Origin of the sequence: Amycolatopsis kentuckyensis, from assembly GCF_041679295.1 — a bacterium.
GTDB lineage: Bacteria > Actinomycetota > Actinomycetes > Mycobacteriales > Pseudonocardiaceae > Amycolatopsis > Amycolatopsis kentuckyensis_A.
On sequence record NZ_JBGDMD010000002.1, the window covers coordinates 1 to 56435 of the forward strand.

A 56435-nucleotide genomic window follows, 5' to 3' on the forward strand; every position below is an offset into this window, starting at 1 on the left:
TGTTCTCTTGCCGGCTTGCTTGTGGAGTGCGCCTGGCAGGGCTTGCCTCAGGCCGCGTCTGAGTCCGGTGCTCCTGGTTTTGCGATCTTCGATGTTGCTCCCTGCTCCAGCAGGTCTGCCACCGGTAGTGTTGCTGCTCCTGTTGCCACCGCGTCCAATCCCAGCGAGCCCAGCTGGATTGATGTCTGGCTGAACGGGTGGCGCAGTGCGTGCTCTCCTGCTGCCGAACGGATTCTCGGCAGCAGCTGCTCGCCCAGCGCCAGCCCCGCCCAGCCGCCGATCACTATCCGCTCCGGGTTGAACAAGTTGATCAAGTTCGCGATCCCCGCCCCGAGGTATCCCGCCGTCTCGTCCAGTACCCGGGCTGCCGTTTTGGAGCGGGGGGCCGCCTCCAGCAGGGCCGCGAACTGGGCCTGCTCGTCCTCGCCCGCGACTTCCTTGCTTCGCGCCTTCCGGTACCTCGCCAGGACCCCTCCCGCGCCGATGTACGCCTCCAGGCAGCCCAGCGCTCCGCAGCGGCACTGCTGGCCTCCGTACGCGATCGTCGTGTGGCCCCACTCGCCCGCGCTGCTCGTCGAGCCGCGGTACGTCGTTCCGTCCGTCACCACCGCCGCGCCCACGCCTGAACCGATCAGCGCTATCACCGCGTGGCGCGCTCCTCGGCCCGCGCCGAACCACATCTCCGCCTGGCCCTGCGTCTTCGCTCCGTTGTCCACGAACAGCGGGAGCGACACCCCCGCGTCCTGCAGCAGTGCCACCAGCGGCACCGCGTCCCAGCCCACCGTCGGTGCGTGGACCAGGATCCGGGCTCCCTGCTCGACCGTGCCCGGGACGCCGATGCCCACGCCCAGCACCGCCGATTCGTCGATGCCCGCGCTCGCGAACACCTCGCGCAGCCCCGAGGTCACCTGCTCGACCGCCGTTGCCGGGTCCGGCGCCTTCGGGAGCGGGTGGTCCACCGTGGCCAGGCGCGTCATCGCCAGGTCGAACAGCTCCACCTTGACGCCCGTTTCGCCGATGTCCACCCCCGCGACGTGCCCGTACGCCGGGTCGACGCGCAGCAGTACCCGGGGCCGGCCGCCGTCCGACTCGACCTGGCCCGCCTCCGTGATCAGGCGCTCTTCGCCCAGTTCCGCCGTCACGTTGCTGACCGTCGCCGCACTCAATCCGGTGAGCTGGCTCAGTTCGTGCCGCGACAGCGGGCCGTCGAAGTACAGTTTCGACAGCAGCAGGGAACGGTTGTGCCGCCGCAGATCACGGACGGTGGTGCGCTTGCTCGCCATGGGCAACCCATCTGGAACTCTTACCGGCTGCGACCAGGATGCCTGATCACCTTAAGTTGTGGCTATGTATTAAGTGGTGAACTAAGTCCCGAACCCATAGTGGCACGGGCGGTGTCTGGCACAATCCCCCAGGTGACCCAGGTGGTACGCCAGACAACTCGAGACCTCCGGCGGCACAACCGCGCGGCACTCCTGTCCTCCCTCTACCTCCGCGGCCCCGTCAGCAGGCTGGAACTAGTAGCTGAATCGGGGCTGTCGGCCGCCACCGTTACCAACGTCGTCTCCGAGCTCATCGCCGACGGCGTCGTCGCGGAGGCCGGCTCGGTCGAATCCGACGGCGGACGGCCGCGGACGCTGCTGGCCGTGCGGCCGGACTTCGGGCACGTCGTCGGCGTCGACGTCGGTGAGACGCACGTCGAGGTCGGCCTGTTCGACTGCGCGCTCGGAACACTCGGCACGGTTCGGCACCCGCTCGTCGGCACCCGGCTCGATCCGGACGAAGTGGCAGGCTTGGTGCGAACCGGCATCGCGGAAGTGCTCGAAGGGGGCGAACCGGACGCGGTGTTCGGCGTCGGCATCGGTGTGCCCGGCGCGGTGCGCGACGGCGGGATCGTGCACGCGCCCACCCTCGGCTGGCGTGGCGTCGCCTTCGCCGATCTGATCCACCCGCACATCTCGGCGCCCCTCCACCTGGACAACCGCGCCCGCACGCTGGGCCAGGTCGAGGCCTGGCGGGGCGCCGGCCGGGGCGCCGAACGCGCCATCGTCGCCCTGCTCGGCGTGGGGGTCGGGGCCGCCGTCGCGACCGCCGGACGGTCGCACCCCGGGATCACCACCAGCGAGTGGGGCCACACCGTCGTCAAGGCGGGCGGCGCGGCCTGCCGGTGCGGTTCGCACGGCTGCCTGGAGGCCTACGTCGGCACCGAGGCGGTCGTCCGGCACTACGCCGACCGCGTCGGCAAGCAACCGGTCATCGGGGACGAAAGCGACACCGAGCTGGCGCGGATCGTCGAGGAAGCCCGCGGTGAAGGCCCCGCCGCCGACGTCCTCGCCGAGACCGGCGAGTACCTGGGGATCGGCATCGCCAACCTGATCAACCTGCTCAGCCCGGACCGGGTGGTGCTCTCCGGTTCGGCGGGAGCGATCATGGGGCAGGCGATCCTGCCCGCCGTGCGCGACGCCGTGGGCCGGCACGCGCTCGACTACCTGGCCGGGCGCACCGAGGTCGTCCTCGGCAGCCTCGGCCCGGACGCGGTCGCGCTCGGCGCGGCCACCCTGCCCATCGCGCAGTTGCTCGCGAACGGGGGACGGACCGGCTGATTTCCTTGCGTCGCAAGGAGTAATTACCAGGACAGGTCCAGACCGCCAGTTCTTTTAGTACTTAAACTTAGGTACAAAACGTTACCGCCGTGTTATTGACGTGACCCGAGTCACCCGGGTTGACTTCTGGGCGTCGTTCGGTCGCCGGCGGTCGGGGCTCGCTACCAGTCGACACCTACGCACGTCGTCGATGACTAGGAGGAACGATGCGAGTCAAGCGCTCCATCGTCGCAGCGCTGGTGGCCGTGATGGCCCTCGGAGGCCTGACCGCGTGTTCGGGCGGCAGCTCGAACGCCGCGCAGAGCAACCCGGACCAGGTGCTCAACGTGGGCAAGCCCGACGGCCCGCAGTCCGAGAACAACAACCCGTTCCTCGAGACATCCGCCCTGTCGAACATGGGGTACCGGTGGATGATCTACGAGCCCCTCGTCATGCACAACCGCGTCAAGCCGCAGGAGCCCGGCAAGCCGTGGCTCGCGACGAAGTGGGACTGGTCGGACAACTACAAGAAGCTGGTCCTGACCGTCCGTGACGGCGTCAAGTTCTCCGACAACCAGCCGATGACCGCCGAGGACGTCGCCTACACGTTCCAGCTGCTGCGTGACAACAAGGCGCTGAACGTCGACGCCGTGCCCTACAAGGACATCGCCGCGGCCGGCAACCAGGTGACGCTGGGCTTCGAGACCTCCCAGTTCGTCAACCAGCTCAAGATCCTGCAGACGCTCGTCGTGCCGAAGCACGTCTGGCAGTCGGTCAAGGACCCGGCGCTCGACACCGTGAAGAACCCGATCGGCACCGGGCCGTACACGCTCAAGTCGTTCACGCCGCAGACGATGATCGTCACCCGCCGCGACGCCGGCTACTGGCAGGAAGCGCCGAAGGTCAAGGAGATCCGCTACACCTCCTACACCGACAACAACGCGCAGGTCGCGGCGTTGGTCAGCGGGGCTTCGGAGTGGAGCTTCGTCTTCATCCCGAACTACAAGGCCGTCTACACGAACAAGGACCCGCAGCACTACAAGCTGTGGTTCCCGGCGCAGCTGGCCGTGCACGGCCTGTGGTTCAACACCGAGAAGGCCCCGTGGAACGACGCGAAGCTGCGTCAGGCGGTCAACAAGGTGATCAACCGCGACGACATCTTCAACCAGGGCGAGGCCGGCTACTTCTACCCGAAGAACGACCAGATCACCGGCATCCCCACGCCGGCGGGCGACCCGTTCATCGCGCCGGAGTACAAGGGCAAGACGGTCCAGGTCGACGTCCCGGGCGCCAAGGCGCTGCTGACCGGCGCGGGCTACAAGTTCAACGGCGACAAGCTGGCCGACCCGAGCGGCAAGCCGGTCACGATCAAGCTGACCGTCCCGTCCGGCTGGTCGGACTACATCACCGACCTGGAGATCATCAAGGACAACCTGGCGCAGATCGGCATCACCGCCACGGTCGAGAAGATGAACCAGGACGCGTGGATCAAGTCGGTCGACACCGGTGACTTCGAGGGCCTGATGCACTGGACCAACGACGGTGCGACGCCGTACGACATGTACCGCGACGTCATGGACGGCAACCGCTACAAGCCGACCGGCCAGGGCGGCATCAACGGCAACTACGGCCGCTTCAAGAACGACGAGGCGACCAAGGCGCTCGAGACCTACGCCAACGCCGAGGACGACGCCGCGCGCACCGCCGCCATGGCGACGCTGCAGAAGATCATGATCGACCAGCAGCCGATGGTCCCGACCTCGGCGGCCAACTCCGGTGGCGAGTACAGCACGAAGAACTGGGTCGGCTGGCCGGACGAGGCCAACCCGTACGGCCCCGCGCAGCCCACCCTGCGCAACGCGCTCGACATCGTCCTGCACCTGAAGCCCGCGGCCTGATGGCGGATTCAGTCATGACGGAGACCGGGGACGGCCGCGGCGACGCGGCCGCTCCGGCCCCCTCCGACCCCATCGCCGTCGGGTCGGAGGGGGACCTCCCCGTCGTTCTGGAGGCGGCGGGGCTCACGAAACACTTCCCCGTGCGACGGCGTGGACGCGCGGCCCTCACCGGTCCGAAGCGTGCCGTCCAGGCCGTCGACGACGTCACCCTGACGCTGCGCCGGGGCCGGGTCACCGCGCTGGTCGGCGAGTCCGGTTCGGGCAAGTCGACGGTCGCCCGCCTGCTCGCGGGCCTCTACCCGCGCACCGGCGGCGACATCCGGCTGCACGGCGAGACCGTGAACATCAAGCACGGCAAGGCGTTCCGCGCGTACGCTCGCCAGGTCCAGATGATCTTCCAGGACCCGTTCGCGTCGCTGAACCCGGTGCACACCGTGCGCTACCACCTGACGCGGGCGTTGAAGATCCACGGCCGTGCGGGCGACGACCTCGAAAAGTCGTTGCACGACCTGCTTTCCCGCGTCCAGCTGACGCCGCCCGAGCGGTACGTCGACAAGTTCCCGCACGAGCTGTCCGGCGGGCAGCGCCAGCGCGTCGCGATCGCGCGGGCGCTCGGGGCCGACCCGGAGGCGCTGCTGGCCGACGAGCCGGTGTCCATGTTGGACGTCTCCATCCGGCTCGGCGTGCTGAACCTGTTGCGGGACCTCAAGGAACGCCTGCACCTGGCGATCCTGTACATCACGCACGACATCGCGTCGGCGCGCTACTTCGCCGACGAGACGATGGTGATGTACGCCGGCCGGATGGTCGAGGGCGGCGACAGCGAGACCATCACGCAGCACCCGGCGCACCCGTACACGCGGCTGCTCATCGACTCCGCGCCCGACCCGGACCGGATCGCGGGCGGGGGTGCGGGAGAGCCCGGCGAGGTGCCGGCCGAGCGCGGGGCGGGCGAGCCGCCGAGCCTGATCGACCCGCCGTCGGGCTGCCGGTTCCACCCGCGGTGCCCGGTCGCGATGGAACGGTGCAAGACCGACCTGCCGCCGCGGTTCGAGGTCGACGACGCACCCGGCCACTGGGCCGCGTGCTGGCTGTACGACGGGGCCGCCCGATGAGGTACCTGCTGCAACGGCTGGTCTTCTACGTCTTCACGGCCTGGGCCGCCGTCACCATCAACTTCTTCATCCCGCGGATGATCCCGGGTGACCCGGTGCAGTCGCTGATCGCGAAGAACCAGGGCATGATCAGCCAGGACGCGGTCCAGTCGCTGTATGTCCTCTTCGGACTGGACAAGAACGAAAGCCTGATCTCCCAGTACTTCGACTACTGGGGTCAGCTCTTCCGCGGCGACCTCGGGATCTCTTTCACGTTCTTCCCGACGCCGGTGTCCGACCTGCTGAGCGACAGTCTGCCGTGGACGATCATCCTCGTCGGCATCACCACGATCGTCGGCTTCGCGCTCGGCACCGGGCTCGGCGTGGTCGCCGGCTGGAAGCGCGGCTCGTGGGTCGACGGCCTGCTGCCGGTGACGACGTTCCTCTCGTCGATCCCGTACTTCTGGCTCGGCCTGATCGCGCTGACGCTGCTGGCCGGCCCGGGCAGCTTCTTCCCGTCGTCCGGCGGGTACGACCCCGGCACCATCCCCGGCTGGGACGGCACGTTCATCGGCAGCGCGATCCAGCACAGCCTGCTGCCCGCGCTGACCATCCTGATCAGCTCGATGGGCAGCTGGATCCTGGGCATGCGCAACATGATGGTCACCGTCGCGTCGGAGGACTACGTCACGGTCGCGCACGCCAAGGGCCTGCCCGAACACCGGGTGATGGTCGGGTACGCGGCGCGCAACGCGTTGCTGCCCAGCGTGTCCGGCTTCGCGCTGGCGCTGGGGTTCATCGTCGGCGGCACGCTGCTGGTGGAGATCGTCTTCTCCTACCCGGGCGTCGGCTACCAGCTGTTCCAGGCGGTCGGTTCGCAGGACTACCCGCTGATGCAGGGCATCTTCCTGATCATCACGCTGTCGGTGCTGGTCGCGAACCTGTTCGCCGACGTCGCCTACCTCGCGCTCGACCCGCGCACCCGGAAGGAGGGCTGACATGGCCGTACCCGCGGCGGACGTCAAAGCCGCCCAAGCCCTCCCCGTCGACGCGATCGCCGGACGCGCGAAGCGGCGCCGGTTCCGGTTCCTGACCGGTGGCAAGACGGTCACCGGGCTCGCCGTCATCGTCTTCTTCGTGGTGATCGCGATCATCGGCGACTGGATCGCGCCGTACGACCCGTCGGCGCGCAGCAACGACCTGATGGAAGCGCCGTCGGGCCGGCACTGGTTCGGCACGACCCACCTCGGTCAGGACATCTTCAGCCAGGTCGTGGTCGGCACCCGCAGCGTCATGCTGGTCGGGCTGACCGCCGGGATCGTGGCGACGATCCTCGCGGTGCTCGTCGGCGTGACGTCCGGGTACCTCGGCGGGACGCCCGGCGAAGGGCTGTCCGCACTGTCCAATGTGTTCCTGGTGATCCCGGCGCTGCCGCTGATCATCATCATCGGCAGCGCGGTGCCCACCGGCGGTGACTACCTGGTGGCCGTCATCATCGGCTTCACGTCGTGGGCGTGGGGCGCGCGAGTCCTGAGAGCGCAGACGCTTTCGTTGCGGGGCAGGGAATACGTCGAAGCGGCCCGGGCGACCGGCGAGTCGACGTGGCGGATCATCTTCTTCGAGATCCTGCCGAACCTGACCGCGGTGATCGCGTCCAGCTTCGTCGGCACGGTGATCTTCGCGGTGATGTCGGAGATCACGCTCGCGTTCGTCGGCGTCTCCGGACTGTCCAACTGGAACTGGGGCACGATCCTGTTCTGGGCGCAGAGCCAGCAGGCCCTCGCGCAGGGCGCGTGGTGGTGGTTCGTGCCGGCCGGGCTGGCGATCGCGTTCCTCGGCACCGCGCTGTCCCTGCTCAACTTCGGCATCGACGAGTTCGTCAGCCCGCGGCTGCGCGGCAGCGGCAAGGCCCGCGTCAAAGGCGCCGACGGGCGGACGCATCGCATGCGCGTGGGCTTCACGCCCGTGCTCGGGCGGGAGGAACAGCCATGATGGACCCGGTCCTGGAGATCAAGGGCCTGGACGTCGACTACGGCGTCGGCGACGAGGCTGTGCGCGCAGTCCGGGACGTGCACCTGACGCTGCACCGCGGCGAAGTCCTCGGCCTCGCCGGGGAAAGCGGCAGCGGAAAGTCCACTTTGGCCTACGGGCTGACGCGGCTGCTCGCGCCGCCGGGCGTGATCCGCGGCGGCCAGGTGATCTACCACCCCGCGGACGGCGAGCCCTACGACGTCCTTCGCCTGACGGACCGGCAGCTGCGGGACTTCCGGTGGGCCGAGACGTCCATCGTGTTCCAGGGCGCGATGAACTCGCTGAACCCGGTGCACAAGGTCGTCACGCAGCTGGTCGACGTCATCAAGGCACACGAGCCTCGTACCACGAAGGCGAGCCGGGTGGCGCGGGCTCGCGACCTGCTCAAGCTGGTCGGGATTTCGGCCGACCGGCTGGAGGCGTACCCGCACCAGCTCTCCGGCGGCATGCGCCAGCGCGTGATGATCGCGATGGCGCTCGCGCTCGAACCGCGGATCGTCATCATGGACGAGCCGACGACCGCGCTCGACGTCGTCATGCAGCGGCAGATCCTGGGCCAGCTGGTGGAACTGCGCGAACGGCTGGGCTTTTCGGTCCTGTTCATCACGCACGACCTTTCGCTGCTGGTCGAGTTCTCGGACCGGATCGCTATCATGTACGGCGGCCGGATCGTCGAGCAGGCGCCGGCGGCCGATCTCTACCGGGACGCGCTGCACCCGTACAGCCACGGCCTGCTGAACTCGTTCCCCGCGCTGCGCGGGCCCCGGCGCGAGCTGGCCGGGATCCCGGGATCGCCGCCGGACACGCGCGGGATGCCGGCCGGCTGCGCGTTCCACCCGCGGTGCCCCAAGGCCTTCGAGCCGTGCGACTCGAAGGTGCCCGTGCTGGGCTTGCCCGGCGGCGAACCGTCTCGGGAAGTGGCTTGCTTCCTGCACCCGGTCGCGACCCCCTGAACGCCGTCTGTCCTATCCGGTCCCACTTGGAGGAGACCCGCCTTGACCGAGACCACCGCCGCGACCGCCGAACAGCAGGCGCTGATCGACTCCCTGCCGCCGGACTTCCGCTGGGGCGTCGCCACCGCCGCGTACCAGATCGAAGGCGCGGTCGCGGAAGACGGGCGCACACCGTCCATTTGGGACACCTTCTGCCAGGTCCCGTGGGCGATCGACAACAATGACAACGGTGACATCGCCTGCGACCACTACCACCGGATGCCGTCGGACATCGAGCTGGTGCGCGAGCTCGGTGCGGACACCTACCGGTTTTCCGTGGCCTGGCCCCGGGTTCAGCCGCGCGGCCGCGGCGGCGTCAACGAGGCCGGGATCGGGTTCTACGACCGGCTGGTCGACGAGACGCTGAACCGCGGCATCACGCCGTGGCTGACGCTGTACCACTGGGACCTGCCGCAGGAGCTCGAGGACGCGGGCGGCTGGCCGGCGCGCGACACGGCGTACCGGTTCGCGGACTACGCGATGCTGGTGTTCGACCGGCTCAAGGACCGGGTCCGGCACTGGACGACGCTGAACGAGCCGTGGTGCTCGGCGATGCACGGGTACGTGCACGGTGTGATGGCGCCGGGGCGGCGGGACTACGCGGCGGGGTTGCACGCGGTGCACCACCTGCTGCTGGGCCACGGGCTCGCGGTGCAGCGGATGCGCGAGGCGGCGCCGGCGGACACGGAGTTCGGCATCACGCTGAACATGTGCACGGCGGACCCGGCAACGGACTCTCCGGAGGACGTCCGCGCGGCGCGTCAGGCCGACGGCCTCGGCGTCCGCATCTACCTGGACCCGCTGGTCCACGGCCGCTACCCGACCGACGTGGTGGACGACCTGGCTTCGCGTGGGGTCCGCCTGCCAGTCCAGGACGGCGACCTTTCGGTGATTTCGACGCCGCTGGACTTCCTGGGCGTGAACTACTACTTCGGCCAGCAGTTCTCCGGCGTGGACGAGAACGGCTCTTCCGTGGACGAGGAAGGGGCCCCGGCGTCGCGGGTGGTCCCGTTCGGCGAGCCGACGACGGCGATGGGCTGGGAGATCCTGCCGGGCAAGTTCACGGAGCTGCTGACGCGTTTGGGCCGGGATTACCCGGGGTTGCCGATGTACATCACGGAGAACGGCTCGGCGTTCGACGACGACCCGGACTCATCGGGTTTCGTCCGCGACGAGCAGCGGACGGCGTACCTGGCGTCGCACATCGCCGCGGTCGCGGCGGCGCGTGAAGCCGGTGCTGATGTGCGCGGGTACTTCGCTTGGTCCCTTTTGGACAACTTCGAGTGGGCGTACGGGTACGCGAAGCGGTTCGGGCTGATCCGGGTGGACTACGAGACGCAGGAGCGCACGATCAAGCAGAGCGGCTACTTCTACCGCGACACGGTCCGGCGGGTCCGCGGCAGCTGATCACCGACCGCGATCAAGGTCACCTGATCGGGGGTGGGGTACGCCCCACCCCCGCGTCGGTGGTGCGCACCATGGTTCGCGCCGCTCGTCAACCCCTAACGTCGGCTGGGACGGAACCCGACGACGGAGGGGAATCATGGCAGTCCGAACTGCGGCCCGGCCCGTACCTCAAACGGCGCGAAAGGCCTGGTGGCGGCGGCCGTGGATCGGTCCGCTGGCCTTGCTCGTGCTGGCCTTCCTGTCCTTCTCGCTGCCCCCGTACCTGGCGCTCGACCCCGCCCAGTCGCGGGTGCCGCAGCCCGACGGCTTCCCGGCGCACTACTGGTTCCTCGTCGGGCACGTCATCTTCGGCTCGATCGCCATGGGTGGCGCGGTCCTGCAGATCTGGCCCTGGCTGCGGCGGACGCACCCGGTGATCCACCGCAACGTCGGCCGCGCGTACGTCTTCGCCGGCGTGCTGCCGTCCGGGCTGATGGCCCTGACGATCGGCTCGCAGAGCCCGTTCGGCCCGGTCACGCGCGTCAGCGACGTGCTCGCCGCGGTGCTGTGGATCGGCTGCACGATCGCCGGCTGGCGGGCGGTGCGCGAGCGTCGCTTCGGTGACCACCGCAAGTGGATGATCCGCAGCGTGACGCTGACTTTTTCGATCATCGTCAACCGCGTGATCTCGCCGATCGCGATGATCGTGCTGGAGCCGCAGATCCCGACCACGTTCGGTGGTAGTGAGCTCGCGTACAGCCAGAGCGTCGGGGCGATTTCCTCGTGGGGTGGGCTGGCGTTCGCGGTGATCGTCAGCCAGCTGATCCTGGAGCACCGGCCCGCGAGGAAGTCAGCCAGCGTGCGATGATCGTCCGCTGGATCTCCGACGCCCCTTCGTAGATGCGCGGCGCCCGGACTTCGCGGTAGAGGTGCTCGAGCAGGTGCCCGCGTCGCAAGGCGCGGGCACCGTGCAGCTGGACCGCCGAGTCGACCACGAACTGGGCCGCCTCCGTCGCGAACAGCTTCGCCATCGCCGCGCGGCCGGCGAGGTTCGGCTCGCCCGCGTCGTACGCTCCCGCCGCCGCGTAGACCAGCAGGCGCGCCGCCTCGGTGCGCGTGGCCATCTCCGCCAGGGCGTGCGCCACCGCCTGTTGCTTGATCAGCGGACCACCGAACGCTTCCCGTTGGCTCGTATGGGAGACAGCCGCGTCCAGCGCCGCCTGCGCCATCCCGACCGCGAACGCGCCGACGCTCGGGCGGAACAGGTCCAGCGTCCGCATCGCCACCGCGAACCCGCGGTTCTCCTCGCCGAGCAGCTCCTCGCGCCGGACCTCGACGCCGTCGAACGTCACCGTGCCGATCGGGTGCGGGCTCACCAGGTCCAGGTGCTCGCCGCCCAGGCCCGGGCGGTCGGCCGGGACGACGAACGCGCTCACCCCGCGTGCACCCGCGCCCGGGGTGGTGCGCGCGAACACCGTGTAGAAGTCGGCCTCGGGGGCGTTCGAAATCCACATCTTCGAGCCGGTCAGGCGCCAGCCGTCGCCGTCGGCTTCCGCGGCCAGCGACAGCGCCGCCGCGTCGGAACCCGCTTCCGGCTCGGTCAGCGCGAACGCCGCCACCGCGTCCCCGGCCGCCACGGCGGGCAGCCACTTCGCCACCTGACTGTCCTGCCCGGACTGCAGGATCGGGTAACTTCCCAAGCCCTGCAACGCGAGCGCCGTCTCGGCCTCGGTGTTCACCGTGGCCAGGTTCTCGCGCAGGATGCACAGATCGGTCGCGGCCGCCTGGCGGGAAGGCGACCCCGAAGAGACGCCGGGGAAGAGCCGCGCGAGCAGTCCCAGTGCGCCCATCTCCTTGAGGAGCGGCCGGTTCACCGCACCCTCCACACCGGACTCGGCGAGCGGGCGCAGCTGTTCCGCGCCCAGCCGCCGCACCTCGGCGGCGAACGCCTGCTGGTCGGGGTCGAGGGTGAACGTCATGACGAAACTCCCGGTCGCCAGCGGGCATGGGCGGTCCCCGTCGGCCCGGAACGGACGAGGTCGAGCCGCGGCTCCGGGCCGTCGCTGCGGCCGGTCTGCGGCTTGCGGCTGCCCGCGGCGAACGGCTTCGGCCACGGCAGCGGGTAGTCCTGCTCGGCCGCCGCGTGCAACGTCCACTGTGGATCGTAGAGGTGCGTACGGCCCAGTGCGCAGAGGTCCGCGCGGCCGGCCAGGATCAGCGAGTTGACGTCGTCGTACGACGAAATCGCGCCGACCGCGATCACGGCGATCCCGTACTCGAGACCGATTTCGTTGCGGATCCGGTCCGCGTACGGCGTTTGGTAGCTGCGGCCGTACTGCGGACGTTCGTCGCTGACGACCTGGCCGGTCGAGACGTCGATGCCCGCGGCGCCGTGGGACGCGAACGCGCGCGCGATCTCGACGGCGTCGTCGGCGTCGATGCCGCCCTCGCACCAGTCGGTCGCCGAGATCCGGACGGTCATCGGCCGCTCGGCGGGCCAGACCGCGCGGACGGCGTCGAAGACCTCCAAGGGGAACCGCAGCCGGTTCTCCAGTGAGCCGCCGTAGGAATCCGTTCGCCGGTTGGTCAGCGGCGAGAGGAACGACGACAGCAGATAGCCGTGCGCGCAGTGCAGTTCGAGGACGTCGAACCCGGCACGGGCGGCGGCCTCCGCACACGAGACGAACTGCGAACGGATCTCCGCGAGCTCCGCTGTGGACAGTTCTCGCGGCACCTGGTTCCGCGAGGAGTACGGCAACGCCGAAGGCGCGCAGACCTCCCAGTTGTCCGCCGGGAGCGGCTCGTCGATGCCGTCCCACATCAGCTTCGTCGAACCCTTGCGCCCCGAGTGTCCCAATTGGACACCGATGCGAGCCGGGGACTGCGCGTGCACGAAGTCGACGACGCGCTTCCAGGCCGCTTCCTGCTCGGCGGTGTACAACCCGCCGCAACCGGGCGTGATCCGGCCTTCGGGGGAGACGCACACCATCTCGGTCATCACCAGCCCGGCGCCGCCGAGGGCCTTGCTGCCCAGGTGCACCAGGTGGAAGTCACCCGGGACACCGTCCACCGCGGAGTACATGTCCATCGGGGACACGACGATCCGGTTGGGCAGCTCCAGGTCGCCCAACGAGAACGGCTGGAACATGGGCGGCCGTGACGTCGTCCCGAGCGACCGCGCGAACCAGTGGTCCAGCTCGGCGGCGAACTCCGGGTCGCGCAGGCGGAGGTTGTCGTGGGTGACGCGGCGGCTGCGCGTGAGGAGGTTGAACGCGAACTGCGGTGGCTCCTGGTGCGTGTACTGCGCGATGTTTTCGAACCACTCCAGGCTCGCCTGCGCGGCCCGCTGCGTCGACTGGACCACCGGCCGCCGTTCCAGCTCGTAGGCCTTCAACGCCGAAGCGACGCCGTCGTTTTCGTGCAGGCACGCGGCGAGCGCGAGCGCGTCCTCCATCGCCAGCTTCGTGCCGGAGCCGATGGAGAAGTGCGCGGTGTGCGCCGCGTCGCCGAGCAGGACGACGTTGTCGTGCACCCACGTCTCGCAGCGGACGGTGCCGAACGAGACCCACTTCGAGTTGTTCGCCATGACCTGGTGGCCGCCGAGGACGTCGGCGCACAGCTCGCGGATCAGCGCGATGGACTTCTCGTCGCTCCGGCCGGGCGGCAGCGAGGCCGGCGCGATCGGCCCGAACGTCCGCTGCCAGACGTCCTCCTGCACCTCGAGGATGAACGTGGAGCCGTCGCGGCCGTACGGGTAGCCGTGGATCTGCATGATCCCGGCCGGCGTCTCGAGGACGTAGAACTTGAAGGCGTCGAACACCAGGTCCGTGCCCAGCCAGATGTAGCGGCACCGGCGGGTCTCGACGGTCGGCCGGAACGTCTCGGCGTGTTTCGCGCGGATCGCCGAGTTGACGCCGTCGGCGGCGATGACCAGGTCGTAGCCCGAGAGGTCGGCCGGCGCCTCTTCGCGGAAGTGGAGGCCGACGCCGAGTTCGGCGCAGCGGCTCTGCAGGATGCCGAGCAAGCGCTTGCGGCTCATCGCGGCGAAGCCGTGGCCGCCGGAGGTGGTGACCGTGCCGCGGTAGTGGACGTCGATGTCGTCCCAGCGGGCGAACTCGGCCTTCATGGCCTCGTGCACGGTCGCGTCGGCGTGCTCGATCCCGCCGAGCGTCTCGTCGGAGAACACGACGCCGAAGCCGAACGTGTCGTCCGGCGCGTTGCGTTCCCAGACGGTGATTTCGTGACCGGGACCGAGCTGCTTCGCCAGCGCGGCGAAGTACAGACCCGCCGGGCCGCCACCGATGACCGCGATACGCACGTCGTCGAGGATATGTCGTCACCGGTACGACCGTCAATAACGCGAAAGATGGCGTACGGTGTGCCGCATGGAACGCATCAACCCGCCGGAGCTGGGCAAGCCGTCCGGGTTCTCGCACGCGGTGGTGGCCGAGGGCCGGGTCGTCTTCCTCGCCGGCCAGACGGCGCTGGACGCGTCGAACAAGATCGTCGGCGACGGCGTCGTCGAGCAGTTCGAGCGCGCGCTCGGCAACCTGCTGACGTCGCTGCGCGCGGCGGGCGGTGCCCCGGAAGACCTGTGCAGCGTGACGATCTACATCGTCGACATGGCGGACTACCGCGCCCACGCGCGCGAGATCGGCGCGGTGTGGAAGCGGCTCGCGGGCACCGAGTACCCGGCGATGGCCGGCATCGGCGTCTCGCGGCTGTGGGACGAGGAGGCCTTGGTCGAGGTCCAGGGCTTCGCGGTCGTCAGCCGAAGTCAGGGCTAGTGCGCGGGCGGTCCAGCTTCCGTGCGAGCCATGATCAGCTGTAAGGCCCTGGCCGCGTAGCTGCGGCTGCCCGCTGGCATCTCGGTGTTTTGAACCGTGGCACCCAGCCTGGCAATCAAGTACTGGACCATGCACATCGCTGCCTGCCGCGGCGAGTAGCGCTGGTCGGCGACCATGAACGGTTCTGGAAAGTACTGGAGGAAGGCCGGCTCGCCGGTCGCCCGGTCGATGTTGACCTCTCTGAGATACCAGCAGTGGTCGACTCCCGCGGCCACGCCTACCACATCGGGGTTGATCCAGAAGCGGACCACGGTTGACCCATCGGGAAACCGGGTCACCTCGGGCTGGGTAAAACTGGCCGCATCGTTGATGACGTCGCAAACTTTCCGCAAGTCTTGAAAGCTCGCTTGCCGGGTGAATGGCGGCATCGACGCCTCCGGGAGTCCGAGGATTCAGGACCTTAGCTCGCCCTAGACATCAACTCCAGATCGGAGGCCTTGGTCGAGGTCCAGGGCTTCGCGGTCGTCAGCCGAAGCTGATCGACTTCGCGACGAACGCGCGGGCCGGTCCTTCCAGCTGCGCGTGGAGCCGGAAGAACAGGTCGGCCGCGCGGATGCCGGACCAGTCGCGGGGCAGGAACTCCGCGGGCAGGCCGGGGTCGAGGTAGGGCATCCGCCGCCAGCCGGTCAGGACGCGGACGTAGTCGGCGAAGGCCTGCTCGTCGGTCACGGACTTGCGGCGCAGCGCGGGGCCGTGCTCGTCGAGGAACGTCGTGTAGAGGTCGTCGAGCCGGTCGAGGTCCCACCAGTCGCGGACCTTCGCCCGGACGTCGCCGAAGGCCAGGTGGTCGGCGCGGAACAGGTCGGCGTACCCGGCCAGGCCGAGCCGGGTCAGCGCTTCCTCGGTGGCGGCGTGCAGGTGGGCGGGGGCGATCCAGACGCCGGAGGCGGCGGTGCCGAAGCCCATCCGGGCGAGCTGGGTGCGCAGCAGGTGCCGCTTGTGCCGTTCGGTTTCCGGGACCGAGAAGACCGCGAGCAGCCAGCCGTCGGCCGGGGTCGCGCGGCCGCGGCGGAAGATCCGCTCGTCGCCCTCGCGCAGGATCTCGCGAGCCTCGTCGGAGAGCTCGTAGCCGGCGGTCGCACCGCGGCGCACGGCTTCGAGGATCCCGCGCCGCTTCAGCCGGGAGATCGAGGAGCGCACGGCGGGCTCGTCGACGCCGACGGCGGCGAGCAGGTCGATCAGCGAGGCGACCGAGAGCCAGCCGCCCTCGGTGCGCGAGTAGAGGCCGTACACCGTCACGATGAGCTGTCGAGGCTGGGCCGCACGGCCGGAGCCGTCCAGCTCGGTTGCCTCGGGTACGGCCGTCATCGGGCCACAATAACAACCTTCGCCCCGATCGCTCCGCTACGATTTCGGCGCGATGCTGCCAGCCACCAAGGGGATCTTCGACCGGCTCACCCGCCGGGGCCGCCTGATGACCAAGCGGACCTGCGACCGGCAGGGCCACGTGCTGCGCGAGGGACGGTTCCTCTTCCGGACGCCGACCGCGTGGGAGTACGCCGCCGCCGTGGCCTGCGGTAGTGATCCCGCCGCTCAGCGGTGGCTCGGCTGGCAGGCCGACTCCATCGTCGCGCGCGGCGCGCGGGCCGACGCCCTTCGCGTTGTGCCCGGGACCGGCCCCGACTGGGTGTCGCCCGATCCGCAGTCCGTCGACCTCGTCATGATCGACGTCGAGGCCAACCGGTGCGTCGGCCTCGTGAGCGTGCACACCGGCGAGGACGGCGGCCCGGAGACCGGGGGCTACCTCGCGCCGGACTACCGCGGGCGCGGCAACGGCCGGGTCCTCTTCGCCGCCGGCCTGACGCTCGCGCACGACCACCTCGGCCTCCCGCGGGTGCGGGCCGGCGCCGAGGTCGGCAACATCGCGAGCGCGCGGTCGCTGCAGGCCGCCGGGCTCGCGCGCGTTGCCGGGCCGCCGACCTACCGGCTGCCGGACGGCCGTGTCACCGATGCCTGGTGGTTCGAGCACGCCGTGCCGCGGGTGACGCGGTGCGGTGGTCCGCAGGCGACGTGGTTCCCCGCGTCCCTCCTGTAGATGCTTCGGCCGGCGCCGACGTTTCCCGTGGCTACCTTCGCCGCATGACTTCGCTTTCCGCCCCGGTTCCGCCTGTTCCCGTCGACGTCCCGCCGGGGAGCGTCGCCTGGCTGCGGGCTTCGGTCTCTCGCTTCAGCAACGGTGCCGACCACGACCGGCGGCGGTCGCTGGCCGTGTCGCTCCTGGCCGAGGTCGACCCGGAAGTGTTGCGGCGCAAGGCCTCCGAAACGAGCGGCGACTCCCGGCTGGTCGTCGTCGGGGTGCTGGCGGGGGAGCTGGGCCTGCCGGTGGTGCCGTCGGACGTCGTGGCGGTCGCGGCCGTCTACCACCCGCACGTGCCCTCGTCCGCGGAAGCCGAAGCCGCGCTGGGCCGGCTGGTGACGGCGTTGGGCGGGACCGCGGACGAACTCGCCGCCGCGCGGATCGGCCTGCTGATCCAGGCCTGCGAAGCCACCGCCGGGCTGATCGGCAACGCGGTTCCGTTGGTGCGAGCGGGAAAGCGGCCCGAGGACGCGGTGGCGGAAGTGCTGCGCGCGGACCCGCCGGTGGCGCACACCCGGCGCCGGGTGGGTGGCGAGGACGTCTTGGTGCCGCTGGCCGGGACGCCGTTCGGCGCGGGCCCGCGCGAATGCCCGGGGCCGGCACACGCGATCGCGCTCGCGACCGGCGTGCTGCGGGCGACCCGCGGCTGACCCGCGGCGGGGTTCTGCTACTAATTACGCCTTCATCTTCTTGGGGGAAGGCGCGGGAAATGCTGTATTTGGATGGCCTGCTGGGCTTCGTCACGCTCGGGTTGTGGATCTTCTGCCTGGTCGACGTGATCACGACGGACGAGTTGTCCTGCCGCAACCTGCCGAAGGGCCTGTGGCTGCTGGTCGTGCTGGTGGTGCCACTGGTGGGGTCGATCGTCTGGCTGGTGGCGGGCCGCCCGCAGCAGACGGCGCGGGCGCGCGGCCCGTACGAGCGGCACGCGCCGGCGTACCCGGAGTACGACCGCCCGGGGCGGTTCGCGGCCGGGAACCCGGACGACGACGAGGAGTTCCTCCGCAAGTGCCGTGAACGCGCGGAGGCGCAGCGCAAGCTGGCCCGCGAAAAGCACGCGGAGGACTGACCCCCGATGACGTGAATGACTCATTCACGTCGCCTGACGACGTGAATGAGTCATTCACGGCAGGTCGGGAGGCCGCCCTTCGCACGTGCTGCGTTCGTAAGCCTCCAGGGTCGAGATCACCAGCAGGCGTTCGGCCGGCGTCAACGGCGCCAGCGCGTCGCTCCACGCCTTCGCGCCGCGCGCCAGCCACTCGTCGACCGCCGGGCGCTTGTCCGGCGTGATGCTCACGATCGTGCGGCGACGATCCGCCGGGTCCTCGTCGCGGTTCAGCACGCCCTGGCGGCTGAGGTCGCCGACCATCAGGCTCGCCGTCGTCGGCGCGACCTCCAGCCGGCCCGCCAGTTCGGTCACCGTCATCGGGCCGTCGAACAGCAGGATGGACAGCAGCGACAGGTGCCGCGGCGCGAGCGCGCAGCCGTTCAGCTCCTCCGGGACCGGCGTCCGCTTCGCGCGGCCCACCAGGCGCGGCATCAGGAGCAGGAGCCGGCGCACCCCGTCTTCGACACTCGGTCCGGCCTCCGTTGACACCGCCTGCCTCCCGTCGGTAGCTTTGTTTGCAAAGCAAACGCTTCGGGTCGACCCGAGCGTACTCCGCACCCGGTCGAGCGTACCGGCCAGAACAGGGGAATCCATGACCGCGCCAGCCGACATGAACGCGTTCAACAACCAGGTCGTCGAGGAGTTCCGCACCAACGACGGCGTGGTCGGTGGCATGTTCGAGGGCAAGAACGTGCTCCTGCTCACGACGATCGGCGCGAAGAGCGGCCAGGAGCGCCTGTCGCCGCTGGTCTACACCCGCGACGGCGACCGCCTCGTCATCGCCGCGTCCATGGGCGGCGCGCCGAAGAACCCGGCGTGGTTCCACAACCTCGTCGCCAACCCGAAGGTCACCGTCGAGGTCGGCACCGAGAAGTTCGAGGCCACCGCCACCGTGGTCGAAGACCGCGCCGAGCGCGACCGCCTGTACGCAGGCATGGTCGCGCACGCCGAGGGCTTCGCCGACTACGAGAAGAAGACCACGCGGCTCATCCCGATCGTCGTCCTCGAGCGCTGACGCTCAGCCGAACCGCCCCGCCGGGTCGTACTTCGCCTTGAGCTGCTTCAGCCGGGCGCGGTCCCCGGCGGGGAAGGCCGTCGCCAGGTCCGCGGCCGGGTGCTCGCCGTAGAGGAACGGCAGCAGCCGGCCCGTGGACCACGGCGCCAGCGCGTCGAACAGCTTCGCGTGCGCCCGGCGGATCGGGTCGACGCCGTCCTCGACGACCGACAGCGCACGCACCACGAACTCCGCCGCCGAGTCCCAGCCGACGCCGTTCACCGAGCGCCGCGCCAGTTCGCCGCCCAGCCGGTCGATGATCAGCACCGTCTCCGGGGTCGCGTGTTCGACGACCGCCGCCAGCATCGCGTCGTTCAGGACCTCCACCGTCGCGTTCGTCCCGTGGTACGGGTGCGGGTGCGGCGGGTCGCTCGCGATCGACCCCGAATCCGTGTACGGCAGCCGCTTCAGCGTGTCCAGCAGAACCGGCGCCGCCGTCCGCAGCGGCGCCACCAGCGGGTCACCGTCTTCGCCGAGGTAGGCGATCCGGATGTTCGCGACGTGCTTGCCGCGGATCGGCTCGGGCAGGAACGGCAGGTGGGGCAGCGCGACCACGGCGATCGACGTCGTCAGCTCGTCGGGCGCGGTCACCGCCCACGTCCGCCACGCGCGCAGCACCGCGGGCAGGTCCGCCGCGTCGAAGTACAGCCCGCCGCCGTACAGCTCGGTCACCTCGACGAGGCCGAACTCCAGCGCCGTCACGATCCCGAAGCCGGCGCGGCCGCCGAGCAGGGCCCAGAAGAGGTCGTCTCCCGGCGTCACCGTGCGGAGCTCGCCGTCCGCGGTGACGACGTCGATCGCGCGAACGTGGTCGGCCGCGCGGCCGTGGCGCCGGGCCATCAGCCCGAAGCCGCCGCTGAGCGTGTAGCCGACGACGCCGACGTCCGGTGACGAGCCGCTGAGCGGGGCGAGCCCGTGCTGCGCGGCGGCTTCGATCACCGCGCCCCAGCGGACCCCGGCTTCGACTCGCGCGGTCTTGGCTTCGGCGTCGATCTCGACGCCGGTCATGCGGCGGGTGCTGATCAGCAGGCCGTCGGTGCCGGCGGTCAGGCCGTGTCCGGTCGCCTGGACGGCGACCGGCAGGTCGTGCTCGGCGGCGTGCTTCACGGCGGCGACGACGTCGGCCGCGTTTTCGGCGGCGACGACCGCCGCGGGGTGCGTGGCCACGGACGTCTGGAAACCGGCGATCTCTTCGGCGTACCCGTCCTGGCCGGGTCGGAATGTCTGCATGTCTCCAGCTTCGAGCCGCGACGATCAGAAGTCCAAGATCTAGGTTTTCTGAGCACTAGAATCAGTGCTTATGGAACTCCACCAGCTCGCGTACTTCGTCGCCGTCGCGGAGGAAGGGAACTTCACGCGCGCGGCGGAACGGCTGCACGTCGCCCAGCCCGGCGTGAGCGCGCAGGTCAGACGGCTCGAGTGCGAGCTGGGACAGGAGCTGCTGGACCGCTCGGGCCGCACGGTCCGGCTCACCGACGTCGGCGCCGCCGCGCTGCCGCACGCGCGGGCGGCGCTGGCGGCGGTGAAGGGGGTACGCGAAGCCGTCGACGAGCTGGCCGGGCTGGTCCGCGGCCAGGTCGCGATCGGCGCGGTGACGTCGGCGGGGCCGGTGAAGCTGCCGGACCTGCTGGCCCGCTTCCACGAGCGCTACCCGGCGGTCGAGATCACGCTGTCCGAGGCGAACTCGGACACGATGCTGGTGGCCCTGCGCGAAGGCCGGCTCGACCTGGCGGTGGTCGGCTTGGCGACGGACCCGCCGCCGGGCATCGCGACGCAGGTCCTGATCGACGAGCCGTTCGTGGCGGTGACGTCGGGCTTGCTGGCCGACCGGGCCGCGGTGACGATCGCGGACCTGGCCGGGCTGCCGTTGATGGCGTTGCCGAAGGGCACGGGCCTGCGTACGGCGTTGGACGCGGCTTTCGCGCGGGAGGGGCTGACGCCACGGATCGCGTTCGAGGCGGCCGACCCGAACGTCCTGGTGCAGCTGGCGATGCGGGACCTCGGCGTGGCAGTGGTGCCGGAGTCGCTGGGCCGCTTCCACGAGGGGGAGCTGCGGGTCGTCACGATCACCGGGCCCGGCCTGCGAGGTGTGCTCGCGCTGGCCTGGCGGACTGATGGGCCGCTGAGCCCGGCGGCGCGGGCGTTGATCGCGTTCGCCCGGAGCAGCTACCGCTCTTGACACGTCGTCAACAGTGTCGTTCCCTGAAGAGCGTGACCGAGCTCCGGGACGCTGTCGTCGGGGCGGGGCTGCTGGCCGGCACCGCCAACGTGATCATGCAGCTGGCCCGCGCGCCCGTCGGGTACGGCGTGCTCGAGAGCAAGGTCGACAGCGGGAACCTCTTCCGCCACCCGCTCAAGCGGACGCGGACCACGCTGACCTACCTCGCGGTCGCCTCGATGGGCACCGACGCCGAACGCGCCGCCTACCGCCGCGGCGTCAACGCGGCCCACGCCCAGGTGCGCTCGGGCGCCGAAAGCCCCGTCGCCTACAACGCCTTCGACACCGACCTCCAGCTGTGGGTCGCGGCCTGCCTGTACAAGGGCTTCGAAGACGTCTACCTGGCCTTCGTCGGCGGCGAGCCGGCCACGTTCTACTCCGACGCCGCCAAGCTCGGCACCACGCTGCAGGTCCGCCCGGAGATGTGGCCGGCCGACCGCGCCGCCTTCGAGGAGTACTGGGCCGCCGGGGTCGCCGCGACCGGCATCGACGACACCGTCCGCCGGTACCTCACCGACCTCGTCGACCTGCGGTACCTGCCCCCACCGGCGGCCGTGCTCGGCCGGCGGTTCAGCCGCTTCGTCACGACCGGCTTCCTCCCGCAGCACTTCCGCGAGGAGATGCGCCTGCCCTGGACGGCCGCCGACCAGCGCCGGTTCGAGACGTTCCTCGCGAACGCCGGCCGGGTGACGCGCGCACTGCCCGGCCCGCTGCGGCGGTTCCCGTACAACCTCTGCCTCTGGGACCTGCGCCGGCGGCTGCGGACCGGACGTCGGCTGGTCTGAACAACGCCGTTAGAGTGGCGGGCCGAGCCACTCGAGGGGAAGCCATGACGGCGATCGAGACCGACGTCGCGCCCGAGGAAACCAGGACCACCCGCCGCACACCGCTGATCGCGGTGTCGCTGGTCCTCCTGGCCGTCTTCCTCGCCGGTGCCTGGGCCGCGTGGTCCCTCACCATCGACGACGCGTTCATCAGCTTCCGCTATTCGGCGAACCTCGCGGCCGGCCACGGCCCGGTGTGGAACGTCGACGGCCCGCGCGTCGAAGGCTTCACGAACTTCGCCTGGGTCATCTGGTCGGCCCTCGGCGCGTGGCTCGGGCTGGCGCTGCCGCTGTTCGCCAAGGTGACGTCGCTGCTGTTCGGCCTCGGGACGCTGTACCTGCTGGTCCGCGAGGGCCACCGCCGCGCGGGGCTCACCGGCGTCCTGGCCGGCGCCGGCGCGTACGTCGTGTTCCTGCCGACCTACTTCCACATCACCGCCGGCCTCGAGACCGCCGCGTTCGCCGCGGTGCTGCTGCGCGTCGTCGTGCTGGGGCTGCGCGTGCTCGCGAAGGAGCCGGTGCGGACGTGGGAGCCGCCGGTGCTGCTGGTCCTGCTCGGCATGCTCCGGCCCGAGGGCGTACTGGCCGCGCTGCCGGTCTTCGCCCTGTGGTTCTGGCGCGAGCGCGGGCGCGTCCCGGCGCGCTGGTGGACGCTCGCCGCGGTCGTCGTCGGCGCCGCGTACTTCGTCTGGCGCTGGCGGTTCTACGGCCAGCTGTTCCCGAACACCTTCTACGTCAAGTTCGGCGACCTCGGCTCCGGCTGGGTCTGGACGAAGCACACGACATTGCTGCTCCTCCCGCTCCTGCTGCTGACGCTCTCGCTCCTGGCCCGCAAGGCGACGCGGGCGGTGGGCGCGCTCCTGGTCGTCACCGTCGTGGTCACGAACCTGACGTACGCGGTGTCCGGCCCGACCATGGACTACCTTGACCGCTTCGCCGACCACGCGTTCCCCGTCCTCTGCCTCGGCGCCGGGCTCGCCGCCGGGACGCTGAAGCCGCGCGTCATCGGAGCGGCGCTCGGGCTGGTGGCCGTCGGCTGGTCGGCCGTCGCCGGCGCGACGGCGCCGGACCTGGGCCTGATCGCGAACTACGGGATGGACCTGCAGCGCGCCCACGTCCCGATCGGCAAGGCGCTGGCCGAGTCCGACGTCCCGGAGCAGGCCCGCAGTGTGGCCGTCACCGACGCCGGCGCGATCCCGTACTACAGCGGGTGGACGTCGATCGACTACATCGGCCTCAACGACCCGGAGATCGCGCACGGCGCCGACCCGACGGACGTCGTGCTGCGGCGGCGGCCGACGGTGCTCGTCGTGACGTCGGTCGGCCCGCAGCCGGTGGGCAAGCGCTACGGCTTCGACGCGGCCAAGGCGACAGCCGCCTACGAGCTGGTCGCGTCCGTCGAGATGCGGGCCGGGTACTGGCAGGACGTCTTCGTGCTGCCCGAGTACGCGACGACGGTCGGCGAGCACGTCCGGCAGCGCGCCGACGCCGCCCGGCAGCTCAACGACCCGGACCGGGCGGAGGCCACCGTCGAGCGCTGGCTCGACCGGCTTCGGAGCCAGCTGCCCTTCTGAGAGTTGACCGGCTCCCACCAGCGCGAAAAGGTGGGCTGATGAGCGACGAGGTACGCCACGGCGTCAAGCTGAGCAGTCTCGACCAGGAGGTCTTCCCCGGCGCGGGGGTGACCAAGCGGGAGTGGCTCGACTACCTCGAAGCCGTCTCCGGCCGGATGCTGCCCGAGCTGCGCGACCGGCTGCTGACCGTGCTGCGGGTGCTGCGCGGGCAGGGCCCGTTCATGCAGAAGAACCTGCCGAAGTACACGCCGGACTGGGTCGAGCGGGTCAGCGTGTGGGCCGAGACGTCCAAACGGGACGTCCACTACGCGCTGTGCAACGACCTCCGCACGCTGATCTGGTTCGGCAACCAGCGGGCGATCGAGTTCCACACCTCGCTCTACCGCGGCGACCCCGGAAACGGCCCGACGCACCTGATCCTCGACCTCGACCCGCCCGAAGACGGCCCGTTCTCACTCGCTGTCGGCGCCGCGAAGCTGGTGCGGGAAGCGTTGCGCAACGACGGTCTCGACGGCGCCGCGAAGACGAGCGGCTCCAAGGGTGTGCACGTCTTCGTGCCGCTCGCACCGGGCCAGGCGATCGAGGACATCGCCGCCGCGACGCGGGCGGTCGCGGCCCGCGCCGAGCGCATCGACCCGGCGCTCGGGACGACGGAGTTCGTCAAGGACCGCCGCGAGGGCAAGGTGTTCCTGGATTCGACGCGCGCGGGCGGCGCGACGGTGGTGTCGGTCTACAGCCCGCGCCACCGCCCCGGCGCGCCGGTGTCGTTCCCGGTCGCGTGGGCCGAGCTCGACGGCGTCAAACCCGCGGACTTCACGGTGCACACGGTGCCGGGGCTGCTCGACGGCGCTGACCCGTGGACCGGGGAGATGCCGGAGCCGTTCGTGCTGCCGGCCGACCTGGTGGCGGAGGGGCACACGATCCCGATCGCCCGGGTGGTGGCGATGCACGAGGGCAAGCGCCGAGCCCGGGCGGCCCGCGAGCCGGGCTAAGCCGCCTGGTTGTGCCCGCGCCAGGCCGGGCCGTGGAGGCGACGCGGGAGCTGGACGACCGCGACCGGCCGCTGCTCGGCGACGCGGTGGCGGGCCAGCCAGACCGTGTCCCGGCCGAACGACCACACCAGCGCCCCGAGCGCCGCCACGACCAGGGCGAACGTGAAAGCCCAGGGAAGCAAGCCGGACACGGCCACCAGCAGCACGACCCCCTGCACCGCGGCCACCGTCTTGCGCGCCATGCTCGGGTACAGCGGCGCGGTCAGCCACGGCAATGCCCACGAAACCGCCACGAACGCGTAGCGCATCAAGCCGATCGCCAGCACCCACAGCCCGAGCGTCCGGGACACCTGGATGCACAGCAGCAGGATCAGGAACGCGTCGACCTCCATGTCGAACCGCGCGCCGAACTCCGACGCGGTGCCCGTGCGGCGGGCGACCTGGCCGTCGAAGCCGTCCATCGCCAGGGCCACCCCGACCAGCCCGACCAGCCACCACAGCGGGTGACCGCCGGCGGCGATCAGCTCGGCCGCGCAGCCCACCAGGACCGCGCGGGCGAACGTGATCCAGTCCGCCGGGCCGAACGCGCCCCGGCCGCTGCGCCGCAGGCCCCAGCCCGTCAGCAACACCAGCGCCACGCCGTACGCGAGCCCGGTCGCCCCGGCGAGGACACCGCTCGCGAAGACCCCGGTGGCGAGCACCGACAGGGGTACCACCGAGCGTAGGAGAACCTCGTTCTTGATCATCTTTTACTCCGCGAATCGGCACGGCTGCTCATAAGGTGGCGGCGACACCAGCCTCCGGTCGCCTGCAAGGGAGAACACGTGGAACAGGCTTTCTGGGTTCAAAGTCCCGGCGAAGGCGCGCTCCGGTCCGTGACGCTTCGTGAGCCGGAAGACGGCGAAGTCCTCGTCCGGACGCTCTTCTCCGGCGTCTCCCGCGGCACCGAAACGCTCGTCTTCCGCGGCGGTGTCCCGGCGAGCCAGCACGACGTCATGCGCGCGCCGTTCCAGGAGGGCGAGTTCCCCGGCCCGGTCAAGTACGGCTACCTCAACGTCGGCGTCGTCGAGGAGGGGCCGGCCGCGCTCAAGGGCAAAACGGTCTTCTGCCTCTACCCGCACCAGACCGCGTACGTCGTACCCGCGAGCGCCGTCACGCCGGTGCCGGACGCCGTCCCGCCCGGCCGCGCGATCCTCGCCGGCACCGTCGAGACCGCGGTGAACGCCGTCTGGGACGCGAAGCCGAAGCTCGGCGACCGGATCGCCGTCATCGGCGCCGGGATGGTCGGCTGCAGTGTCGCGAAACTGCTACAGGGCTTCCCGGCCACCCGCGTGCAGCTGATCGACGTCGACCCCGCGCGGGTCGAGATCGCCGAAGCGCTCGGCGTCGACTTCTCGACGCCCGAGAAGGCACACGGTGACTGCGACCTCGTCGTGCACGCGAGCGCGTCCGAAGCCGGGCTCGCGAAAGCGCTGGAGCTGCTCGCGCCGGAAGGCGAGGTCGTCGAAATGTCCTGGTACGGCGACCGCCGGGTCAGCGTGCCGCTCGGGGAGAACTTCCACTCGCGACGGTTGACGATCCGCAGCAGCCAGGTCGGGACGGTCGCGCGGCCCGACCGCGACTACGCCCAGCGGCTCGGCCTCGCCCTCGAACTGCTGGCCGATCCGGCGTTCGAAGCGCTGGTCAGCGACGAGTGCATGTTTGAAGATCTTCCCACCGTGTTACCCCGGTTGGCCGCGAATGAACTTTCCGCCCTCTGCCTCCGTGTTGTGTATCAGCCGCAGTGACCACGTCCACCCGAACGCATCGGAGGTCTTGGTGTTCAGCATCACCGTCCGTGACCACGTGATGGTCGCCCACAGCTTCCGCGGGGAAGTCTTCGGACCCGCGCAACGCCTGCACGGCGCGACCTTCGTGGTGGATGCGACCTTCCGCCGCGCCGAGCTCGACGAGGACAACATCGTCGTGGACATCGGCAAGGCCACGGAAGAGCTCGGGGCGGTGCTGAGCGACCTGAACTACCGCAACCTCGACGACGAGCCGGTGTTCAAGGGCATCAACACCTCCACCGAGTTCCTCGCGAAGGTCATCGCCGACCGCCTCGCCGACGCCGTCCACGCCGGACGCCTCGGCGAAGGCGCGCGCGGCCTCGAAGGCATCGCCGTCTCGCTGAAGGAATCGCACGTCGCCTGGGCGAGTTACGAGCGTGCCCTGTGAACAGCCTTTACGTGGTTCTGCCCGGGGACGTCGACGACGCGTCCGTCCCGAGTGGCGGCAACACCTACGACCGGCGGATGTGCGACCGGCTCGTCGAGGCCGGCTTCGACGTTCACGAGATCGCCGTCTCCGGCACCTGGCCGCGGCCGGACACCGAGGCCCGCGCGGTCCTCGGCCACCTGCTGTCCGCGCTGCCCACCGGGTCCGCGGTCCTGCTGGACGGCCTGGTCGCCTGCGGCGTGCCCGAGGTGATCGTCCCGCAGGCGCGCCGGCTCTCGCTGTCGGTGCTGGTGCACCTGCCGCTGGCCGACGAGACCGGCCTGCCGCCCGCGCTCGCCGCGGAGCTCGACGCGCTCGAGCGCGAGACGCTGCAGGCCGCGAGCTCGGTCGTCGCGACGAGCGAGTGGGCCGCGCGCCGGCTGGTCGAGCACCACGGCCTCGCCCCGCACCGCGTGCACGCCGTGCCGCCGGGCGTCGACCCCGCGCCGCTCGCCGTCGGCACCGACGGGATGTCCCGGCTGGTCTGCGTGGCCACGGTGACCCCGCGCAAGGGCCAGGGCCTGCTCGCCCAGGCCCTGGAAACCGTCGCCGACCTGCGCTGGACCTGCGAATGCGTCGGCGGGATCCGCCGGGAGACGAAGTACGTCGAGCGGCTGCGCGAGCACCGGCTCGGCCCCCGCTTCACCCTCACCGGCCCGCGCACGGGCGCGGCGCTGGCCGCGACCTACCACACCGCCGACCTGCTCGTGCTGCCTTCGCGGGCCGAGACCTTCGGCATGGTCGTCACCGAGGCCCTCGCCCGCGGCGTGCCGGTGCTGACCACCGACGTCGACGCGCTGCCCGACACCGTCGGCGTCGCGCCGGACGGCTCGGTGCCCGGGATGCTCGTGCCCGGCGACGACGTCGAGGCGCTCGGCGCCGCCCTGCGCCGCTGGCTCACCGAGCCCGACCTCCGCACGCGGCTGCGCGCCTCGGCGAGGCTGCGTCGCACGACGCTGACCAGCTGGGACGACACCGCCCGCCGGATCGCCGACGTCCTGCAGCGGCAGGAGGCGGCGGCATGACCACCACCTTCGCCCCCGAATGGCTGTACCTGCGCGAACCCGCCGACGCCGCCGCCCGCGCCACCGAGCTGCTCGAGCCGCTGCGCGCGCACCTGCCCGCGGACTTCACCGTCCGCGACCTCGGCTGCGGCACCGGCTCGCTCGGCCGCTGGCTGGCCGCGCGGCTGCCCGGCACGCAGCACTGGATCCTGCACGACCACGACACCGAGCTGCTGACCCGCGCGCGGACCGCCCTGCCGGCCACGGCGCTCGACGGCAGCCCCGTCGACGTCGTCGCCGAGCAGCGCGACGTCACCGCGCTGCGGGCCGCCGACCTCGCCGGGACGTCGCTGGTCACCGCGTCCGCCCTGCTCGACCTGCTGACCCGCGACGAGGTGACGAGCCTGGCCAAGGCGGTCGTGGAGGCCGGTTGCGCGGCGCTGCTGATGCTTTCGGTGACGGGCCGGGTGGAGCTTTCGCCCGCCGACCCGCTCGACCCCGCCATCGCCGCCGCGTTCAACGCCCACCAGCGCCGGATCACGGGCGGCCGCCGGCTGCTCGGCCCGAACGCCGTGGACGTCGCCGCGACCGCGTTCGGCCGGCTCGGCGCCACGGTGGTCCGCGCCGAAAGCGCCTGGCGGCTCGGCCCGGACCAGGCGGAACTGCAGCGGCAGTGGCTCGAGGGCTGGGTCGGCGCCGCCGTCGAGCAGCTGCCGGAGCTGCGGCCGGTCGCCGACGTCTACCTGCAGCGCCGGCTGGAAATGGCCCGGGCCGGCGAGCTGCGCGCGGTCATCCACCACGGCGACCTGCTGGTCCTGCCGCCGAGCCTGGAGGTGGCGGCGTGAAGCGCGCGCTGGCCTGGCTGCGGATCCTCGGCGCCTTCGCCATCCTCGGCGTCCTCGTCTGGCAGCTCGGCAGCGACGCGTTCCTCGACGGCCTCGGCCGGATCAGCGCGTCCGGCGTGCTCGCCGCCCTGGTCATCGGCTTCGCGACGACGGTGTTCAGCGCGGGCCGCTGGCAGATCGTCGCCACCCGGCTCGGCCTGCGGCTTTCGCTGCGCACCGCGGTCGCCGACTACTACCGCGCGCTGTTCCTCAACGGCGTGCTGCCCGCGGGCGTCCTCGGCGACGTCCACCGCGCGGTGCAGCACGGCCGCGACTCGGGTGACGTCCCGCGCGGCGTGCGCGCCGTCGTCCTGGAGCGCACCGCGGGGCAGCTCGTGCTCATCGCGTCCGCCGTCACCGTCGTGCTCGTCTCGCCGGACGTCGTGCCCGGCGCGTTCCGCGAGGTCGTGACGGTCACCGGGGTGGTCGTCGTGCTCGCCGCCGTCGCCGCGGTCGTCGCCGGCCGCGTGTTCGGCGGGCGCTGGATCCACAGCGGGTCGAAGGTCCGCCGCGGCTTCGCCGTCACCCTCGCCGACCTGCGGCTCGGCCTGTTCACCCGCGAGACCTGGCCCGGCGTGGGCTTCCTGTCGGCCGCGACGCTGGCCGGGCACCTGGCGCTGTTCGTCGTCGCCGCCCGCGTCGCCGGGGTCGACGCGCCGGTGTGGCAGCTCGTGCCCCTGATGGTCCTCGCGCTGCTCGCGATGGGCCTCCCGCTCAACGTCGGCGGCTTCGGCCCGCGCGAGGGCGTCTGCGCCCTGCTCTTCGGCGCGGCCGGTCTGGGCGCCGCCCAAGGTGTCACCGTCGCCGTCGTCTACGGGGTGCTCACGCTGGTCGCGAGCCTGCCCGGCGCCGGCGTCCTGCTCGTCCGGAGCGTCGCCGGGTTCCGCGTGACCCGCGCTCCGCACACCGGCGTCGTGCCTGCTCCGCGCACCGCGGCCGCCGCCGGGATCGAATCGGAAGTGGGGTTGCAGACATGACCGCAAGCGAAATCATCGGGGACCTGCCGCGCCGGGCCGTGGTCGAGCGGGTGGTCGAGACCCGGCTGCCGACCCGGCACGGGACGTTCCGCGCGGTCGGCTACCTCGACCGCACCGGCCTCGAGCAGGTCGCGCTGGTCTACGGCGAGATCGCGCCCATCGGCACCCTGACCAGGGTGCACAGCGAATGCCTGACCGGCGATGTCTTCGGTTCGACGCACTGCGAATGCGGCGACCAGCTGGCGGCGGCACTGGACCGGATCGTCGAAGAGGGCTCGGGCGTGCTGGTCTACGTCCAGGGCCACGAGGGCCGCGGCATCGGCCTGCTGGCGAAGCTCGAGGCGATGCGGCTGCAGCAGGACGAGGGGCTCGACACGGTCGACGCGAACGTGGCGCAGGGCCTGCCGGTCGACGCCCGCGACTACCACTCGGCCGCGGGCATCCTGACCGACCTCGGCGTCCGCTCGGTGCGGCTGCTGTCGAACAACCCGGCGAAGGTCGAACAGCTCACCCGCTACGGAATCCGCATCAGCGAGCGGGTTCCGCTGCTGGTCCCGCCGAATCCGGAGAACCTGCGCTACCTGCGGACGAAAGCCGAGCGGATGGCCCACCTGCTGCCGCACCTGGACCAGGTCTTTTCAGGCGCCTAGGACCTCCAGCACACCGGCGAAGCGCTGGACCAGCGTGTCGAGCACGACGTGCCCCTTCGCCGCGGTCGCCAGCGACGGCCGGCCGACCACCCCCGACTCCGTGTACGCCCGCAGGCCCAGCGTCAGCAGGTGTTCCCGGTCGGTGACGTGGTCGGCTTCCTCGTGGCCGGGCCGCACCAGGTGCGGGTGGGCGTGCAGCAGGATCGACGTCTCCAGTTCGCCGGCGTGCATGTCGTCGTCCAGCGACGTCCGCAGGCCGGCGGCGGTGTGTGCGGCCTGCCAGTCCGCGACGCCGGGGAACAGCGCCAGCGCGCCGCCGGCTTCCTGGACCACATTGGACAGTACGTAGTTGCCGCCGTGGCCGTTGACCAGCACGAGCCGTTCGACGCCGGAGGCCTGCAGCGACGCGGCGACGTCGGTGACCACGGCGTGCAGCGTGCGGGCCGAAATGCTCACCGTGCCGGCCCACCCCGCGTGCTCGTGCGAGCACGAGATGGTGATCGGCGGCAGGTGGAGGACGGGGTAGGCCTCGGCGACGGCCTTCGCGAGCGTTGCCGCGATGACCGTGTCGGTGGCCAGCGGGAGGTGCGCGCCGTGCTGCTCGAAGCTGCCGACCGGCAGCACCGCGACCCCCGCGGCCCGCTCCTGCTCGTCGACGCTGGTGGCGAGCGGGAAGAGGTCGGTCATGAGCACGTCCCTTCACTAGGTTGGAAGTCATGAGCGAGCATGCCGCACTACTCGACGTCGCGCGCGAAGCCGTGGCGAAGGCGACCGCCATCGTCCGGTCGCGCCCGACCTTTTCCGTTTCGGCGAAAGGTGATCGCGACCTGGTGACCGACGTCGACACGGCGGTCGAAGACGCGCTGCGGGAGTTCCTCACCGCGGAGACGCCGGAGATCGGCGTCCTGGGCGAGGAGCGCGGCCGCAGCGGCGACGGCGGCGGCCGCTGGTGGGCGCTCGACCCGATCGACGGCACCGCGAACTTCGCCCGCGGCATTCCACTCTGCGGGATTTCCTTGGCCCTCGTGGACGGTGAGCACAGCACGGTCGCCGCGATCGCCCTGCCGTACCTCGGCGTCACGTACACGGCCGCGCGCGGCGAAGGTGCTTTCGCGAACGGAGAGCGCGTCGGCACGTCGGCCGCGACGGAAATGTCCGACGCCATGATCGCCGTCGGCGACTTCGCGATCGGCCGGTTGGCGGAAGAGAAGAACGCGACCCGGCTGCGGTTGCTGTCGGACCTCGGCGCGCGAGCGCAGAAGATCCGGATGCTCGGCACCGCGGCCATCGACCTCTCGTGGGTGGCGGACGGAAAGCTCGACGCCGCACTGATCCTGTCCAACAACCCGTGGGACACCATGGCGGGCGTGCTGCTCGTGCGCGAGGCCGGCGGGGCCGTCGTGGACCGCGACGGCAGCGAGCACACGGTCGGTTCGTCGTCGACGATCGCGGTCGCCGCGGGGCTGCGCAAGGAGATCGTGGACGCACTTGATCGGGCGTACGGGGTTGTTCGTTAGGATTTGCGGGTACACGGTGGGCAGCGCCACAGCGCTCGATTGCGCTGTCCGTCCAAGGTTTTCGGCTACGTTGGTACCGGCCGGCGGATGATCCTGGCATGCTGGCCGGATCTCGTCGGCACTTTTTGAGAATGGTGGATGCTCGTGGAAAGTCGCCGGATCCGCGATCGGTACCGGCTGCTGGAGCCGATCGGCGGCGGCGCGATGGGCACGGTGTGGCGGGCCCAGGACGAAATGCTCGACCGCACCGTCGCGATCAAGGAACTCCTGCTCCCGCACGACCACGACGAGAGCCGCACCGAAGAGGCGAAGAACCGCGCGATGCGCGAGGCGCGGATCGCCGCCCGGCTCCAGCATTCCCACGCGATCACCGTGTTCGCCGTCCTCGAAGAGGAGGACCGGCCGTGGTTGATCATGGAATACCTGCCGTCCAAGAGTTTCGCCGTCGTCGTCGGCGAGGAGCCGGCGTCGGTGGACGACGCCGTCCGCGTCGGCGCGCAGATCAGCTCGGCGCTGGCCGGCGCGCACCGCGCCGGGATCGTGCACCGCGACGTGAAGCCGGCCAACATCCTGGTGTCCGAGGACGGCACGGCGAAGATCACCGACTTCGGCATCTCCCGCGCGATCGGTGACGTCAAGCTGACGGCCACCGGCGAGATCGCGGGCACGCCCGCGTACCTGGCGCCCGAAGTGGCCCGCGGCGAGGACGCGAGCTTCGCCGCCGACGTCTTCTCGCTCGGCGCCACGCTGTACGCGGCGGTCGAGGGGACGTCGCCGTACGGCACGGCGGACAACCCGATCGCGTTGCTCTACAAGGCGTCCAGCGGGGAGATCGAGCCGCCGGAGAAGGCGGGCCGGCTGACCCCGCTGCTGCTGCGGATGCTCGCGACCGAGCCGGCCGAGCGGCCGTCGATGGACGAGGTCGAGCGCGAGCTGCGGGCGCTGCTGCCGGACGCGGAGCCCGGCGAGTCGGTGCTCGCGGCGACGATCCCGGAGACGGAGGCCGCCCCGGTGTCGGCGGTGGCGACCGTGCCGGCCACGGTCGCCGTGCCGCCGTCCGGCGAGGTCGCCTCGGTGACGCCGGGCGCGCGCAAGGGCCTGATCGCGGTCGGGGCGGGCGCGGCGCTGCTGTGCGTCGCGGTCGTCGTCGCGATCCTGCTGCTCGTGCGGCAGAAGCCGCCGACGGACACCGCCGCACCACCCGCGTCGCCGCAGACGTCGACGTCGGAGACCCCCTCGGCGTCCGATTCGCCGTCGCCCTCGGTTTCGAAGACCCCGACGACGACGGCACCGCCCACTTCGCCGCCGGTGTCGCCGGTGTCCTCGACGAAGACCGCCGCGCAGGCCCTCCAGGACTACTACGCGTTGCTGCCGGGCAACCCGGCGGAGGCGTGGAAGCTGCTGACTGAGCGGTTCCGGGCGTCCCGCCACCAGACGTACCAGACGTACACGAGCTGGTGGGGGCGGTTCAGCTCGGTCAAGGTCACCAGCGCCACCGAAGCCGGCCCCAACCGCGTCACGGCGCGCGTGGTCTACAGCGACGGCCAGTCCGAGACCGACACCTTCACCATGGTCCAGCAGAACGGCGTTTGGATGATCGACGCCCAGAGTTGAACCGTTCGGCTTTGGGTCGCGTGTGACGGGTGAGCCGTCCCGCCGTCGATCCACGCTGGAGGTTGAGCGATGAGGCCTGCCGACCCGATGGTGTTCCTCCTCCCCGCCGTGCCGCCGGCGGCGGACACCTACGACAAGCGCATGTGCCAGAACCTGCCGGCCGTCGGCCAGCCGGTGCTGGAGCTGCCGATCGCCGGTGACTGGCCGGAGCCGGACGCGACGGCCCGCCGGCGCCTGGCCAGGTCCCTGGCCGCGCTGCCGGACCGGACGGTGGTGCTGCTCGACGGCGTGATCGCCTCGGGCGTGCCCGAGATCGTCGTGCCGCACGCGCGGCGGCTGCGGCTGGCCGTGCTGGTGCACCAGGCCCTCGCCGACGAGCCCGGCCTCGACCCGGCGCACGCGGCGGAGCTGGACGCGTGCGAGCGCGAGACGCTGCGGATGGCCGGGATGGTCGTCGCGACCAGCCCGTGGCTGGCCCGGCTGCTGATCGACCGCCACGACCTCGACCCGGGCCGCGTGTACGTGGCCAAGCCGGGGACCGACGCGGCCCCGCTCGCGGCGGGCGCCGACGGCGTCTCCCGGCTGCTGTGCGTCGGCGACGTCACCCGCCGCAACGGCCAGGACCTGCTGGTCCAGGCCCTCGGCGAGGTCGACCACCTGGCGCTGTCGTGCGTCATGGCCGGTTCGCTCGAGGTGGACCGCGGGTACGTCGACGAGCTGGGCTGGTCGATCGAGCGGCTCGGCCTCGGCGGCCGCATCACCCTGGCCGGCGACGCGGTGGACCTCGGCGCGGCGTACAACGCGGCGGACCTCCTGGTGATCCCGGCCCGCGCGCCGACGTCGGGGATGTTCGTGGCGCAGGCGCTCGCCCGCGGCATCCCGGTACTGGCCACCGAGGTCGGCGGGGTGTACGACGCACTGGGCGTCGACGCGGACGGCGAGATGCCGGGACTGCTGGTGGACCCGAACGACCCGTACGCGCTGGCGGACGCGCTGCACCGCTGGTACGCGGACCCGGAGCTGAGACGCTCACTGCGCACGGCGGCACTGGGCCGGGGCAGCGCACTGGAGGAGTGGGACGTCGCCGCGCGGCGGTTGACGGAGGCGTTGTCGAGGTTGGCGTCCGAGCCCCGCATCGTCGCCTGACCCTTGCCGCGGGCCCTAGCCTGAGGCGGTGGCGTCTCCCCTCGATTCCGAACGCGGGTTCCTCGAAGTCGCCGGTCGGGACCCGGACCGCCCGTTGCGCGACCAGCTCCTGGGGTTCCGCGACCTCGTCTCGGCCGACATGGACTGGGCCGACAGCCGCAAACGCCGCTTCCGTCGGCGCGCGTCCGTCGTGCGGGTGAGCGCGCTGCTGCTCACCGCGGCCTCGACCGTGGTGCTCGGCATCCAGGAGATCCCCGGCCGGGCATCGATCGCGCTGCCGATGGTCGCGCTGGTCACCGTGCTCGGCGGGCTCGAGACGTTCTTCAACTGGCGGTCGCGCTGGGTGCTGATGGAGGAGACCCGCTACAACCTCAACCGGATCCGCGACGAGATGGACTACTACCTCGTCGGCACGCCGACGGCCGAGCTCAGCCGCGACCGGCTGCAGGAGTTCTTCGACCGCCACCAGGTGACGTGGGCCGATGCCAGCCGCCAGTGGGTCGAGTTCCGCCGCCTGGACCGGCCACCGCAGTCGCCCGAAATCCGGGCCTGACCGATTCCTTTCGCCCTCCGCGCCGGTCGACCAGAGTGTGACTGTGGATTTCGAGCCGTACCGGCGTGAGCTGCTGGCCCACTGCTACCGCATGCTCGGCACCCCCGACGAGGCCGAGGACGCCGTGCAGGAGACCTACCTGCGCGCCTTCCGGGCGTACGACCGCTTCGAGGGCCGTTCGTCGTTGCGGTCGTGGCTCTACCGGATCGCGACGAACGCGTGCCTGACCGCGCTGGAGCAGCGGGGACGGCGGCCGCTGCCGTCCGGCCTGGGCGCGCCGGCCGCGGACCCGGACGCGCCGCCGGTCCCGGCCGAGCCCGGCGACCAGTGGCCGCGCCCGATCCCGGACGCCTTGATCACGCCGTCGTCCGCGGACCCGGCGGAGATCGCCGTGGCCCGCGACGGCGTCCGGCTGGCTTTGATCGCCGGCCTGCAGCTGCTCCCGCCAAGGCAGCGCGCGGTGCTGATCCTGCGCGAGGTCCTGGCGTTCCCCGCGGCCGAGGTCGCGGAGCTGCTGGGCACATCCGTGGCGGCGGTGAAGAGCATGCTCCAACGAGCCCGCGCGACCCTCGACGCGGGTGGGGAGATCGGCGAGCTGACCGAGCCCGAACAACGCGAACTCCTGGACCGCTACATGAGCGCGTTCATGAACTCGGACTTGGCGGCCTTGGAGCAGATCCTGCGCGACGACGCGGTGATCGAGCCGGTGCCGTCGCGCTCGTGGTTCGCCGGAAAGAAGACTTGCGTCGCATTCTTGCGACACGTAATGGGCGAGCCGGGCGAGTGGTACATGACGCCAACCCGAGCAAACGGCCAGCCCGCGGCTTCGGCCTGGTACCGCGGCGAGCCGTTCGGGGTGGCGGTCCTGACGCTGGGCAAGGGCGGCATCGCGCGGATCACCGTGTTCGGCTTCCCCGACCTGGTGGAGCGGTTCGCCGGGACGCCCTGATGCCAGTCCTATTCGCCGAGCGCGATCTGCCCGGTACGCCGATACCGGGTTGCCGGGTTTCGCACGTTCTCTTCGGTCGTCTCCACTCCACCGCCGACGGCTGAGCTCAGCTACGTAGCGGCTGCAGGAGTTCTTCGACCGCTACCAGGTGACGTGGGCTGACGCCAGCCACCACTGGGTCGAATTCCGTCGGCTGGATCGGCACCGCAGTCACCCGAATCCGGGCCTGAGGTGGTGGCTGTGGCTGATCGGCGTGTTTCTGTTGCATCAGCTGGCCGGCCGACGATCAAATCGCCATGAAGAACCGGTGGTGGCTCCTCCTCGGTGGAGCCGTCGTGACAGCGGCGCTGGGCTGGTGGGTCATCCAGTTGTCCGTCCTGGGACCCGGCGAACGAAGCGACGCCAGCAGCTATGGTCAGTTCATCCTCGCCGCTGTCGGGCTGGTGATCATCATCGGTGGCTGGGTGTGGAAGGTATTCACTCCGGTCCCGCAAGCGAGTCCCGACGAGCTCGGTGACCTGCTGGCGACAGCCATGCGCAACCAAGCGGACAAGACCGCGATCGAACGCAGGCTGATCCAGCCCGCTCCACTCCCGGTTCGCTGGCGGCGTGCCACCGGGCCGGTCGCGGGACCGGTATCCGCGCTCAGCGCGACTCGGACCGGATTGGTCTTCGATCCGCTGCCCGGCCTGACGCGGGTCACGGCCACCCGGCTCCGGGAAGGTTCGAGCGAGAAGCTGCACTCCTTGTACGGCGGGTTGCCGTCCGGCCGCCTGATGATCATCGGCGGGCCCGGCACCGGCAAGAGTTCGATCGCGGTGCTCCTCCAGCTGGAGGCGTTGCGCTTCCGCGAGCAAGCGCGCTCCGAACAACGACGGCTGATCCCCGTTCCCGTCTTGGTGACATTCCGCGGCTGGGACCCGGTGAGCACGCCGCTGAGAGATTGGCTCGCAACCAAGTTGGCCGAGATCCCCCTCTTCGCCGGGCGCGACGGGATGCGCAACGCGCGCCGCCTGCTGGATGCGCGCGGCGTTTCCTTCATCCTCGACGGGCTCGACGAAATCCCCGAGAGGCTTCGTCCTTTGGCGCTGCGAGCGTTGAGCGAGCAGGCCACTCTTCGTGTCGTCGTGCTTGCGAGGGATGCCGAACTGGCCGCTTCAGTGCAAGGGTGGGGGTTGACCGGAGCCGCCGTGATCCAGTTGGAGCCCCTGTCGCCGACCGCCGTGGCCGAGTACCTGCTGCGGCCGTTCATCAGGCCGATTCCGTCGGATTGGGAACCGCTCGCCGACGTTGTCGTCAGTGACCCGTCGGCTCCGGTGGCTGAAGCTCTGTCGGCGCCGTTGTGGGTCAGTCTGGTCCACGATGTCTACGCACCCGACGGCCAAGTCGGCGAGCTGCTGGACCGAAGCCGTTTCCCGACTGCCGACGCGATCACCGCCCATTTGCTGGATCAAGCGGTTTCGGCTGCTTACCGGCCGCGCCCCGGGCAGACTCCACCGCGGTACTCGGCTGACTCCGCCTATCAGACGCTCGCCTACATCGCCCACCGGCTCAACCAGGCCGGCACGCGCGATTTTGCTTGGTGGGAAGTCTCTCGCTGGATTCCGGGAATTGCTCGTGTGGCGATGAACGTCGCCTTTGGTGCAATAGTCGGTGTTGCGTTGATCGCGTTGTGGCTGCTCGCGGGCTTCAAGGTTGGCATTCTGCTGCTGGGTCTGGTTTTCGGAATAGCGGTGGGACTCGCGGTGGGCATAATGGGCCCTGTGAGGCCGTCGAAGGTGAAACTTTCCATTCGTGCCTTAATAAGGTATCGCCCTTTATCTGTTGGAGTCTTCCTTGCGCTCGTTTTTGTGACTATCGGCCTCGCTGGCGACTCTGGTAACGATGAATCTGTTGGGACGTTGATAGGCGGTGGAGGACTTGTGGGAGTTCTGATTGCCGCTGCCGCTGAAGCTGTTTTGAATTTTAAGGAGGCCCTTGAGTCGTCGGGCGGCCGAAGGCGGGTCAGATTCGCGCTGAAAAGTCTCATAGGGTCTCGGTCGTTGCTGTTCGGGCTAGCTTTTGGGCTTGTATGCGGGCTGGCTGCGGGCCTCAGTGTTGCTTTTGGATACGTCGATGTTCGAGAATTGGGTCCATGGCCGGCCTATGCCGCGCTGTTTGCGCTGGTCTTGGGTGTGTTTTCTGGTATTTCATACGGGATCGTGAACAGTATGCTCGAGTCAGGCCTTGGTGACACGAGTTATTCCGACCCTGTTCGGGAATGGCGAAATGAAGCGAAGCTCGGCGTTGGATTCGGGTTGATCATGGTTTTGCCGATGGCAGTCTTCGTGGAACCCGGCTATATCTGGACCACTGTGATGACGGGGACGTCTCTGGGGCTACTCAGTGGAATTTGTGTGCCGCAGACTGCAAATGTCTTTGTCTGCCAGGTCTACCTGTCTGCTCGTTATGACCTGCCATTGCGGTTGATCCGCTTCCTCGAGGACGCCAGAGCGCGGCACATCATCCGGACGGTGGGGCCGATCTACCAATTCAGGCACGCCACGCTGCAGGATCGGCTTGCGGAGCGGTTCGCCGGCGAACCGGAGAACCGCTCCGCCACCATCACGCCAGGGTGAGCGCGTAGATCTCGACCCGCGGATCGTTCGGCAAGCTCACCGACTGCAGCGTCTTACCACTGTCCAACGCCGCTGAAATCCCGAACAGCCGGACCGGCGGCCCGTCGACCCCGCTGCCCGCCTTGATGCGGTGCGGCATGTCGAGCACCACCGACGCGCCTGAGCCGGCCCAGTCGGCGAACGTCGCCGCGAGGTCGGCGCTCGTGCCGTCCGTGTAGTGCGCCGTCAGCGTCGTCGACACCGGGCCGTTGTGCGACGATCCCACCAGCCGCAACGCTCCGTGCTGCCCCGCCGGCAGCAGCAACGACTGCCCGCGAGCTTCCACGAAGTTGGGCGAAGTCCCCGAAGCGTCCGGAGCCGCGTACGTGACGCCGCCCCAAACGACCGGCCCGGCCGCCGGCAACAGCGAAGCGTCGTAGCTCCAGCCGCCACCGTCGAAGTTGCCCTCCGTGGATGCCGCCACCGTCGCCGTGCCGTCGTGGTTGTAGTCGCGGCCCAGGTCGACCGCGCACGACGTGCCCGGAACACAAGCGGACGGTGTCCGGACCTCGACCGTGGCCGACCGGGTGACGCTGTTCGCGCCCAGCCCGGACACCTTGACCTGCACCGGGTACGTGCCCAACGCGGTCCCGGCCGGCGCCGTCACCGTGATCGGCACGGTCTTTTGCACCGGCAGCCGCCCCGACCAGATCAGGTCGGCCGGCTGGACCCGGACCTTCCAGGCCGCCGGCGCGGTCGCGGAGACCGTCACCGGCTGCAGGCCCGGGTTCTGCGCGACGACGTCCAGGTCGAGGTGCACCTGCTGCGCTGCGCCCGCCGGGATCACGACGGACGTCTGCCGCAGCGACGCGTCGACGTGCCGCCGCAGGTCACCGGCGGCGTTGTTCACCGACGGCGGCTCCGACCCGACACCCCACGAAGACGGCTTCGACCCGAGCTTGTGGTTCAGAACCCCGCCGTGCGCCACGGCGGACCAATCGAGGGACGTCTCCCGGACGTTCCGGCCGTTCAGCGAAACGCTCTGGACGTACCGGTTCGCGTCGGACGCACCCGGAGCGTTCACGGTCAGCGTGCCGCCCTGAGACCGGCCGTACTGTCCGATCCGGACGGTGGCCGTCTCGAACTGCGGGCTCGACAGCGCGAGGAAGTTCGCGCCGCTCATCGTCGGGTACAGCCCGAGCGACGAGAACACGTACCAGGCGGACATCGTGCCGAGGTCGTCGTTGCCGGTCATGCCGTCCGGACCCGTGGTGAACAACGTCATCGCCGCGCGGACGACGGTCGCCGTCTTGGCCGGCGCGCCCGCCCACAGGTACATGTACGGCGCGAGCAGGTCGGGCTCGTTGTTCGGGTTGTACGTCGCCTTGCCGTAGTAGTCGTACGGGCTGGAGATCCAGTCGTTGCGTGCCGTCCCGGCGGGATCCGAAAGCAGCTTGTCGTAGGCGAAGAAGGAGTCGAGCCGCTTCTCGGTGGACTTCTTGCCGCCCATCAGCGAGACGAGCCCGGCCGGGTCCTGCGGCACGAGCCACTGGTACTGGTAGGCGCCGCCTTCGTGGAACTGGTGGTCGGCGTCGACCGGGTTGTACGGCGTGAGGAACGTGCCCTCGGTCGTGCGCGGCCGGAACTGCTGAATCGAGGAGTCCCAGAGGTTCTTGTACCACTGCCCGCGGTCGGCGAACATCTTCGCGTCGGCGCCGTGGCCCAGCCCGCGGGCCATCAACGCCAGCGCCGCGTCGGCCGCCGAGTACTCCATGGTCGCGGACGCCGGGTGCTCGCAGTCGTTGTCGCCGCCCTTGGCCGCGCAGTCCTTGCCGAGTTCCAGGCCGCTCGGGATGTACCCGCGGTCGTTGTAGTAGTTGACGCCAGAGCGGCCGTTGTACGGCGAATCGGCGGGCGGCGTGCTCGTCGCGTTCTTCTTGAGCAGCGCGTACGCCTCTTCTTCGTGCCCGGCGAGCAGCCCCTTCGACCACGCCTCGACGAGGAACGGCGTCACCGGGTCGCCGGTCATGATGTTGGTTTCGCTCTCGGCCAGCGCCCAGCGCGGCAGCCACCCGCCGTCCCGCCCGATGGCGACGACCGACAGCGCGACGTCCCGCGCGACCTGCGGTTCGAGCATTTCGAGGAGCTGGTTCTGGGGCCGGTAGGTGTCCCACAGCGAGAAGTTCTGGTACGGCGTGTAGCCGCTCGCGGTGTGCACCTTGCCGTCGAAGCCGGTGTACGCGCCGTCGGTGTCGCCGGCCAGGTTCGGGTGCAGCTGCGCGTGGTAGAGCGCGGTGTAGAACGCCGTCTGGCGCTCGGTCGTGCCGCCGCCGATCTTGATCGCGCCGAGACGATCGGCCCACTGCTGGTGCAGCGCCGCCCGCGTCGCGTCGAAGTCGAAGTTCGACGTCTCCGCCGCGAGGTTCTTCCGCGCGCCGTCGAGCCCGGTGTAGGACAGGCCGACCTTGAGCACGACGTCGTGGTCGGTGGTCGCGTCGAAGCTCGCCCAGGCGCCGTTGTTCCCGGTGCCCGCGGCGTCGCGGCCGCCGTCGGTGCGCGTCGAGCCGCGCCAGGTGCCGAACGAGCTGAACGGCCGGTCGAACGTCGCCGTGAAGTAGACGGTGTGCTCGTCGTGCCCGGCGCAGAACCCGCCGGCCTTGACCCGGCCTTCGAGGGTCCGGTCGCCGACGACGTGGATCTCGGAGTCCTTGACGGACTGGTTGGCCTGACCGGTGTTGAACAGGACGTTCGCCTGCCCGGTCGAGGGGAACGTGTAGCGCTGCCAGCCGGTGCGCGCGGTCGCCGTCAGCTCCGCGTTCACGCCGTACTTCTTGAGCCCGACGCGGTAGTAGCCCGGCTCGGCGTGCTCGTCGTCGTGGCTGTACTCGGACCTGTACGCGTCCTTGTCAACGTTGTCGACGGTGCCGGTCGTCGGCATGATCGGCAGCTCGCCCATGACGCCGCAGCCGACGCCGGACAGGTGCGTCTGGCTGAAGCCGTAGATCGCGTTCTGCAGGTAGTCGTAGCCGCCCTGGCCGCCGGTGTCCGGGCTGACCTGCACCATGCCGAAGGGCGCGCTCGCGCCGGGGAACGTGTTGCCGAAGTTCTGCGTGCCGACGAACGGGTTGACCAGGCCGACCGGATCCACCGGCGCGGGCGCGGCCTGCGCGACGGCGGGCGCCAGGCCGGCGACCACCACCCCCGCGGCCACCGCGGCGGCCATCCGTCTGCTCTGCGACCACATGGGCGCACCTCCCGGAAGTGACAACGTTGTCAGAAGCGGACCTTTGGTCAGGCCCGTGGTTCGGACAGCAGCTTTCCACCTCGATGGGCGTTTGAGAAGACCTCAACCAACGGCTTCGCGCAGTAACCGGGCGGCGGGCTCGACAGCGTTGTCAGCCAGGTTGCCGTAGCCGAGCACCAGCGCGGGGTCGCCCGGCGCGACGCGGTAGTCGTCGAGATCGGTCACCTTCACGCCCTTCGCGCGCGCTTTGCCCACTACTTCGGCGGCGTCCCGTTCGAGGTGCAGGACGAGGTGCAGCCCGGCCGCGACCCCGGACAGCCGCGCGGGGCCGAGAGCCTCGACGAGCCGGTCGCGCCGCGCGCGGTACCGCAGCCGCGCGGCCCGCAGGTGCCGGTCGTAGCCGCCGTTTTCGACGAAGCCGGCGAGCGCGAGCTGGTCGAGCACCGGCGGCGCGTGTCCCGGCAAAGTCCACTGTGGAGGGACGGCGGCCCAGCCGAGCCCGAGCGCCGGGCTGAGCGTCTTGCTGACCGACCCGAAGAGCGCGACCCGCCCCGGATCGGTGCCCTGCAGGGTGCCGACGGGCCGCCGGTCGTACCGGAACTCGGCGTCGTAGTCGTCTTCGAGGACCAGCCCGTCGACGTCCCGCGCCCAGGCCATCAGGTCGGCCCGCCGCCGGGGCGAAAGCACGGTGCCGGTGGGGAACTGGTGCGCGGGCGTGACGAGCACGGCCCGCGTCCCGGCCGGAATCCGGTCGACGTCGAGGCCTTCGCCGTCGACCGGCACCGGGTCGATCGCCATCCCGGTCGCCGCGGCGGCGCGGTGCAAGCGCGTCCAGCCGGGATCTTCGACGGCCAGCCGCGTGACGCCGTTTTCGAGCAGGGCGCGGCAGACGCGGGCCACGCCGTCGGTGACGCCGCCGCAGACCAGCACGTCGCCCGGAGCGGCGCCGCGGACCCGCCGCAGGTAGCCGGCGAGGGTCGCGCGCAGCTGCGGGTGGCCGGCCGGATCGGGCAGGCCGAAGTCGGTGTGCGGCACGGTCGTGAGCACCCCGCGCACCGCGTCCGCCCACCGCTGCCGGGGGAAGTGCCGCAGGTCGGGCAGTCCGGGCGCGAGGTCGTAGCGCGACTGCTTGACCGGCACCGGCCGCTTCGGCTCGGCGGCGCTGCCGACCCGCCGGACCCGGGTGGCGGAGCCGGTGCGCCCGTCGAGGTACCCCTCGGCGACGAGCTGGGCGTAGGCCTGCGTGACGACCCACCGCGAGCACCCGAGGTCGGCGGCGAGCTGACGGCTCGGCGGCACGGCGACGCCGTCATCGAGTCCGCGGATCGCTGTGCGCAGGGCCCGGGTGAGCTGTTCGTGCTTCGGTCCCGGCCCGGTCAGCTCCAGCAGCACACCCCAATTGGTCTGTGATCCGGCCACATCATTGGACTGTAGTACCGGACCGATCCGGCTTAGCGTGAATCGCATGAAGAAGGTGGAACTGGGCCGGACCGGCCAGCACGTGAGCCAGGTGTCGCTGGGCTGCATGACGATGGGGACGTCGACCGACGAGCCGACGTCGGCCCGCATCCTGGACGCCTACCTCGACGCGGGCGGCGACTTCCTGGACACGGCCGACTGCTACGCCTGGTGGGCGGGCCCGTCGTGCACCGGCGGCGAAAGCGAGTCCCTGCTGGGCAAGCTGCTGCGCGGCCGGCGGGATCGGGTGTTCCTGGCGACGAAGGTGTCGGCGCAACCGCTCGACCTGCCGGCGGCCCGCGCCGCCGCGCGCCCGGACGGCACGACGGACTGGGAAGCCCGGGAGCGCACTTATGAAGGGGCGAGTGCGGCGGTGATCCGGCGTTCGGTGGAGGAGAGCCTGCGTCGCCTGGGTACCGACCACCTCGACCTGTACTACGTCCACGTCGACCTCCGCCGCGAGCCGCTGGAGGAGACACTGTCCGCTTTGGACGGTCTGGTGCGCGCGGGGAAAGTCCGGTACACGGGCTGGAGCAACGTTCGCGCGTGGCGCCTGGAGCGCATCCGCTCACTGGCGTCGGCGAACGGCTGGGCTTCTCCGGTGGCCGTTCAGGTCCAGCACTCGTACTTGCGCCCCACCGGCGCCGACGTCCCGTCGATCGCGGGCGGCGAGCTGCTCGACTGGCTGTCGCTGCACCCCGACGTCTCGCTGGCCGCGTATTCCTCGCTGCTGCGCGGGATCTACGACGATCCGGGTTACCGCGAGTCGACGCAGATCTGGCGTGCGTACGCGGGGCCGGACTCCGAAGCCCGCCTGGCCGCGGTCGCGAAGGTGGCGTCGTCGCTGGGCGCGTCGGGGAACCAAGTGGCGTTGGCCTGGTTGCTCCACAAGGGAGTGATCCCGCTGATCGGTCCGCGGACCTGGGAGCACTACGAGTCGATCGCCCCGGCGTTCACCCTGGAACTGTCCGAAGCGGATCTGTCCATCTTGGACAATGCCTGATCAGTCGAGCAGGCGTTGTTCCTTGGCCACGGCGACGGCTCCGGCGCGAGTGTCCACTTCGAGCTTCGCGTAGATCCGGCTCAGGTGGGTCTTCACGGTGGCCTCGCTGATGAACAGCGTCCGGGCGATCTCCTTGTTGCCGAGTCCCTGGGCGAGCCGGCGGAGGATGTCGCGTTCGCGGCCGGTGAGCGACGGCCGCGGCGCGCGCAGCTGGGCCATCATCCGGTCGGCGACCGGCGGGGACACCGCGGTGCGCCCGGCCGCGGCCGCCTCGATCGCCGCGTACAGCTCGGTGGCGGACCCGGCTTTCAGGAGGTAACCGGTCGCCCCGGCGGCGATCGCGCGGCTGATGTCCGCGTCGGTGTCGTAAGTGGTCAGGACGAGGATCCGGGGCGCGCTGGGGGTGCTCCGGATCCGCCGCGTCGCCTCGATCCCGTCGATGCCGTCGCCGAGCTGGATGTCCATGAGAACGACGTCCGGGCTCAGCGCGGCGGCGGTCGCGACGGCTTCCTCCCCGCTCGCGCTCTCGCCGACGACCTCGATGCCCTCGGCGCCCGCCAGCAGCGCGCGCAACCCGGCTCGCACCACGGCGTGGTCGTCGCACACCAGCACGCTGATCGTCACGAGGTCTCCAAGGGGATCGCGGCCGAAATGACCGTGCCCTGGCCGGGCGCGGACTCGACGGTCAGCCTGCCACCGAGCTGCTGGGCCCGGACGCGCATGGCCGGCAGTCCGTGTCCGCGTTCGCCGCCGGGCGCCGGCTCCAGGAACCCGCGTCCGTCGTCGGCGACGTCCAGCACGACCTGGTCGTCGAGGTAGGTGAGGGTGAGCACGACGTGGCCGGCGTCCGCGTGCTCGCGCGCGTTGGCCAGCGCGCCCTGGGCGATGCGGACCAAAGTGGACTCGATGCGCTCGGGCAGCGGCCGCCCGGCGCCGTCGACGCGGACGTCGACCGGCAGCCCGGCCCGGCCGGCCACGGCTCGCAAGGCCTCTTCGAGCGTGGCGTCGGCGAGGTCGGCGGGCGCGAGGTCCTGCACGAGCCGCCGGGCTTCCGACAGGTTGCCGGCGCCGACGCGCTCGGCGGCGCGGAGGTGTTCGCGGGCCAGCTCGGGCCGGTCCCACGCCTGGTCGGCGGCCTGCAGCAGCATCGCCTGGCTGGACAGGCCCTGCGCGAGCGCGTCGTGGATCTCGCGGGACACCCGCCCGCGTTCGGCCAGCACGCCGGCGCGTCTTTCCGACTCACGCAGCCGCTCGGCCTGGCGTCGCATGTAGGTGATCACCGCGGCGGTGACCACGGCGATCGCGATCGGCACGATGGTGAGGTTCGGGTCGAAGCCGTCGGCCAGCCGGTTCTGCGAGACGACCACCAGCGCCGTGATCACGGCCACCAGGGCGAGCGCCTGCCCGGTCGGCAGCGTGCGCAGGCCCGTGACCAGCAGCGGGATCGCCGACCAGGCGAAGCTGGGGGCGAGCACCACCAGCACCACCCAGAGCGCCAGGACCACGGTCAGCCAGGCGAGGTGCCGGTCGACGAACAAGCCGGCGCCGTACGCGACGACGAGGGCCGCGGTGAACCCGAGCACCCACGGCGCCAGGGGATTGCCGTCGTGGCGCGTGAGGAACCGGACCGCCGAGGCGAGCACCAGCAGGAAGAACGCCGAGTGCATGGCCGCGGCGAGCCACCGCGCGTCGGCGTCTTTCATGCCCTCCATGCTGGCTCCTTCCTCGTCCGGCACCAGCGTCGACCCGGCCCGGAGGCCGCGCATCAGCCGATCGGATGACCCCGGTGTCAGCCGGGACGCCGACCGGAACCACCCGGTTCCGGGCTGAAGCTGGAGTCGTCGAACCGCTTGATGACGAGGAGCAAACCATGAACTCGACCCGCATCCGCATCGCCGCCGCCGTCGCCGGGCTCGCCGCCGTCGGCGCGGTTTCGTTCGCCGCTGTCCCGGCCACCGCCGCCTCGGCCCCGGCCACGCCCAAGGGCGTCATCCAGACGTCGCACCTGTCGATCGCCGCCGCTTCGAAGGCCGCGCAGGCCGCTTTGGACGCCGCGGGCAAGGCCGGCCAGCACGTCTCGGTCGCCGTGGTGGACCGCGACGGTAACACCATCGTGACGCTGCGCGGCGACGGCGCGGGCCCGCAGTCGTACAGCTCGGCGCAGGAAAAGGCGTTCACGGCGGTGTCGTGGAACGCGAAGACGTCCGAGCTGGTCGGCCGCCTGCAGCAGGCCCCGACGCTGAAGGACATCGACGGCACCCTGTTCCTGGCCGGCGCGGTCCCGGTCACGGCCGGTGGCGCCCCGATCGCCGCGGTGGGCGTCGCGGGTGCGCCGTCCGGGGCGCAGGACGAGGCGTTCGCTCAGGCCGGTGTGGACGCGCTCGGCAAGTAGCGTGTCCCGGGTGTTGATCAGTGATGTCCGCCCCTGGGGCGGCGAGCGCAGTGACGTCGAGCTGAGCGGCGACCGGATCGCGGCGGTCCGGCCGCATTCGCCTTCGGCTCAGGCCTCTGTGGACGGCCGTGGCCGGTTGCTGTTCCCGGCGTTCAGCGACGTCCACGTGCACCTGGACTCGACGCGCATCGGCCTGCCGTTCCGGCCGCACACCGGCGGTCCGGGTGTGGTGGCGATGATGACGAACGACCGGGAGAACTGGCGCTCGGCCGAGGTTCCGCTGCCTTCACGGGTGGCGGGGACCTTGGAACGGATGATCGCCCACGGCACGACCCGGGTCCGCAGCTACGCGCAGGTCGACGTCGACTGCCGGCTCGAGAAGCTCGACGCCGTGCTGGCCGCCCGGGAGCAGTTCGCCGCGCAGGCCGAGGTGCAGGTGATGGCGTTCGCGCAGGCCGGCATCCTGCGTGAGCCGGGCACGCTGGAGCTGCTGGACGCGGCGATGCGGTCCGGCGCGACGGTGATCGGCGGCATCGACCCGTGCACCCTGGACCGCGATCCCAAGGGCCACCTGGACGCGGTGTTCGGCCTGGCCGAGAAGCACCAGGCCGAAGTGGACATCCACCTGCACGAACCCGGTCACCTGGGCCTGTTTTCGACGGACCTGGTCATCGAACGCGTCCGGGCGCTCGACATGCGCGGCAAGGTGACGATGTCCCACGCGTACGACCTGGGGTCGATTTCCGAGTCCGTCAGCCGGCGGGTCATCGACGACTTCGCCGCGCTGGACATCGCGATGACGACGGTGGCGCCGTCCGCCGCCGGCCAGCTGTCCCTTTTGGACTTGGTCGCGTCCGGTGTCCGCATCGGGCTCGGCGAGGACGGCCAGCGCGACTACTGGAGCCCGTACGGCAACTGCGACCTGCTGGACCGGACGTGGCAGCTGGCGTTCACCCGCGGCTTCCGCCGTGACGCGGACATCGAGCTGGCGCTGGCGGTGGCCACGATGGGCGGCGCGTCGATCATGAGCCACGACGTCCCGCGACTGGCCGGGGTTTCCGATCGCCCCGGTTTGGCGGTCGGCGACCGCGCGGACCTCGTGCTGGTGGACGGCGAAACGCCGACGAGCGCGGTGATGGACCGGGGCAAGGACCGCACGGTCGTCCACAACGGACTCGTGGTGGCGGACGGCTTGTCCGTGGTCAAGCGCTAGCGAGCAGCGCGGCGACGCTGGGTTTGTGTTCGTCGCGCCGCCGCCACGTCATGGTGACGTCGGCGGTCTCGCCGGCGAGCGGAACGGCGACGGCGCCGGGGTGGTCGACCAGGGCGGGCACGATCCCGCAGCCCATCCCGGCGGCGACGCACCGCGCGAGGGCGGCCAGGCTGCCGACCTCGGTGTCGACGACGGGTCCGTCGAGCCGGTCCAGCATTTCCCGGAAGCCGCAGCCCTTCGGCGTCGCCAGGAATCTCTCGCCGTCGAGATCGTCCGGCCGGACGTTGTCCCTGTGCGCCAACGGATGTCCGGGCGGGACGATGACGACGAGCGGCACCTCGCCGATCTTCCGGCTGGCGAAGGCGGGCTCGCCCGGTGCGTCGCCGAAGGTGAAGCAGACGTCCATTTCGGACTCCCGGACGCCGTGGTACAGCTCGCCGCGGCCGCCCTCCTTCAGCGTCAGCTTGACGCCCGGCCACCGCGTCCGGTACTCGCTGAGGAGGCCGGGAACCCAGTGTGCACACAGGGTTTCGAGCGCGCCGATGGTCAGGTCGCCGTCGGGTTCGCCGCGTTCGTCGTCGACGGCGGCCTTGGCTTCCTCGACGAGTTCGAGCACCTGGTCGGCGTACCCGGACAGGCGTTTCCCGGCGGCGGTGAGCGTCCGGTTCGCCCGGTCGAAGAGCTTGGCGCCGAGTTCGGCTTCGAGGGCCTGGATCTGTTCGCTGACGCTGGACTGGGCGTAGTGCAGTTCGGCGGCGGCGTGGGTGAGGTTGAGCGTCCGCGCGACGACGCGGAAGGTGCGCAGGTGACGCAGTTCCATGAGGGCCCCCATCGGCGTTCCCGATACCCGCCATCGTAACTCCCTGCTTCCGCCTGTGTCACGGAGCGTCCAGGCTTCGTGGTGTGGCAAGACTTCTCACGGGCCTCTCGCTGGGCTACTTCCTGGTCATGCTGGACACGACGATCGTGACGGTGGCGTTGCCGTCCATGTCGCCGTCTTTGGCTGAGCAGCAATGGATTTCGAACGGGTACACGCTGACGTTCGCGGCGTTCCTGTTGACGGCCGGAGCGTGGTCGGACCGCTTCGGCGCCCGCCGCGTGTTCTTCACGGGCTTGCTGTCGTTCGCCGCGTTGTCCTTGTTGTCGGCGGTTTCCCCGTCGCCGGCGGTGCTGATCGCCCTCCGCGCGTTGCTCGGCGTGGCGGGCGCGCTGCTGGTGCCGTCCTCGCTGTCCCTGATCGCTTCGGCCTATCCCACGCCTGCCGCGCGAGCCAAGGCGATGGGCGTCTGGGCGGCGGTGAGCGGAACGGGCCTGGTGGCCGGCCCGCTACTGGGCGGTGTCCTGACCCAGGCCTTCGGCTGGCGCGCGATCTTCCTGGTGAACGTCCCGGTGGCGCTGGTCGCGCTCGCCTTGTCCCGCTCGGCCCCGCCGACGCCGCCCAAGCCGGGCCGGGTCGGCTGGGCGGGCCAGATATCGGCGGTGGTCGCTTTGTCGACATTGACGTATGCGCTGGTGGAGTCGGTTTTCTGGGTCCTCATGGTGTCCCTGGCCGCGGCCGCGGTGTTCGTGGTCTCGCAACGCCGTCCGGACGCGATGCTGCCGGTGTCGTTGCTTTCCAGGAACCTCTTGGCGGGCGCGATCGTGAACTTCGCCTTGTCGGGCGTGTTGTTCGTGCTGTCGCTGTATTTCCAGCAGTCGCGCGGCTATTCGCCGTCGGCAGCGGGGTTGGCATTCCTGCCGTTGACGATCCCGACGGCGTTCAACCCGATCTTCACCGGCAGAGTGGTCGCCCGGATCGGTTCGCGTGTTCCCGCGGTATCGGGTTTCTTGCTGATGGCGTCAGGTGCGTTGCTCCAGGCGTTCTTTCCCGCTTTGTCGGTGGTCGCGTTGGCGATGCTGGGTTTCGGGGTTTCGTTGGCGATTCCCTCGCTGCTGACGGCTGTAGTCGGCTCGGCACCCCGTGAGCTGGCAGGCATCGCAGGTGGAGCACTGAACGCGTCCCGCCAGACAGGCGCGGTCTTGGGCGTGGCGGTCCTGGGCGCGCTCCTGAACGCGACGACGACAACCGCGGCCCTGGTCGCGGCCGGCGTCCTCCTCCTCATCGGCGCTCTTCTGTTTCCCGGGAGTTGACTGTTTCCTATTGAAACAGGAAACAGGAAACGCCTTGTTGTGCCATTCCGCGTGACGAATCCTGGGTGCAGGGCCGGAACTTCCTCCGGAATCCCTGGTCAAATCCCATTCCCTTGGAGGATTCGTCATGTCCATGCCCAAGAAGCTGGCCAAGATCGGCGGCCCCGTGCTCGCGCTCTGCATCATCGCCGCGGCGCCGATCATCGGTTCCACCACGGCGTCCGCGGACGGTGGCGGCAGCACGCCGCCGTCGAGCAGCACCCCGCCGCCGGCGGGGACCGACGGCAACCCCTGGCACGGTTGACGTGCCGGCCGTGCCGGCCGCGAACCAGGCCGGCCCGGTCACCGCGAAGCGCAGGCGCAATCCAAGGCCGCGCGTGTTTCACGCACTTCGCCGGCTTCCGGCAGGTCGAGTTCGGCGAACGCGGTCGCGGCCGCGTCCCAGTGCTTGACGGCGCGGTCGTGCTCGCCCATCGCGTGCAGCGTTTCCGCGACACCGAGGTGCGCCCGGGCCTGGTAGGTGCGGTTCCCGGCCCCGGCAGCCAGGTCCAGAGCCGCTTCGCACGCCGCCAGGGCGTCCTGCCGCGCGCCCCGGGCCAACGCCGTCGCGCCGCGGTCGAGGTAGAGCTGCATGCGCAGGTCGGCGTCGGGCACGTTCGCCGCCACCTCGCGCGCCTTGTCGTGGTAGCGCACCGCCTGGGTGAACCGACCCTGCTTCCGGTGCACGTTGCCGATGTTGTTCAGCGCGTAGGCCTCGACGCAGTGGTCACCGACCTCCGCGGCGTGCCCGTGCGCCTCCGTGTAACTGGCCAGCGCCTCCGAAAGCAGACCGAGATGCTCCTGCACGGACCCCAGGTTGTTCACCGCGTGCGCCAAACCCTGGACGTGCCCGACTTCGCGCAGCAACCGCGCGGCCGCCGAGTGCTGGCGCAGCGCGACGTCGAGGTTGCCGTGCAGCTCGTTGAGGTAGCCGAGCATGCTCAACGCGTGGGCCTCGCCGCGCCGGTCCTCGCTCTGCTCATACTTCTCCAGCGCCGCCTCGAGGTGGGCGATCGCCTGCTCGTGCTTGCCCAGCTCCATCGTCGGGATCGCGAGCGCGCACAACGTCGCCGCTTCGCCCCGCGGGTCGCCGAGGCGCCGCCACTTCGGCAACGCCCGCGCGGCCAGCTCGAGCGCCTGCGCGAGGTGCCCGCGCCGGTCGTTCGCGGTGGCCAGCCGGAGCAGGACGTGCGCCTGCCCGCAGTCGTTGCCGGGGTCGGCCGAGACCGTCTTCCACGCGAGTTCGAGGGTGCCGATCCAGTCTTCGAACTGGTTCGTCGTGTTGAAGTAGCGCCACAGCAGCACGGCCAGCCGCCAGGTGTGCTCGGGCAGGCCGTGCCGGGCGGCGTAGCGGATCGCGGCCACGAGGTTGTCCCGTTCGGCGACGATCCACCGCAGGCCGGCGGCTTCGTCGGCGAACTGCGGCGTCACCGGGCAGGAGCGACCGGGCGCGGGCAACTGCGCCCGGTCGAAGGGGTACGCGGCGCCGACCGCGGCCGCGAGCGTGACGAGGTAGAAGTCCAGCAGCCGCACCAGCGCCTGCTCCGACGCCGGTTCGACGGCGGCGAACTCCTTGAGCGGGTCCAGCATCTGGTACCGCTCCGGCGCGGCCTCCTCGAGCAGGCTGACCTCGTGCAGGTCGTCGAGCAGCAGCCGCGCCTCGGCGACGTCGCAACCGGCCAGCGCCGCGCCGCCCGCGACGCCGACGTCCGGCCCGGGCAGGCTGCCGAGCAGCCGGAACATCGCGCGCTGCGGCTCGCCGAGCTGCTGGTAGGACACCCGGACGGCGGCGATGCCGTCGTCCTCGCCCCAGGGGCCGCCCTCTTCGAGCAGGTGCAGCAGGTGCTCCAGCGGCCACCGCTCGTGCCGCCGGAACAGCGCGGCCGCCACCCGGATCGGCATCGGCAGGTACCCGCAGCGCTTGACGACCAGCGCGACGTCGGCCGCCCGCCCGCGCACCCGCGCCGGGCCGGTCAACGCGGTGAACAGCTCGGCGGCTTCGTCCGGCGGCAACGGCGAAAGCCGCACCGGTTCCCCGACGTCACCCATCCGCCGGCTCGTGATGACGGCGAGGCAGCCGTCGGCCTCGGGCAGCAGCGGCCGGATCTGCTCCGGCGAGGCGGCGTTGTCCAGCACGACCAGCGTGCGCGTGCCCCACAACGTCGTCTGGTAGAGCGTGGCTTTCCGGCCGACGGTGGCCGGGATCTGTTCGGCGGGCACGCCGAGCTCGACCAGCAGCTCCGTGAGCGCGTCGCCGACGGTGGTCTCGGCGACGCCGGGCGTGAAGCCGTTGAGGCGGGCCAGCAGCTGGCCGTCGGGGAAGCGGTCGCGCAGCCGGTGCGCGGCCTCGACGGCGAGGCCGGTCTTGCCGACGCCGGGCGCGCCGCTGACCCAGACCGCGTCCAGGCCGGCCGCGGCGGCCGCTTCGATCGCCGCGAGTTCCTCGGCGCGTCCGGTGAACCCGCCGGGCCGCGACGGCAGCGAGCTGGGCGGTTCGCCGTGTTCGGCGCGCGCGGCGAGGTTGCGCAGCACGGGACCGGGCTCCATCCGCAGCTCGGCGAGCGCGGCGCGGGTGCTCTGGAACACGCGCAGCGCGCCGACCTGGTCACCGCCGGCGAGCAGGGCACGCATGAGGAGCCCGGCGTGCTTCTGGCTGGCGGGATCGGACCGCACGAGCGGCCGCAGCCGGTCGCGCGCCGAGCGGTGGTCGCCGGTGTCGAGCTCCAGCTCGGCGAGGTCGCCGACGGCGTCGGGCAGGGTCTCTTCCGGGACCACGACCTCCGGCCCGCCGACGCGGTCGATGTCGATGTCCTCGAGGAACCGCCCCCGCCACAGGCCGACGGCCTCCCGCAGCAGTTCGATCTTCCGCCGCGGGTCGTCGGCCCGGCCGGCCTCGTCGCGCAGCCGGTCGAACCGGACGGTGTCGAGCTGGTCGTCGCCGAGCCGCAGGAGGTAGCCGGTGGGGGTGGTCTCGATGCTCACGCCGACGTCGCGCAGCCGCTTGACGTAGCTGCGCACCAGGGTGGGTTTGGTTTCCCGCCCGGTCCAGACGATCTCGGCGAGGCGGGCGCTCGACACCGGCTTGTTCGCGTTCAGGAGCAGCACGACGAGGACGAACCGCTGCTGCTGGTCACCCAGCGGCACCGGTGCGCCGTCGTGCCACGCCTCCAGCGGGCCGAGCATCCGGAACTCCACGCAGCCTCCCCGGCGTCAGCTTGCTTTCCCCTGTTGATGTCGCGCAATCGGCCGTTGGAGTTTCGGTGATCCGCATTTCTTGCACGTTCGATACACGCGGGGTTGCGAGGCTTCCGCCGGTCGAATCAGGGGTGAAGGAGAAACCGGTATGGGGTCCGACGTGTTGCCGTGTTACGTGGCGTGCGACGTCTCGCTTTCGATGGCCGACCACCTCGAAGAACTGAACCAGGGCCTGCGCGAGTTCCGCGGCGCGGTGCACGCGGACGCGTCGATCACCGACCGGGTGCTGTGCAGCGTGATCGGCTTCGGGGAGGAGCCGGTTCTGGTCCAGCGGATGCTGCCGATGGACGGCTTGGCAGACCTTCCCGCGCCCGGGGCGTGCGCGGGAACGAACTTCGGGCCGGCGTTCACGTTCCTGCGCGCGGTGATCGAGGAGGACTTGGGCCTGCTCGCGGCGCACCGGGTCCGGGTCCACCGCCCGATGGTGTTCTTCCTGTCCGACGGCCAGCCGACGGACCCGGTGACCTGGCCGCCGGCGTTTTCGTCCCTGTCGGATCCGGCCTGGTCGCACCGCCCTCGAGTGGTGACGTTCGGAGTGGGCGACGCGGACGAAGAGGCGTTGGGGCGCATCGGGACGTTCCGCTGCTACTTGAGCCGGGACGGCGTCCGCCTGGGAACGGCGCTGATCGCGTCGGTGATGCACGTTCTGTCCACTTCCGGTCCACCGCCCGCCCGCAGGCTGTCCACAAGGGGGTGCTGACGATGGAGACGCACTGAATGAGAAAACCAGTGGAGCGCGCTGAGCTGGTCCAGGAGCTGAAGACGCTGCGCAAGGGCCGAGGGCTGGCGGGCCGTCTCGACGGCCGCGTGGGGCCCTATTTGCGTTCGGCCTGCGCGATCGCGTCGGACGACGGCCAGGTGGCGATCAGGGAGAAGGTGTCGGGCCGTCTGTCCGAACTGGCCGCCCAGCTACCGGACGACCTCCGCTTGGCGGCGCTGGCGGCCTTCGCGATTTCCGCGGAGGCCCGCCAGCCGCTGTACCAGGACAGGGTCCGGTGGGCGGCTTCTCGAGTGGACCGGGATCCGCGGACCGTCCGCCGTCGAGTGGACGAGGCGATCGTGCTGCTGGCGGAGCTGGCATCGGCGTCTTCTTCTGACCCGGTCGTCTCGTCATCCGACCGCTGGCACACGGCATCGTTGTCGATCGCTTGCGTGGTGGACGAGCTTTTGGTGTTGGAGCGGCGTCGGATCGTCGCGGATCAGGAGGGTCTCGAGTTTCTGGACCTGGCGGTATCCCTCCCCGCCGGCCAGCCTGCGGTGACTGTCCTCTACGGCGGTTCGTTGGTCGATCGCGGGATGGAGACGTCCTCGCGCTGGGGATACGGGCTGGAGCTGCCTCGGCCGTTGTCCCGGGGCGAGTCGTGTGAGGTGGCACTGCTGTTCCGCCCCCAATCGCTGCGGCCGTACATGGTGACGGTGCCGCGGCAGCCTTGTGACTCGTTCGACCTGCGGGTTCGCTTTGGTTCCGCTCCACCTCCTCCGGAGGTTTTTGTTCTGGAGAGAGCGTTCCAGAGGGACGTGTCGGATCCGGCGTACCAGGGACGTCCGGAGCAAGTGGACTCGTCGGGGGAGGTCCACTTGTTCTTCCGCGGCCTCATGCCGGGCTTGGCCTACGGAGCCCGCTGGGGCACGTAATCCAAGCCAGCGGGGTCAGCTGGTCATTTCCTCAAGAAAGGCTTGCGTCTCCGGGTCCTCGGAGAACACCGCGGTACCGCGCATACCCCTGGTGAGGAGCACTTTGTAGGTGTTCTTGATCAAGGCGGAGAAGTGCAGCTGATCCGCCTTGCGCACTGCTGGGTCCTTCGACGCCGTGCGGTCCGGCTTCCAACGGCCGTCACGCCGGACGAGGTCGTTGCCGAAGATGACGCCAGACCAGTCATACTCGAATCCCTGGGCGGTGTAAATGCATCCGACCTGGCCGAAACCGCGTTCGTCGGTCGCCCAGTAGGCCGATCCCGGGACGCCGAAGACCGGCTTGGAACCCTCGGACTTCGCGTTCCACGGACGCTTCCAGCCGCCGATCACGACGTCGTCGACGAGGTAGCGTCCGTTTTCGCCATCCTTGGGGTTGCTCCAGGGCCAGCAGAAACCTGCGGCGAGACGTGCCGTGCCACCGTGTTGTGCTTCCTGGTGGAGTACCCAGGCTTCGAGGGCCTCCGGCGATGCGGCGCTCGCGAGCGTGATGCCCTCGTCGAGCGGGCCGGCGAGCTTGCTCCAAGCGATCGGCGGCTCAGGATTTCCACCGAGGCCGAGCAGCCGTGTCACCCAGCTGTCGTACGACGCGGAGCCGCCGCAGCGCAGCTGATCCTGTAGCCGCACTACTTCGACGGCGCAGCCCAGCGCTTCGGCGGCTGCGGTGATCTCTCGCAAGGAGCCCATTTCGCCCGGTCGTACCGTCTGGTGCTCGTCGAGCAGGAAGACCGGCACGTTCGCGACGGTGATGAGTTCGTTGACCTGGCGGTCGGCGCGTTCTCGTTGTTCCTTCCTGGTGTACTGGTTGACGCCCTTCTCGCGGATGCGATGAGCTTCGTCGCAGATCAGCACGTCCAGGACGCGAGGCTCGCATCCCACGTAGGTGTTGAAGTACTTGAACAGGCCTTTCGTACGGGTACTCCGGTGCCCGGCGTACTTGCGCATCGTCTCGGTGAACGACTTCGAGCCGGTGGCGTGTTCGACGGCGAGCCCGCGCCTGGCCAGCTCGCCGAGAAGGCTCAATGCGATGACGCTCTTCCCTGAGCCCGGACCACCTTCGACGATCACCACGGTGCGGGTCTGCGCTGCCCTGGATCGTTCGACGGCCTGCATGACCAGTTCGTACGCCACCTTCTGCTCGTCCAGCAGCACGAACTGTTCGCGGTCCTGGATTTCCGCGGCAGC

At 70.7% G+C, this 56435-nt stretch carries 52 protein-coding genes (1 of these 52 running past the window's edge); 36 read left to right on the forward strand and 16 right to left on the reverse strand.

Annotated features, from left to right (window positions below; translation table 11 throughout):
* Window positions 1-47: 47 nt before the first annotated feature.
* A complete protein-coding gene (locus ACERZO_RS05800) occupies window positions 48-1283 on the reverse strand; it encodes an ROK family transcriptional regulator (RefSeq protein ID WP_372662997.1) in 1236 nt (411 codons plus the stop codon).
* Window positions 1284-1415: 132 nt separating this feature from the next.
* Here ACERZO_RS05800 and ACERZO_RS05805 point away from each other — a divergent pair, with 132 nt between their 5' ends.
* The 8 genes from ACERZO_RS05805 to ACERZO_RS05840 all read left to right on the forward strand — a co-directional run bounded on the left by ACERZO_RS05805 (window position 1416) and on the right by ACERZO_RS05840 (window position 10851).
* Window positions 1416-2603 carry an ROK family transcriptional regulator gene (locus ACERZO_RS05805; protein WP_372663000.1) on the forward strand — a complete coding sequence of 396 codons (1188 nt, stop codon included), beginning with the start codon at window positions 1416-1418 and terminating at the stop codon, window positions 2601-2603.
* A gap of 206 nt (window positions 2604-2809) precedes the next feature.
* Window positions 2810-4480, forward strand: coding sequence for an ABC transporter substrate-binding protein (locus ACERZO_RS05810; protein ID WP_372663004.1), 1671 nt, complete (start codon window positions 2810-2812; stop codon window positions 4478-4480).
* Window positions 4481-4494: 14 nt separating this feature from the next.
* Window positions 4495-5595 carry an ABC transporter ATP-binding protein gene (locus ACERZO_RS05815; RefSeq protein WP_372663007.1) on the forward strand — a complete coding sequence of 367 codons (1101 nt, stop codon included), beginning with the start codon at window positions 4495-4497 and terminating at the stop codon, window positions 5593-5595.
* The gene (locus tag ACERZO_RS05820) at window positions 5592-6572 is read left to right on the forward strand and encodes an ABC transporter permease (RefSeq protein ID WP_372663010.1); all 981 of its coding nucleotides are present in this window, start codon (window positions 5592-5594) and stop codon (window positions 6570-6572) included. The genes ACERZO_RS05815 and ACERZO_RS05820 overlap by 4 nt, the downstream gene beginning before the upstream one ends.
* Window position 6573: 1 nt before the next feature.
* Window positions 6574-7566, forward strand: coding sequence for an ABC transporter permease (locus ACERZO_RS05825; RefSeq protein WP_372663013.1), 993 nt, complete (start codon window positions 6574-6576; stop codon window positions 7564-7566).
* A complete protein-coding gene (locus ACERZO_RS05830) occupies window positions 7563-8558 on the forward strand; it encodes an ABC transporter ATP-binding protein (protein ID WP_372663016.1) in 996 nt (331 codons plus the stop codon). The genes ACERZO_RS05825 and ACERZO_RS05830 overlap by 4 nt, the downstream gene beginning before the upstream one ends.
* A gap of 42 nt (window positions 8559-8600) precedes the next feature.
* Window positions 8601-10004 (forward strand): GH1 family beta-glucosidase, encoded by a 1404-nt coding sequence (locus tag ACERZO_RS05835; protein WP_372663019.1) that lies wholly within the window; start codon window positions 8601-8603, stop codon window positions 10002-10004.
* Window positions 10005-10140: 136 nt separating this feature from the next.
* Entirely contained in the window at window positions 10141-10851 is a 711-nt protein-coding gene (locus ACERZO_RS05840) for a DUF2306 domain-containing protein (protein ID WP_372663022.1), read from the forward strand.
* Here ACERZO_RS05840 and ACERZO_RS05845 read toward each other — a convergent pair.
* Window positions 10796-11962, reverse strand: a complete 1167-nt coding sequence (locus tag ACERZO_RS05845; RefSeq protein WP_372663025.1) for an acyl-CoA dehydrogenase family protein — start codon at window positions 11960-11962, stop codon at window positions 10796-10798. The genes ACERZO_RS05840 and ACERZO_RS05845 overlap by 56 nt on opposite strands.
* Window positions 11959-14301 (reverse strand): bifunctional salicylyl-CoA 5-hydroxylase/oxidoreductase, encoded by a 2343-nt coding sequence (locus ACERZO_RS05850; protein WP_372663029.1) that lies wholly within the window; start codon window positions 14299-14301, stop codon window positions 11959-11961. The genes ACERZO_RS05845 and ACERZO_RS05850 overlap by 4 nt, the downstream gene beginning before the upstream one ends.
* Window positions 14302-14368: 67 nt before the next feature.
* Between ACERZO_RS05850 and ACERZO_RS05855 the strand changes: the two genes are divergently transcribed.
* Window positions 14369-14770, forward strand: coding sequence for a RidA family protein (locus ACERZO_RS05855; RefSeq protein ID WP_372663031.1), 402 nt, complete (start codon window positions 14369-14371; stop codon window positions 14768-14770).
* Here the strand turns inward: ACERZO_RS05855 and ACERZO_RS05860 are convergent.
* Window positions 14767-15198, reverse strand: a complete 432-nt coding sequence (locus ACERZO_RS05860; protein WP_372663033.1) for a hypothetical protein — start codon at window positions 15196-15198, stop codon at window positions 14767-14769. The genes ACERZO_RS05855 and ACERZO_RS05860 overlap by 4 nt on opposite strands.
* A 97-nt stretch (window positions 15199-15295) precedes the next feature.
* Window positions 15296-16138, reverse strand: a complete 843-nt coding sequence (locus ACERZO_RS05865) for a PaaX family transcriptional regulator (protein WP_372663035.1) — start codon at window positions 16136-16138, stop codon at window positions 15296-15298.
* Window positions 16139-16190: 52 nt separating this feature from the next.
* Here ACERZO_RS05865 and ACERZO_RS05870 point away from each other — a divergent pair, with 52 nt between their 5' ends.
* The 3 genes from ACERZO_RS05870 to ACERZO_RS05880 are packed head-to-tail and all read left to right on the forward strand — an operon-like array spanning window position 16191 to window position 17976.
* A complete protein-coding gene (locus ACERZO_RS05870; RefSeq protein ID WP_372663037.1) occupies window positions 16191-16865 on the forward strand; it encodes a GNAT family N-acetyltransferase in 675 nt (224 codons plus the stop codon).
* Between the two features lie 44 nt (window positions 16866-16909).
* Entirely contained in the window at window positions 16910-17557 is a 648-nt protein-coding gene (locus ACERZO_RS05875) for a hypothetical protein (protein ID WP_372663039.1), read from the forward strand.
* A 59-nt stretch (window positions 17558-17616) separates the two neighbouring features.
* The gene (locus ACERZO_RS05880; protein WP_372663041.1) at window positions 17617-17976 is read left to right on the forward strand and encodes a PLDc N-terminal domain-containing protein; all 360 of its coding nucleotides are present in this window, start codon (window positions 17617-17619) and stop codon (window positions 17974-17976) included.
* Window positions 17977-18030: 54 nt separating this feature from the next.
* Here the strand turns inward: ACERZO_RS05880 and ACERZO_RS05885 are convergent, their stop codons facing one another.
* Entirely contained in the window at window positions 18031-18504 is a 474-nt protein-coding gene (locus tag ACERZO_RS05885; RefSeq protein WP_372663043.1) for a MarR family winged helix-turn-helix transcriptional regulator, read from the reverse strand.
* A gap of 103 nt (window positions 18505-18607) precedes the next feature.
* On the opposite strand from ACERZO_RS05885, the gene ACERZO_RS05890 reads away from it, so the two are divergent.
* Window positions 18608-19030 carry a nitroreductase family deazaflavin-dependent oxidoreductase gene (locus ACERZO_RS05890; RefSeq protein ID WP_372663045.1) on the forward strand — a complete coding sequence of 141 codons (423 nt, stop codon included), beginning with the start codon at window positions 18608-18610 and terminating at the stop codon, window positions 19028-19030.
* A gap of 3 nt (window positions 19031-19033) precedes the next feature.
* Here ACERZO_RS05890 and ACERZO_RS05895 read toward each other — a convergent pair whose 3' ends face one another.
* Window positions 19034-20299, reverse strand: coding sequence for an FAD-binding oxidoreductase (locus ACERZO_RS05895; protein WP_372663047.1), 1266 nt, complete (start codon window positions 20297-20299; stop codon window positions 19034-19036).
* Between the two features lie 70 nt (window positions 20300-20369).
* Between ACERZO_RS05895 and ACERZO_RS05900 the strand changes: the two genes are divergently transcribed.
* Genes ACERZO_RS05900 through ACERZO_RS05915 form a run of 4 tightly spaced genes read left to right on the forward strand, consistent with a single transcriptional unit; the run spans window position 20370 to window position 24677 of the window.
* Entirely contained in the window at window positions 20370-21248 is an 879-nt protein-coding gene (locus ACERZO_RS05900; RefSeq protein WP_372663049.1) for a LysR family transcriptional regulator, read from the forward strand.
* Window positions 21249-21280: 32 nt separating this feature from the next.
* A complete protein-coding gene (locus ACERZO_RS05905) occupies window positions 21281-22072 on the forward strand; it encodes an oxygenase MpaB family protein (protein ID WP_372663051.1) in 792 nt (263 codons plus the stop codon).
* A gap of 44 nt (window positions 22073-22116) precedes the next feature.
* Window positions 22117-23685, forward strand: coding sequence for a hypothetical protein (locus ACERZO_RS05910; protein WP_372663053.1), 1569 nt, complete (start codon window positions 22117-22119; stop codon window positions 23683-23685).
* A gap of 35 nt (window positions 23686-23720) precedes the next feature.
* Window positions 23721-24677, forward strand: a complete 957-nt coding sequence (locus ACERZO_RS05915) for a DNA polymerase domain-containing protein (protein ID WP_372664571.1) — start codon at window positions 23721-23723, stop codon at window positions 24675-24677.
* Here the strand turns inward: ACERZO_RS05915 and ACERZO_RS05920 are convergent.
* Window positions 24674-25423, reverse strand: a complete 750-nt coding sequence (locus ACERZO_RS05920; protein ID WP_372663055.1) for a CDP-alcohol phosphatidyltransferase family protein — start codon at window positions 25421-25423, stop codon at window positions 24674-24676. The two genes, ACERZO_RS05915 and ACERZO_RS05920, sit on opposite strands and share 4 nt — an antisense overlap.
* 78 nt (window positions 25424-25501) lie before the next feature.
* On the opposite strand from ACERZO_RS05920, the gene ACERZO_RS05925 reads away from it, so the two are divergent.
* Genes ACERZO_RS05925 through ribA form a run of 6 tightly spaced genes read left to right on the forward strand, consistent with a single transcriptional unit; the run spans window position 25502 to window position 30448 of the window.
* On the forward strand, window positions 25502-26464 hold the full coding sequence (locus tag ACERZO_RS05925; RefSeq protein WP_372663057.1) for a zinc-dependent alcohol dehydrogenase: 963 nt from the start codon (window positions 25502-25504) through the stop codon (window positions 26462-26464).
* 31 nt (window positions 26465-26495) lie between these two features.
* On the forward strand, window positions 26496-26894 hold the full coding sequence (locus ACERZO_RS05930; protein WP_372663059.1) for a 6-pyruvoyl trahydropterin synthase family protein: 399 nt from the start codon (window positions 26496-26498) through the stop codon (window positions 26892-26894).
* Entirely contained in the window at window positions 26891-27958 is a 1068-nt protein-coding gene (locus ACERZO_RS05935; protein WP_372663061.1) for a glycosyltransferase family 4 protein, read from the forward strand. Before ACERZO_RS05930 ends, ACERZO_RS05935 begins: the two co-directional genes overlap by 4 nt.
* Entirely contained in the window at window positions 27955-28782 is an 828-nt protein-coding gene (locus tag ACERZO_RS05940; RefSeq protein WP_372663063.1) for a methyltransferase domain-containing protein, read from the forward strand. Before ACERZO_RS05935 ends, ACERZO_RS05940 begins: the two co-directional genes overlap by 4 nt.
* Window positions 28779-29798 (forward strand): lysylphosphatidylglycerol synthase transmembrane domain-containing protein, encoded by a 1020-nt coding sequence (locus ACERZO_RS05945; RefSeq protein WP_372663066.1) that lies wholly within the window; start codon window positions 28779-28781, stop codon window positions 29796-29798. Before ACERZO_RS05940 ends, ACERZO_RS05945 begins: the two co-directional genes overlap by 4 nt.
* Entirely contained in the window at window positions 29795-30448 is a 654-nt protein-coding gene (gene ribA, locus ACERZO_RS05950; RefSeq protein WP_372663068.1) for a GTP cyclohydrolase II, read from the forward strand. Before ACERZO_RS05945 ends, ribA begins: the two co-directional genes overlap by 4 nt.
* Here the strand turns inward: ribA and ACERZO_RS05955 are convergent.
* A complete protein-coding gene (locus tag ACERZO_RS05955; RefSeq protein ID WP_372663070.1) occupies window positions 30437-31135 on the reverse strand; it encodes a creatininase family protein in 699 nt (232 codons plus the stop codon). The two genes, ribA and ACERZO_RS05955, sit on opposite strands and share 12 nt — an antisense overlap.
* A gap of 29 nt (window positions 31136-31164) precedes the next feature.
* On the opposite strand from ACERZO_RS05955, the gene ACERZO_RS05960 reads away from it, so the two are divergent.
* The 6 genes from ACERZO_RS05960 to ACERZO_RS05985 all read left to right on the forward strand — a co-directional run bounded on the left by ACERZO_RS05960 (window position 31165) and on the right by ACERZO_RS05985 (window position 38845).
* Complete coding sequence (locus tag ACERZO_RS05960) at window positions 31165-31965, forward strand: inositol monophosphatase family protein (protein WP_372663072.1); 801 nt, start codon at window positions 31165-31167, stop codon at window positions 31963-31965.
* Between the two features lie 138 nt (window positions 31966-32103).
* Window positions 32104-33579 carry a serine/threonine-protein kinase gene (locus ACERZO_RS05965; protein WP_372663074.1) on the forward strand — a complete coding sequence of 492 codons (1476 nt, stop codon included), beginning with the start codon at window positions 32104-32106 and terminating at the stop codon, window positions 33577-33579.
* A gap of 87 nt (window positions 33580-33666) precedes the next feature.
* Window positions 33667-34725 carry a glycosyltransferase gene (locus tag ACERZO_RS05970; RefSeq protein ID WP_372664572.1) on the forward strand — a complete coding sequence of 353 codons (1059 nt, stop codon included), beginning with the start codon at window positions 33667-33669 and terminating at the stop codon, window positions 34723-34725.
* 28 nt (window positions 34726-34753) lie between these two features.
* Window positions 34754-35278: a DUF4231 domain-containing protein gene (locus tag ACERZO_RS05975; RefSeq protein ID WP_364451743.1), complete on the forward strand. Its 525-nt coding sequence runs from the start codon at window positions 34754-34756 to the stop codon at window positions 35276-35278.
* On the forward strand, window positions 35208-36227 hold the full coding sequence (locus tag ACERZO_RS05980; protein WP_372663077.1) for an RNA polymerase subunit sigma-70: 1020 nt from the start codon (window positions 35208-35210) through the stop codon (window positions 36225-36227). The genes ACERZO_RS05975 and ACERZO_RS05980 overlap by 71 nt, the downstream gene beginning before the upstream one ends.
* A gap of 335 nt (window positions 36228-36562) precedes the next feature.
* Window positions 36563-38845, forward strand: a complete 2283-nt coding sequence (locus tag ACERZO_RS05985; RefSeq protein WP_372663079.1) for an NACHT domain-containing protein — start codon at window positions 36563-36565, stop codon at window positions 38843-38845.
* On the opposite strand, the gene ACERZO_RS05990 is transcribed toward ACERZO_RS05985, so the two are convergent.
* Entirely contained in the window at window positions 38832-42068 is a 3237-nt protein-coding gene (locus tag ACERZO_RS05990) for a GH92 family glycosyl hydrolase (RefSeq protein ID WP_372663081.1), read from the reverse strand. The genes ACERZO_RS05985 and ACERZO_RS05990 overlap by 14 nt on opposite strands.
* A 102-nt stretch (window positions 42069-42170) precedes the next feature.
* A complete protein-coding gene (gene pdxR / locus ACERZO_RS05995; protein ID WP_372663083.1) occupies window positions 42171-43487 on the reverse strand; it encodes a MocR-like pyridoxine biosynthesis transcription factor PdxR in 1317 nt (438 codons plus the stop codon).
* Window positions 43488-43533: 46 nt separating this feature from the next.
* Here pdxR and ACERZO_RS06000 point away from each other — a divergent pair, with 46 nt between their 5' ends.
* Window positions 43534-44529, forward strand: coding sequence for an aldo/keto reductase (locus ACERZO_RS06000; protein WP_372663085.1), 996 nt, complete (start codon window positions 43534-43536; stop codon window positions 44527-44529).
* Here ACERZO_RS06000 and ACERZO_RS06005 read toward each other — a convergent pair whose 3' ends face one another.
* Window positions 44530-45153 (reverse strand): response regulator, encoded by a 624-nt coding sequence (locus ACERZO_RS06005; RefSeq protein WP_372663087.1) that lies wholly within the window; start codon window positions 45151-45153, stop codon window positions 44530-44532.
* Complete coding sequence (locus tag ACERZO_RS06010) at window positions 45150-46241, reverse strand: sensor histidine kinase (protein WP_372663089.1); 1092 nt, start codon at window positions 46239-46241, stop codon at window positions 45150-45152. Before ACERZO_RS06010 ends, ACERZO_RS06005 begins: the two co-directional genes overlap by 4 nt.
* A 158-nt stretch (window positions 46242-46399) precedes the next feature.
* Between ACERZO_RS06010 and ACERZO_RS06015 the strand changes: the two genes are divergently transcribed.
* A complete protein-coding gene (locus ACERZO_RS06015) occupies window positions 46400-46921 on the forward strand; it encodes a GlcG/HbpS family heme-binding protein (RefSeq protein WP_372663091.1) in 522 nt (173 codons plus the stop codon).
* Window positions 46922-46931: 10 nt separating this feature from the next.
* Window positions 46932-48134: an amidohydrolase family protein gene (locus ACERZO_RS06020; protein WP_372663094.1), complete on the forward strand. Its 1203-nt coding sequence runs from the start codon at window positions 46932-46934 to the stop codon at window positions 48132-48134.
* On the opposite strand, the gene ACERZO_RS06025 is transcribed toward ACERZO_RS06020, so the two are convergent.
* Complete coding sequence (locus tag ACERZO_RS06025; RefSeq protein ID WP_372663096.1) at window positions 48124-48954, reverse strand: LysR family transcriptional regulator; 831 nt, start codon at window positions 48952-48954, stop codon at window positions 48124-48126. The genes ACERZO_RS06020 and ACERZO_RS06025 overlap by 11 nt on opposite strands.
* Window positions 48955-49037: 83 nt before the next feature.
* Here ACERZO_RS06025 and ACERZO_RS06030 point away from each other — a divergent pair, with 83 nt between their 5' ends.
* On the forward strand, window positions 49038-50264 hold the full coding sequence (locus ACERZO_RS06030; RefSeq protein ID WP_372663098.1) for an MFS transporter: 1227 nt from the start codon (window positions 49038-49040) through the stop codon (window positions 50262-50264).
* A gap of 127 nt (window positions 50265-50391) precedes the next feature.
* Window positions 50392-50568: a hypothetical protein gene (locus tag ACERZO_RS06035; protein WP_329054933.1), complete on the forward strand. Its 177-nt coding sequence runs from the start codon at window positions 50392-50394 to the stop codon at window positions 50566-50568.
* Between the two features lie 38 nt (window positions 50569-50606).
* Here ACERZO_RS06035 and ACERZO_RS06040 read toward each other — a convergent pair whose 3' ends face one another.
* Window positions 50607-53498, reverse strand: coding sequence for an AfsR/SARP family transcriptional regulator (locus ACERZO_RS06040; protein WP_372663100.1), 2892 nt, complete (start codon window positions 53496-53498; stop codon window positions 50607-50609).
* Between the two features lie 148 nt (window positions 53499-53646).
* On the opposite strand from ACERZO_RS06040, the gene ACERZO_RS06045 reads away from it, so the two are divergent.
* Both ACERZO_RS06045 and ACERZO_RS06050 read left to right on the forward strand, forming a co-directional pair.
* Complete coding sequence (locus ACERZO_RS06045) at window positions 53647-54258, forward strand: vWA domain-containing protein (RefSeq protein WP_372663102.1); 612 nt, start codon at window positions 53647-53649, stop codon at window positions 54256-54258.
* 29 nt (window positions 54259-54287) lie between these two features.
* The gene (locus tag ACERZO_RS06050; protein ID WP_372663104.1) at window positions 54288-55193 is read left to right on the forward strand and encodes a hypothetical protein; all 906 of its coding nucleotides are present in this window, start codon (window positions 54288-54290) and stop codon (window positions 55191-55193) included.
* A 15-nt stretch (window positions 55194-55208) separates the two neighbouring features.
* Here the strand turns inward: ACERZO_RS06050 and ACERZO_RS06055 are convergent, their stop codons facing one another.
* Window positions 55209-56435 carry the 3' portion of a DNA/RNA helicase domain-containing protein gene (locus ACERZO_RS06055; RefSeq protein ID WP_372663106.1) on the reverse strand. It continues 675 nt past the right edge of the window, so the window shows 1227 of its 1902 coding nt (coding positions 676-1902); its start codon lies beyond the right edge, outside the window — the gene reads right to left on this strand; the stop codon is at window positions 55209-55211.

Excerpts from the sequence above, each read along its gene's own strand:
- ACERZO_RS05800 (WP_372662997.1), bottom strand. The coding sequence starts at position 1,283 with ATGGCGAGCAAGCGCACCACCGTCCGTGATCTGCGGCGGCACAACCGT.
- ACERZO_RS05810 (WP_372663004.1), top strand. The coding sequence starts at position 2,810 with ATGCGAGTCAAGCGCTCCATCGTCGCAGCGCTGGTGGCCGTGATGGCC.
- ACERZO_RS05815 (WP_372663007.1), top strand. The coding sequence starts at position 4,495 with ATGACGGAGACCGGGGACGGCCGCGGCGACGCGGCCGCTCCGGCCCCC.
- ACERZO_RS05820 (WP_372663010.1), top strand. The coding sequence starts at position 5,592 with ATGAGGTACCTGCTGCAACGGCTGGTCTTCTACGTCTTCACGGCCTGG.
- ACERZO_RS05825 (WP_372663013.1), top strand. The coding sequence starts at position 6,574 with ATGGCCGTACCCGCGGCGGACGTCAAAGCCGCCCAAGCCCTCCCCGTC.
- ACERZO_RS05830 (WP_372663016.1), top strand. The coding sequence starts at position 7,563 with ATGATGGACCCGGTCCTGGAGATCAAGGGCCTGGACGTCGACTACGGC.
- ACERZO_RS05840 (WP_372663022.1), top strand. The coding sequence starts at position 10,141 with ATGGCAGTCCGAACTGCGGCCCGGCCCGTACCTCAAACGGCGCGAAAG.
- ACERZO_RS05845 (WP_372663025.1), bottom strand. The coding sequence starts at position 11,962 with ATGACGTTCACCCTCGACCCCGACCAGCAGGCGTTCGCCGCCGAGGTG.
- ACERZO_RS05855 (WP_372663031.1), top strand. The coding sequence starts at position 14,369 with ATGGAACGCATCAACCCGCCGGAGCTGGGCAAGCCGTCCGGGTTCTCG.
- ACERZO_RS05860 (WP_372663033.1), bottom strand. The coding sequence starts at position 15,198 with ATGCCGCCATTCACCCGGCAAGCGAGCTTTCAAGACTTGCGGAAAGTT.
- ACERZO_RS05865 (WP_372663035.1), bottom strand. The coding sequence starts at position 16,138 with ATGACGGCCGTACCCGAGGCAACCGAGCTGGACGGCTCCGGCCGTGCG.
- ACERZO_RS05870 (WP_372663037.1), top strand. The coding sequence starts at position 16,191 with ATGCTGCCAGCCACCAAGGGGATCTTCGACCGGCTCACCCGCCGGGGC.
- ACERZO_RS05875 (WP_372663039.1), top strand. The coding sequence starts at position 16,910 with ATGACTTCGCTTTCCGCCCCGGTTCCGCCTGTTCCCGTCGACGTCCCG.
- ACERZO_RS05880 (WP_372663041.1), top strand. The coding sequence starts at position 17,617 with ATGCTGTATTTGGATGGCCTGCTGGGCTTCGTCACGCTCGGGTTGTGG.
- ACERZO_RS05890 (WP_372663045.1), top strand. The coding sequence starts at position 18,608 with ATGACCGCGCCAGCCGACATGAACGCGTTCAACAACCAGGTCGTCGAG.
- ACERZO_RS05895 (WP_372663047.1), bottom strand. The coding sequence starts at position 20,299 with ATGCAGACATTCCGACCCGGCCAGGACGGGTACGCCGAAGAGATCGCC.
- ACERZO_RS05900 (WP_372663049.1), top strand. The coding sequence starts at position 20,370 with ATGGAACTCCACCAGCTCGCGTACTTCGTCGCCGTCGCGGAGGAAGGG.
- ACERZO_RS05910 (WP_372663053.1), top strand. The coding sequence starts at position 22,117 with ATGACGGCGATCGAGACCGACGTCGCGCCCGAGGAAACCAGGACCACC.
- ACERZO_RS05920 (WP_372663055.1), bottom strand. The coding sequence starts at position 25,423 with ATGATCAAGAACGAGGTTCTCCTACGCTCGGTGGTACCCCTGTCGGTG.
- ACERZO_RS05940 (WP_372663063.1), top strand. The coding sequence starts at position 27,955 with ATGACCACCACCTTCGCCCCCGAATGGCTGTACCTGCGCGAACCCGCC.
- ribA (WP_372663068.1), top strand. The coding sequence starts at position 29,795 with ATGACCGCAAGCGAAATCATCGGGGACCTGCCGCGCCGGGCCGTGGTC.
- ACERZO_RS05955 (WP_372663070.1), bottom strand. The coding sequence starts at position 31,135 with ATGACCGACCTCTTCCCGCTCGCCACCAGCGTCGACGAGCAGGAGCGG.
- ACERZO_RS05960 (WP_372663072.1), top strand. The coding sequence starts at position 31,165 with ATGAGCGAGCATGCCGCACTACTCGACGTCGCGCGCGAAGCCGTGGCG.
- ACERZO_RS05965 (WP_372663074.1), top strand. The coding sequence starts at position 32,104 with ATGCTCGTGGAAAGTCGCCGGATCCGCGATCGGTACCGGCTGCTGGAG.
- ACERZO_RS05970 (WP_372664572.1), top strand. The coding sequence starts at position 33,667 with ATGGTGTTCCTCCTCCCCGCCGTGCCGCCGGCGGCGGACACCTACGAC.
- ACERZO_RS05980 (WP_372663077.1), top strand. The coding sequence starts at position 35,208 with ATGCCAGCCGCCAGTGGGTCGAGTTCCGCCGCCTGGACCGGCCACCGC.
- ACERZO_RS05990 (WP_372663081.1), bottom strand. The coding sequence starts at position 42,068 with ATGTGGTCGCAGAGCAGACGGATGGCCGCCGCGGTGGCCGCGGGGGTG.
- ACERZO_RS06000 (WP_372663085.1), top strand. The coding sequence starts at position 43,534 with ATGAAGAAGGTGGAACTGGGCCGGACCGGCCAGCACGTGAGCCAGGTG.
- ACERZO_RS06010 (WP_372663089.1), bottom strand. The coding sequence starts at position 46,241 with ATGGAGGGCATGAAAGACGCCGACGCGCGGTGGCTCGCCGCGGCCATG.
- ACERZO_RS06015 (WP_372663091.1), top strand. The coding sequence starts at position 46,400 with ATGAACTCGACCCGCATCCGCATCGCCGCCGCCGTCGCCGGGCTCGCC.
- ACERZO_RS06025 (WP_372663096.1), bottom strand. The coding sequence starts at position 48,954 with ATGGAACTGCGTCACCTGCGCACCTTCCGCGTCGTCGCGCGGACGCTC.
- ACERZO_RS06035 (WP_329054933.1), top strand. The coding sequence starts at position 50,392 with ATGTCCATGCCCAAGAAGCTGGCCAAGATCGGCGGCCCCGTGCTCGCG.
- ACERZO_RS06045 (WP_372663102.1), top strand. The coding sequence starts at position 53,647 with ATGGGGTCCGACGTGTTGCCGTGTTACGTGGCGTGCGACGTCTCGCTT.